Genomic DNA, 54,909 nt, shown 5'->3' on the forward strand with positions numbered 1-54,909 from the left:
GGTGGGTGGCCAGGAAGACATGATCGTGGATGTGGCGCTGGATCTGCTGGCGGCACAAGAGGAGCAAAACGCATGAGTAAGACCCTGACCAACGAACAGATGCTGGCCCTGGCCGAGCACGTGGAAAACGCCGAACTGCAGGCCCACGACATCACCAAGGTCACCAACGACTACCCGGACATGACCTTCGAAGACGCCTACGACGTGCAGTGGGAAATCCGCCGCCGCAAGGAAGAGCGTGGCAACAAGATCGTCGGCATGAAGATGGGCCTGACATCCTGGGCCAAAATGGCCCAAATGGGTGTGGAAACGCCGATCTACGGTTTCCTCGCTGATTACTTCAGCGTGCCCGATGGTGGCGTGGTGAACACCAAAGAGTTGATCCATCCGAAAATCGAGGCCGAAATTGCCTTTGTCACTAAGGCACCTCTCAAGGGCCCGGGCTGTCATATCGGTCAGGTGCTGGCGGCAACCGACTTCGTCATTCCCGCCGTGGAAATTATTGACTCCCGCTACGAGAACTTCAAGTTCGACCTGGTAAGCGTGGTGGCTGACAACGCCTCATCCACCCGTTTCATCACCGGTGGCCAGATGGCGGACGTCGCCGATGTCGACCTGAAAACCCTCGGTGTGGTGGTTGAGAAAAACGGCGAAGTGGTGGACGTAGGCGCTGGAGCCGCAGTGCTGGGCCATCCGGCTTCCAGTGTGGCTATGCTGGCCAACCTGCTGGCCGAACGGGGCGAACACATCCCGGCGGGCACCTTCATCATGACCGGTGGCATTACCGCCGCCATTACCGTGGAGCCGGGTGACAACATCACCGTGCGTTACCAGGGGCTAGGGACCGTTTCTGGACGATTTGTTTAACAAGTAGGCGCTATGCCTACTGCACAGATCAATATCGTGGAAGGTCGCCCATTGATTTTGCATTCCAGTGAGATAGAGGTGTACCAGAAATGCCTGACATTGAACGCAACGCATCTGTTCAACCAGGATTTACGTTGACCGAAACGGCAGCTATGAAACTGCTCCAGGCTGGGATAAAAAAAGCCGAAGAGCTGGAGATCAAAGCAGCCGTGGCTGTTGTCGATCAATCTGGCCGCTTATTGGCTTTTATCAGAATGACCGGCTCTTTTCTGGTTTCCTCTGAGCTTGCCCAGAAAAAGGCCTGCACGTCGGCAGGCATGGGGGTCGCGAGTGTTCAGCTTGAGAGCATGCTGGATTCGGCAGAACCCAGGGTGCTGAGCGGATTGTCAAATTGTGACGGGTTTACCGTGATCGGTGGCGGTGTCCCCCTGTATTGGGACGAGGTGTTGGTCGGTGGAATTGGTGTTTCTGGTGGCAGCGAGGACCAGGATATCCAATGTGCTCAAGCGGCAGCCGTTCACATCAATCTGGCTCAGGCTCCATCATGACAAAATCTCGGCTGCTGGCAGCGCCGCTTCGGGAGTTGTCGAGCGGCTTTGAAGTGGGAATTGTCACCGGAAGGTTCAGATAACCCTCAAACAAAAAAATCGCCATCGGAGGACAAAACATATGAGTGATGCCATCGATCTGCATCTGTATTTCAACTTTCGCAGCCCCTACTGCTATCTGGCCAGCGAGCGCATGTTTGAGGTGTTTGACAAGTATAATGTCAACATTATCTGGAGGCCGCTGGGAGGCTGGCATGGCCGCTCTGATCCAGACCGGGCGAAGGTCAAGATGCCCATTGCCCGCCAGGACGTAGCACGATGGGCGCGCCGGTTTGGTATGCCGCTGACGCCACCACCGAAAACCACGGATCCTACCCGAGCAGGTGCCGGCTCTTTGTTGGCCGAGAAGGAGGGTTTACTCAAGCCTTACCTGGTGGCAATGATGCGTGCCGAGTGGGCGGATGGTCAGGACATAGGTGACACGGAGGTTCTGATCTCGATTGCTGAAAGCGTTGGGCTGGACGGGAAGGCCTTTGCCATAGCGATTGAAGATACTGAACTCCAGGCTCAGCTTGACCGAAACTGGCAGGAAGCTCAGGAGAAGGGTGCTTTGGGCGTTCCCACGTTCGTCATTGGCGATCAGATTTTCTGGGGGCAGGACAGGCTCGACTTCGTGGAAGAGCACCTGCAGGCACTTGGAGCGGAACAGTGATGAGCGCATTGCGATTGATCGATAAGCCAGAATGCCCGTTTTGCTGGCGAGTCCGTATTGCCGCTGCGCTGCAGAGCCGGGAGGTTGAGAGCCTGGACAGATCAGAGCCAGAGGTGCTTGCCGAATGGCAGAGGCTTTCACCCCATCGCTCGGTACCAGTGTTGATTGATGGTGACCTGGTGCTGACGGATTCGGGACCCATTCTGGAGTACCTGGCCGAGACCGGCATGGCCTTGTTGCCAGATAGTCCCCGCCAGAGGGCGGAGGCACGAAGCTGGATGGCCTACGGCGATAACGTTCTCGGGCGTAGCATGCGGGAGGTGGTCTTTGAGAAACGTGATAAACCAGAGGACGAATGGGATCAGGAAAGGATTCGCGAAGGTGTTCGCGGCTTCCTGCAGGGGCTGCCAACAATAGAGAAGGCACTGGACAATGGGCCTTTCCTGGCGGGAGGCCAGCCAACACTTGCCGAATGTGCTCTGTTCCCGAGGTTTGCGTTGGCTTTAACTTATGGCGTGGAAGTTCCCTCGGATTTCCCCCGCATTCGCCAATGGATTAAACGCATGGTTGTGCATCCGGCTTTTATGTCCGCAAGCCCGGAACGAGTGAGAAACATTCTTGTTGAATATGCTTAAGGGATCATCATGCCAATAGCACAGTTATATATTCTTGAAGGTCGCACGGATGAGCAGAAAGAGCGCCTTATCCGTGAGGTTTCTGAAGCGATGTCCCGATCGATTGACGCGCCAATCGAGCGTGTAAGGGTCATTATTACTGAAATGCCCAAGAACCATTTCGGTATCGCCGGAGAACCAGCCAGTAAAGTCAGGCCCTAGCGGACTCCAAACCATTGAGGATTGCCGAGGAACCCATGACCAAACTGCCTGTGCTGTACCTGTCTTGTGAAAGTGAGGCACTGACCGGTCCCAAGGGGCAGGCCAGTCTGCGTCGTCTTATAAAGCCAGACCTTGTTGTGAAAAGCGTGGCATTTATTACTTCGGAGAAGGGTTTCGCTCAGCCGGACATTATTCACCAGTGTGGTAAGGGTGCCCTGGCCAGGCATTTACAATCCGAAATGAAGGCACGCGGATTTGATGTATCGATTAATAGTTCACGGGCTGACGGGCTGAAACTTCTGGCAGAGAGCATGATGCAGCTGATACCCGAAGAGGTGATTGAGTTGCGACTCAATACCGGTATGACCAGCGAGCACTATCGGAATATCGGCCATTGCCTTGAAGCATTACGGGAGCAGGGAGTATTGCTGATCTGCCTTGACCGGCTGGACACTGATGGCAATGACACCAACTATCACCGGCCCCATGACAGCTACACTCGCAACCTGATCCGCCAGTGGGAAGATGAGCAACGATGGGTGAGCGTCATGTCGAAATCAGCCCTTATCGGTGACCGCGTAGCTGCCGGCAATGCCAGCCCCGTTGCCGATCCAACGCTCTGCGTGCTCAACACAGCCTTCAGCCTGGGAGGTATGAAAGCACCCCAGCGCCTGTTCGGGTTTTCACTGAATGAGAACAGCGAATCCCTCGCCGGTTTTGGCTGGATGCAATAAACTGCGGAAAACACCAAGGGTTCCGTAAATGCTTAGACTGTTAATGGTTGGCGCCGGTGGTATCGGCGGATATTACGCCGCGAAGCTGCTGGACGCCGGGCATCAGGTGGTACTGACTGCGCGCGGCGCACACCTTCAGGCCATCAAGGAAAACGGCCTGAAGGTTCATTATCATGACCGGGAACTGGTTCATCAGCCAGAGGTGCTCGATCACCAACAACTGGTTGCCAGCCACAAACCGGATGATTTTGACGTTATTGTTATCGCCCTCAAGGCGACGGCGACGGCCTCGGTGTTGAACGAACTGGGTGTCTGGTTAAGGCGGGGGCGTTCCCCGGTGCTTTCCCTGCAAAACGGTGTCGACAATGAACCACTCCTGGCTGAAGCCGTTGGCGCTGACAGAGTCATCGGCGGATTGGCCGTGCGTATCGGCGGCCATATTGTCAGCCCGGGTGTTATCGAAGCCGAAGGTGTTGCAGAAATCGTCATGGGTGTATGGCCCCGAACCAATGGCGGTTCGGATGGCCTCATCCTGACAGTGGACATGCTCGCCGCCACTTTCAACGATGCCGCTATACCCACCCAGATTTCGGATAATATCCGCTACGAACTCTGGCGCAAGCTGGTCATTAATAACGGCGTCAACCCGCTTTCCGCACTCACCGGTCTGGATACCCGAAGTCTTACCCATCACCCGGAGTTCAGCAAAATTGTCTACGGGGCGATGGCCGAGACCGTCGCCGCCTCAAAGGCAGATGGCGTAAACCTTACCAGGAAAGACCTGGACGAGATGTTCGAGTTGATTAGCAGCTTCAATGCCATCAAGACGTCGATGTTGGTGGACAAAGAGAAGGGGCGGCCTCTGGAGCTGGATGGCATTGCCGGAGCGGTGCTGCGGCGTTGTGAGCATCTGGGGATTAAAGCGCCGTATACTGCGACAATGAATGCGTTGTTGCTGCAGAACGCTTAAATCGGGATATCGCGTCGACAGGCAAGGCCTAAGCGGTGAATGGTTTCCCTTAATGCCTGTCATTCAAATCGGTCCCAGTATGGCGGGTCCCCAAAAAAGCCGTCGATAAAGTCGATAAAGCGCCGGACCTTGCTGGCCAGCAGCTGTCTGTGGGCATAAACCGCATAGAGTGCCATGGGCTCTGGTTCGTGCTCAGGCAGGATCACCTGCAATTTTCCCTCCCTGATCGCCGCGCCCGTAATGAAGGTGGGCTGCAGGGCGATTCCGGCTCCGGCGATGGCGGCCTCTATCAGCACATCGCCGTTGTTGCTGACCATCTCCCTGGGGTGGTTGCGACCACTGCCTTGCAGCCATTTCTGTAACCCATGGCCTGCGTTCATATCCATGTAGCTGTAACGCAGATAGTCGTGGTTGCTGAGATCTTCCGGGCGTTCGGGAGTGCCGTGTTGTTTCAAGTAGGCCGGCGACGCGCACAGAACCAGCCGTACCGGAGCGAGTCGTTTGGCGATCAGCGAGGAGCTTTTCAGATGACCGATCCTTAGCGCGATATCGAACCCTTCCTCGACAATGTCGACCTTTCGGTCGTTCAACTGCAGGTCGATGCTTACGGCTGGATGGGCTTTCTGGAATTCGCTCAGCAGGGGTGCCATGTGCCGAATGGCAAAAGAGACGGGGGCGCTTATTCGCAGCAGACCCTGAGCCTGGGCTTGCAGATCGTCGAGTTGATTTTCCATGTCGTCGATGTCGCTGAGCACCTGTTGGGCACGCTGGTAATAGCGGGTGCCCGCTTCTGTCAGGTGGATCCTGCGAGTGGTGCGGTTGAGCAGGCGCACGGCCAGATGTTGTTCCAGTTGGGAAACGTATTTGCTGACGAGCTGAGGCGACAAGCCCAGCCGGTTAGCGGCGCGCGTGAAGGTACCTTCGTTAACCACCGTCACGAAGGCGCGCATGGCATCGATGCGGTCCATTGGTAAATCCTGTAGCTGGCTTTCATTATCAATGTAATGTTGATAACAAAACAACAATGACCATCTTAGTCTATAGATTCGGTGATAGTACAGTGGATACATCACCTGAGGCGATAGCGTCGGGGTAAATCCAAATCAGCAAGATTCGAGGTAACTATCATGAACGCTCAAATGAGACAGGTATTGTTCCAATCCAGCGGTGGCTTTGCCGCACTGGTTCTTCGGGTGCCCGTCGGATTGATTCTGGCCGCCCACGGTGCTCAGAAACTCTTTGGCTGGTTCGGTGGCTACGGCCTGGAAGGCACGGCGAATTGGCTGGCGAGCATTGGCCTGGAGCCGGGCTACCTGATGGCGTTGCTGGCTGGCGGTGCCGAGTTCTTTGGTGGTCTGGCACTGGTATTTGGTCTGTTAACCCGACCTGCGGCCCTGATTGCGGCCTTTACCATGCTGGTGGCCATATTTTCGGTTCACATCGGCAACGGTCTGTTCATGTCCAACAACGGTTACGAGTATGCCCTGACTCTGTTCGTGGTCAGTCTGGCGCTGGCGATTCAGGGCAGTGGTCGGTTTGCGCTGGATAGTGTGTTGCTCAAAAAGGTTTGAGCCAAGCTGGAAACGGCGTTTTGAACAAAGCTTAGTAGCTGATATAGGTGAAGGTGAGGGGACGGCTTATGAACACAGCAACCGATGTTGTATTCATTTCCCATGGCGGCGGGCCAATGCCGCTTTTGGGAGATCCGGGGCACCGTGAAATGGTGGACCGGCTAACGGAGCTTGCCGGAGCGCTGCGCAAACCCTCCGCGATACTGGTTATCAGCGCGCACTGGGAGGCGTCAGTGCCAACGATCACCTCCGGTGCCAAGCCTCCGTTGATCTATGATTACTCGGGCTTCCCACCGGAGGCCTACAAGATCGAGTATCCCTGTCCGGGGGAACCGGAGTTGGCGCGTCAGGTATATCAGGCGCTGGACCAGGCCGGAATCACGGCGCGGCTTGACGACCAGAGAGGCTTTGATCATGGCCTGTTTGTGCCGCTCAAACTGATGTACCCGGAGGCGGATATTCCGTGTATTCAGCTTTCCCTCGTGGAGAGTCTGGATGCCGGCACGCATCTGGCCGTCGGCCGGGCGTTGCGGGCACTGGACTACGATAACCTGCTGGTGATCGGCTCTGGCTTCTCGTTCCACAACATGCGGGCATTTTTCTCAGCGAATACGCCAGAGATTCAGGCTCGCAATGAGGCGTTTGAGGATTGGCTGGAACAGACCTGTACCGATTCGATCTTGTCGGAATCCGAGCGAGCCCAGCGCCTGGCTGACTGGGAGCAAGCGCCCCACGCCCGGTTCTGTCATCCCCGGGAAGAACATTTGCTGCCCTTACATGTCTGTTATGGGCTTGCGGGCAAGCCAAGCGACAGTCATATATCGGCAACAATTCTTGGGAAAAAATCAGGCATGTTTTACTGGCGATAGCCAGTAGCTTGCCCTCCGGCAAGCTAACCGGGTCGGTTAATTATTGCGAATCGGATTCGCGCAGTGGCTTCAACGCCTGTGCCCATCTCGCCATTTCCGTCAGCATGGCGTTCGCGGAACCTTTGTGTTGCTCTGTCGGGAGGAACTGGCGCTGTTCGTCCAAGCTGTCCCAGGGCATCTGCACCATGACGCCCTCCACCATCGGCATCATTTTTAAAGTGGTAACCAGCTGCTTGGCGACCTGGGCCGAGCGCAGGCCGCCGGAAACACCCCCGTAGCTTACAAAGCCGCAAGGCTTGTAGTTCCACTCGTTGTAAAGGTAATTCAGCGCATTCATGAATGAAGGCGGCGGGCAGAAATTGTACTCCGGAATAACGAACACATAAGCATCTGCTTTGCTGACACTCGCAGACCAGGCTTTGGTGTGGTCATGATCATACTTCTGCATGCGAGGATGGTTGGCCTCGTTGTAAATCGGCAGATTGAAGTCCGCAAGATCGATCAGTTCGCTGGTGATTGCACCCTGATCATTGGCCAGCGTATCGAACCAACTTGCAATGGAAGGGCCGATCCGGCCGGGGCGTGTGCTGCAGATAATGGTTTGCAGTTTCATGGAGTGACCTTCGTTGTTTGGTAAGGGAAAACGGTTGGCCAGAAAATATGACCAATGCCTGTTAGTGGTCCTCAAAACTAGCCGGTGCACGTGGCGAAAGATAACGGAGGATTTAGCAGGAAATGATCAAATATTTTGAGTCTTACGGTGAATGTCTGCTTCCATCTCAATGGGGCAGCCACAGAAACTCAGGAGTAAGGAGGCTGTGTCGTGATTTTTTACCAGTTTTTCCCGATTTAAGAGAATCAATGGATTACGTATCGAAGGGTAAGTTGCTTTAAGATTGGTTAAACTGCGAACTAGTCGTTCTAAAATAGTGCCTTACACATTTCTTGGAGGGCAAGAAATGGTGCCCGGAGGCGGAATCGAACCACCGACACGGGGATTTTCAATCCCCTGCTCTACCGACTGAGCTATCCGGGCGTGTTGCGCTACTGCTGTGCAACGGGGCGCTATTAAACCGGTTTCGCTGTTTTGAGTCAAGGCTGAGGGGTAAAAATTTCCGGATCTTTTCGGGGTTGCTCAGCCTTTGATCAATAAGGTTTATTTTTCCGGCGGTACGTAGCCTTCGGCTTTGTCGAAGGGTTCATTGTCGAAGAAGCGTTCCATCTGCGCCTGCAGGTATTTACGGGTGTTCGGGTCCATCAGGCTCAGGTGATTTTCGTTGATCAGCATGGTCTGCTGGTGCTGCCATTCTTCCCAGGCTTTCTTTGAGACGGATTCCCAGATGTTTTGGCCTTTCTGGCCGGGCATGGGGGGGAAATCCAGCCCTTCCAGTTCTTCCTGGTATTTGCGACAGAATATGGTGCGACTCATGTCGGCTCCTGTGTCGATGTTTGGTCTGCGTGAATGATAACAGAAGTGCGCAGGGGCTGGCCCGTCACCCTCTGCGTCAAAGCAGGGTGGATTGTTCGGGGTTGGTCAGCAGGCTGCGGATGGGGGCCGGTAGCCCGAGGGTGAGGGCTTCGTCCCGGTGTAGCCAGCGTTGGTCGTCCCGGTCGGCAATGCCATCGTTGAGGGTGACGGACAGCCGGGCGGGCTGGATGTGCAGGTGGTAGTGGCTGAAGGTGTGGCGAAAGCCGCTGATCAGTTCGGCGTCGCTGCAGTTGAAGCCAAACGCCTGTTCGCAGGCGTCAGAAAGTTCCTCCGGGGTGAGGGCCGGGTCCAGTTCCGGAAGGCTCCACAGACCGCCCCAGATACCGCTGGGTGGTCGCCTTTCCAGCATGATGCGGCCTTCGCCATCTTCGAGTATGAGCATCCAGGTGGTTTTCTCCGGCTTGGCCTTTTTGGGCTTTGAACCGGGGTTCAGCTTCATCTCGTTGTTGGCATAGGCGGTGCAGTCGCGTTGCAGGGGGCATTGCTCGCACGCTGGGCGGGAGCGGGTGCAGACCATGGCACCGAGGTCCATGATCGCCTGGGTATAGTCGCGAACACGCTCGTGGGGTGTGTGCTGCTCGGCGTGGTGCCACAGGGTTTTCAGAACGCTGGTCTGGCCCGGCCAGCCCGGCACGGCGTGATAGCGGGCAAGCACCCGTTTTACGTTGCCGTCGAGAATGGCTGCCCGCTTGCCAAAGGCCTGGGCGAGGATGGCGGCGGCGGTGGAGCGGCCGATGCCGGTCAGCGATTCCAGTTGTTCCTGATCATCCGGAAACTCGCCGCCGAAGTCATTAACAACGGCGCGTGCGGCCTTTTGCAGGTTGCGGGCGCGAGCGTAATAGCCCAGGCCTGACCAGTGGCTGAGCACGTCGTCTTCGGGCGCGGCGGCAAGCGCGGCGACGTCCGGAAAACGCCGCATGAATGCCTCGAAGTAGGGGATAACGGTGGTCACCTGGGTCTGCTGCAGCATGATTTCCGACACCCACACCCGGTAGGCGTTGCGGTTGTGGTGCCAGGGCAGGTCGTGCCTGCCATGCTGGTCATACCATGCGAGCAGATCCCGGGCGAAACCGTTGCTCATCGATTAAACAGGCCTTTGACGGCGTCTTTGATTTTGTCGCCTTCTTCACCCAGTTTTTCGTCGATTTTTTCCCGCGCTTTTTCTTCAGCCTTGGCCTTGGCACGGTCGGTTTCTTCTTTGACTTTCGCCCGCGCCGCGTTGGAGGCAATGTCTTTCAGGGTGTCGCTGAAGCGCGAGCCGTCGAAGGAGCACAGGCCGGCGGGGTCTTCGGAGAAGTTGCCACGGCACTCAACGGGAATGACCACATTTTCCACGTATTCGGTGACCCGGCAGGCTTCGTCGCGGTGGAGCTCGCCTACCACTCTCAAACCAATTTCGTAGTCCAGTTCGGTTTTTTCGAGATCGATGGTGCCATCGCCTTCCAGGCGCATGCCGGCCAGGGCGGCGACCAGGTCGGTATTGTTGAGGGTGTTGCCGTCGATTTTCAGGGTGCCTCGCATGTCGTTAAAGGGCGTGGTGCTGCCCCAGTCGCTGGACCCGAGAGTTTCCTGGTTGGCCAGCGCAATGCCCTGACAGGCGAGTCGGGTCAGGTTCATCTGGCGGAACTCACCCTCGGCGAGGTTGAAGCTGATTTCGCCGTTGGCGTTCTCCCGCAGCGCCGTCATGCGGTTCCCGGTGGTTTTGACATCGAGGTTGAGGTTGGCTGCGCCAGAGATCATATCGACCTCCGCCAGATCGGTGAGCAGGGGCAGCGTTTGCACACCGGTGACCTTGGAGCCAATCGCCCATTTTGGGTTGTCGGTGCGGGCATCCAGGGTGACATTGGCGTCGAAGTCGCCGTAGTAAAGCTTGCCGCTGAACTCGTCCACTTCCAGCACGCCGTCGTTCGCGGTGATGGATGACTTGATCTCAGCAATGTTGAGATTGCTGATGATCAGTTCACCCAGGCCAAGGTCGATGTCCAGCAACAGCGAGCGCAGGGTTTCCAGTGGCAGCAGATCGGTTTCCTCAGCGGCCGGTTGGGCGCTGACCTGTTCCTGGTCACCCGAGGTGTCTGAAGCGGCTTCGGGCGTGGTTTCGCCTTCCTCGGCAGCGGGTGGCAGGTAGCGGTCGGCGTTGATTGAATCGCCCTGCAGGTTGAGGGCGGTTGCGCTGTTGCTCAGGGTGTAGCTGCCACCGCCGGTGAAGGTGGTGTCGTCAAGGCTGATTGACAGGTCGCTCAACTCCACGGTGCCGGCGGGGCCGCCGATGCTGGTGGAAAAGGCAACCGCTTCCAGCACGTCCGGGTCTTCGGTTTCGATGGCCGGTTGGCCCAGTGCGTCGAGCAGGCTCTTGAGAGAGAACTCGTCGATGCTGACCTTGCCGTCGAGCTGCGGGCTGTCACCGAAGCCGGTGACTGACAGGTCGGTGTTCAGTGTCAGGTTGGCGAGGCTGGCAGTGAGGCCGTTGATGGTCGCGGTCTCGTTCTGGATATTGGCTTCGATAGCGCCGGCCAGTGTCGCTGTCACCGACTTGCCACCGAACGGCTCGCCGTTCATGTCGAAGGTGGCTTCCAGGTCTGAAATACCGAATTCGTTGAGCGCTTCATTGGCCGCGAGGCGGGCGCTGATGCCGCCGTCCACGGCGAATTTCGGCTGGTTGGTCTCGAAGTGGAAGCTGATGTCCAGCGGGAAGCTGCTACCGAGGGTAATCTCGGAGGCGTTAACGGTGAAGTCTTCCAGGATGACAGACTGGCCGGTGCTTTCATCGTTGTAGTGAATCTGGGCGTTGCTGATCTGCACGTTCTCGACGTTGAAATTCAGCGGCTCACGATCTGCTGTGCCCTCTTCATCGGCGGCCTGCTCTGTTGGCTGTTCGTCGGCGGCGGTTTCATCATTCGCCGCTTCGTCGCCTTCCGGCATAATGCGTGTCCAGTTGCCGCTGCCGTCTTTGTCGACGTTCAGGCGGGCGTCGAGCCCGTCGAGCAGGAAGGTGTTCACTCGCGGGGCCATGGCGATGAGTGACCAGAAGTCGACCTGAGCCACAAGCTGATCAAGTCGCACAAAGCGCTCACCTTCCAGGGTGGCCTCGACGTCGTTGAGCTCAAGCCCGAGAGGAATGAAAGACCAGCCAATATCGCCTTCCAGAATCAGATCGAGATTGGTGGCGTCTTCTGCTGCCTTCTCAATCTGTGGCTTGTAGGTGTTGGGGTCGATAACGAGAACCGCGATGGCCACGGCAGCAATAGCCAGAACCACCAGCCCAACCACGGCGAAGACAATATATCGAACAGCTTTCATAACTCAGGCTTCCTTCATTTGTTGCCATTTTTATGCGTTCGGGTACCGGAACATAAAACTGCTCTAAGGATAACGCAGGGTTAACAAAATAAAAGCAGTGATGTATGACAATACGTTAGTGATAGGACAAAATGGGCACTCTGATTTTTTACGCTGTCTTCGAGACAAACCCGCAACGATAAAACCTACAACGATAAATAGGAGCTGGCCGTGGCTATCACCGTATCGATCGAACTGAACCGGGAACTGGACATACCGGGGGGTTACGATGAAGTGTTCGATCTGTTGGCCGATGTCCCCCGTTCTGCAAGCCATTTCCCGAAGGTGGAAAAACTGGTGGACCTGGGCGACAACGCGTACCGCTGGGAAATGGAAAAAGTGGGTGTGGACAAACACGCTATCCAATCCGTTTATGCCTGCAAATACGCGGCGGATAAAGACAATGGCCGGATTACCTGGGAGCCGGTCAAGGGTGAGGGCAATGGCGTAGTGCGCGGGTCCTGGACTGTGAAAGCCAAAGGCGATAACGCCACCGCGGTGAAATTCCAGACCAGCGCCGAGCTGACGGTACCACTGCCCAGTCTGCTGAAACTGGCTATTAGTCCGGTGATCAAGCACGAGTTCAACAGCCTGGTGGACACCTACATGAACAACCTGAAAAAGGCGTTCTGAGAGCGGCTATCAATGCCATAAAGGCCATTGTGGGACTCCGGGATTCAGAAAAGGTATAATCCGCGAACAATCAGTTTCCGGCATATTGCCATTCATGACTTGGAGTCCCCATGGCCGAACGCAAGGCTCGGGTAGAAAGAAATACCCTCGAAACGCAGATCACCGCTGAGATCAATCTCGACGGCACCGGGCAGTCCACCTTCGACACCGGTGTGCCTTTTCTGGAACACATGATGGACCAGATTGCCCGTCATGGGCTGGTGGATCTGAACATCGTTTCCAAGGGCGATTTGCACATCGACGATCACCACACCGTGGAAGACATTGGCATTACCCTGGGCCAGGCCTTCCGGCAGGCGGTGGGCGACAAGAAAGGCATTCGTCGCTACGGCCATGCCTACGTGCCGCTGGACGAAGCGCTCTCCCGCGTCGTGATCGACCTGTCTGGCCGCCCTGGCCTGATGATGGACGTACCTTACACTCGAGGCGCGGTTGGCGGTTTCGATGTGGACCTGTTTGAGGAGTTCTTCCACGGTTTCGTGAATCACTCCATGGTGACCCTGCACATCGATAACCTGAAGGGTAAGAATACCCACCACCAGATTGAAACGGTGTTCAAGGCCTTCGGCCGCGCCCTGCGCATGGCTATCGAGATGGACGAGCGCATGGCGGGGATTACGCCCTCCACCAAGGGCTCGCTGTAACACGGGCCATTGAAAAAAAGACTCGCAGTAACTGGTCACCCAAGGACACCGCAACAACCATGAAAACCGTTGCCATTATCGACTACGGCATGGGCAATCTGCATTCTGCCAAAAAAGCGGTAGAGCACGTTGCCCCGGATACCACCGTACTGGTCACCGACAACGCCGAAAAAATCCGCGAAGCCGACCGGGTGATCCTGCCTGGCGTCGGTGCCATTCGTGACTGCATGGCCGAAATTCGCCGCCTGGGCGTTGACGTCCTGGTGCGCGAAGTTTCGCAGGATCGCCCGTTCCTGGGCATCTGCGTGGGCATGCAGGCTTTGATGGCGCGCAGTGAGGAAAACGGCGGCGTGGATGGCATCGGCCTGTTTCCCTCGGAGGTGCGCTACTTCGGCGATAACCTCACGGAGAATGGCGAGCACCAGGGCACTCGATTGAAAGTGCCGCACATGGGTTGGAACCAGGTGTACCGGACCATCGAGCACCCTTTATGGCACAAGATTCCCGACGGTGACCGCTTTTACTTCGTGCACAGCTACTACGCGGAAGCCGACGGCAATGCGGATATCGCTGGCCGCAGTCATTACGGCGTTGATCTGGCCGCCGCAGTCGCGCGCGACAACATCTTTGCAGCGCAGTTCCACCCGGAGAAAAGTGCCCGGGCGGGGCTGCAGTTACTGAAGAATTTTACTGACTGGACTGGAACATGCTGATTATCCCCGCCATTGATCTGAAAGACGGCAAATGCGTTCGCCTGCGCCAGGGCCGCATGGATGACTCCACCGTATTCGGTGACGACCCCGTCGACATGGCCACCCGCTGGGTTGAGGCGGGCGCTCGTCGCCTGCACCTGGTGGACTTGAACGGTGCCTTTGCCGGTGAGCCGGTGAATGGCGAAATCGTGCAGGCCATTGCCCGCAAATACCCGGACCTGCCGATTCAGATCGGCGGCGGCATTCGCTCTGCCGAAACCATTGAGGCCTATCTCAAGGCCGGCGTGCAGTGGGTGATTATTGGCACCAAGGCTGTCAAAGAGCCCGAGTTCGTTACCGAGATGTGCAAGAAGTTTCCCGGCCACATTATTGTGGGTCTGGATGCCAAAGACGGTCGCGTGGCGACCGATGGCTGGGCCGAAGTGTCAGAGGTGATGGCCACCGATCTGGCCATCCGTTTTGCCAACGACGGCGTGGATTCCATCGTCTATACCGACATCAGCCGTGACGGCATGATGCAGGGCGTCAACGTGGAAGCCACTGCGGCTTTGGCGGAAGCGGGCGGCATTCCGGTGATCGCCTCCGGCGGTGTGACCAATATGGATGACCTCAAGCGTCTGGCCACCGTGGCCGACAAGGGCATTCTCGGAGCGATCACCGGTCGTGCTATCTACGAAGGCACGCTGGACGTGGCAGAGGCCCAGGCCTACTGCGACAGCCTCAAGGCATAAGGACAACGTTTATGGCACTGGCCAAGCGCATCATTCCCTGCCTGGACGTCGACAAGGGCCGTGTAGTGAAAGGCGTCAACTTTGTCGATATCCGCGACGCCGGTGACCCGGTAGAAGTGGCGCGCAAATACAACGAGCAGGGCGCGGACGAGATTACCTTCCTGGACATCACCGCCAGCCACGAGAGCCGTGATACCACCTACGAAACCGTGGAACGCATGGCCAGCCAGGTGTTTATCCCGCTGACGGTGGGCGGTGGCGTGCGCACGGTGGAAGATATTCGCAAACTGCTGAACGCCGGTGCGGACAAGGTCTCCATCAATACGGCGGCGGTGTTTAATCCGGAATTTGTGCGGGAAGCCGCCGAACGCTTTGGCCGCCAATGCATTGTGGTGGCCATCGACGCCAAGCGGGTATCGGCGGAAGGCGAAACGCCGCGCTGGGAAATCTTCACCCACGGCGGCCGCAAGCCCACGGGGCTGGATGCTGTGGAGTGGGCCCGTAAGATGACCGATCTGGGTGCTGGCGAGTTGTTGTTGACCAGCATGGATCGGGACGGCACCAAGGTTGGTTTCGACCTGGGCCTCACCCGCGCGGTCAGTGATGCGGTTTCCGTGCCGGTGATTGCTTCAGGCGGCGTTGGTGAGCTTCAGCACCTGGCGGATGGGGTTACTCAGGGCGGTGCGGATGCCGTGCTGGCGGCGTCTATTTTTCATTTCGGTCAGCACACCATTCCCGAGGCCAAGGCGTTTATGAAAGCGCAGGGCATTGAAGTTCGGGATTAATCCGACACTGTTACCGGTGTTTGGCGTAGGCCGGCTGGATGACCTGCTTTTCCCCTTCGGCAAACATCGGTCGATTGTTGTTCCTCATCGCCCACAAGCCACTTACCGTGGCGACGGCAATCCCTTCCTCATCCAGCATGGGAAGATGCTTCTCCAGATAGTCCACGGTCACTTTGTGCGGGTGGCCAATCCCCACGGCACTGCCGTTCTCTTTTGCCCGCTTGATCAGCAACTTGAACTGCCGGTCAACGTATTCCTCGGTCTGCTCATGGTCCAGAAACACATCCCGGGTGAGGTTGGGAATACGGTAGGCGTCCGCCACCTGACCAGCAATGGTCGATGCAATGGTGCGGCTGTCGACAAAGTACACCGGGTAGCGGTCCAGCTCAGACATCACCCAGTCCATCGCCTGCAGTTGTTGGGTCAGCAGGCTGCCCATATGGTTGTTGACGCCTTGCACATGGGGAATCGACTGCAGGGCCCGGCGCAGCGTGGTTTTCAGCTTTTGGGAGCCCATGTCCGGCGTCAGCCCGCCAGGGCCCAACCCGAAATTGCGGGTGTTGGCCATGGGGGCATGCAGCATGATTTCTTTGTGATTTTGGTGTGCAAGCTTGGCCAGTGGCACGGTATGCCGTCGATAGGGCAAAAAGGCGAGGGTGACCGGTTGCTCCAGGTTGGCCAATCGGGTTCCTTCAACCAGGTTATGGCCCATGTCATCAATAATGATGGCAATGGTTGGCGGCATCCCGTCCGCATCAGTGTGGGCGGGGGCATCCGCGCTGGCGCAGGTTGCCACCAGCGCTGTGGCAACCAGGGTAAGCAGTGTTTTCAAGGGCATTAATCTGCGCTGGCCTTGTCGGAACCGTTGTCACGCTTATCCAGAATTCGCAGCCCCTTGAGCAGGTTCAGTGCGGAGCGAAGCTGATAGTCGCGCTCTGCGGCTGAGGCGTTCTGACGTTCTTCTTCCGTACTGTTCTCGCCTTCGTCCTGGCCTTCAAGATGGCCGCTCAGGTCTGCTTCGGTAAAGAACGGGCGGCCGTCCACTTCCTGCAGTTCGGCGGGTTTCACCTCGATGTCCGGGCGAATCCCTTTCGCCTGGATCGAACGGCCGTCCGGCGTGTAGTAACGCGCCGTGGTCATTTTGATGGCGTGGGTCTCGTCCAGCGGGATCACGGTTTGCACGCTGCCTTTGCCGAAGGATTGGGTGCCCATGACCACCGCGCGCTTATGGTCCTGCAGCGCGCCGGCCAGGATTTCAGAGGCAGAGGCGGAGCCGCCGTTGATCAGCACCACAATGGGGGTGCCTTCCATGATGTCGCCGGCCTTGGCATTGAAACGCAGGCGGGAGCTCTGAATGCGGCCTTCGGTGTAAACGATCAGGCCTTCATCCAGCAGGGCGTCGGCGGATTCAACCGCCGCCTGCAGAATGCCGCCGGGATTGTTGCGCAGGTCGATCACCAGGCCATCCAGATCTTTGCCGTAGTTTTCTTCGAGCGTGTTGAGGGCATCGGCAAACTGGGTGCCGGTATCGGCCTGGAACTGGGTGATGCGAACGTAGCCATAACCGTTATCGATCAGGCGGGATTTGATGCTGGTGACCTTGATGATGTCACGCTCCACATCGATTTCGATGGGCGCGCTTTCGCCTTCACGCATGATGGTCAGGGTCAGGATGGTGCCAGGCTTGCCGCGCATGAGCTTGACGGCTTCCTCAAGAGACATGCCTTTGACCGGCTGGTCACCAAGCTTGATGATCAGGTCGCCGGACTGAACGCCGGCTTTCTGGGCCGGGGTGTCGTCAATCGGCGCGATCACTTTGATGAAGCCGTCTTCCATGCCCACTTCAATGCCAAGGCCACCGAACTCGCCAGAGGTGCTTTCCTCCAGTTGCTCGTAATCTTTCGGTGCCAGGTAGGTGGAGTGTGGGTCGAGCTCGGAGAGCATGCCTTTGATCGCGCTTTCCAGCAGTTCGCGGTCACCAACCTCTTCGACATAGGCGTCTTTGATGCGGCTGAACACTTCCGTGAACTTGCGTAGATCGTCCAGCGGGAGCTGTTCTTCCGGGTCGGGTAGCTGAATCTCTACCCGTTCCCCGTTCTGAACGCCTTCGAGGAGTTCTCCGGTTCTGTCATCGGCTTCCTGGGCGTGAACAAGACCGGGAAGTGCAATAAAGCAGGTGAGCAGAGTCAGTGCGCGGATGGTTGTGGCGTGTTGTGTACTTCTGGCCCGTCTCATTCACTTATCCTGTGTTTATTCCGATGGTTGAACAGTTTCCTGCCGGTCTCGACAGTATGGCGTTACTGCCCGGGTTTGTCAGCCCTTCGCCCCGCAGGCCGATGTCGCACTTACTGGCGGCGCTCAGTTGCCAAGCCACGAGCGGGGATTAACCGGTTTGCCATTGTGGCGTATCTCGAAATACAGCGCCGGATCACTGGTGCCACCCGTGCGACCCGCCGCTGCGAGGGTTTCACCGGCATCGACCCAGTCGCCAGGGCTGGTGAACAGGCTGCTGCTGTGGCCGTATAACGTCATGTAGCCATCGCCGTGGTCGACAATGGTCATCAGGCCGAATCCCCTCAGCCAGTTGGCGAAGACCACCCGGCCATAGTGAACCGCCTTGATGTCGGCTTCCTCTGAGGTGTTCATCATCAGCCCGTTGCGCCGCATTTTGCCCTCGGCGTAGCCGTCACCAAAGTTGCTGAATACCTTGCCTCTCGTGGGCCAGGGCAGTTTGTTGCGCAGGGATTTGAACGGCTTTGAGTCGTTGGGTGAGGGAATGCTGGCAATGGCTTCTTCCACCTCCCGAAGTAGCTTTTCCAGGCGTTCCCGGTCTGCCGTGAGGTCTTGCCGTTCGCCTTTGCGATCCGATATTTCCGCATCCAGGGCGGCGAGAGTCTGTTTGCGTTGTTCGCGACTGGCGGCCAGCTGATCCTGGCGTTCTTCCACATCCTGCTCGAGCTTGCCGAGGCGGACCCGGGTGGCCTGAACGTCCTGGCGGGTTTCGCGCAGCTGGCGGAGGTTGTCATTGAACACCTCCAGCCGCCGGACGGTGTCCCGGCTGAGGTATTCATAATAGGTCATAGTGCGGGCAATCTTGTCCGGATCAATCTCGTTGAGCAGGACTTTCACGGCCGGTGCGTCGCCTTCCATCCAGGCGGCACGGATCTGCTTTTTCAGGCTTTCACGCTGGCTATCGAGGGTACGGGTGAGGTCGGTTTCCTGCTTTTCCAGCGCTTTCAGCCGTTGTTGCTGCTCTTCAGCCTGGCGGCGCAGGTCCCTGCGTTCCCGGGTCAGGCGGCCGACTTCCTGTTCTATTTCGGCCAGTTGCTGCTCCAGAGACGAACGGTCTTCCTCTGCGTCATCCAGCCAGCGGTCGATGTCGGCGATCTGTTCCTTCAGCGCCTCGAGCTGACCGGGGGTGACCTCCTCTTGGGCCAGTGCCGGCAGCGCACCACACAGCAGCGCTACTGCCAGCAGCAGTCGGGGTGTCAATCGGTTCCTCAATCGATATCTACCAGGCTGTGCCCGGTCATTTCCGCTGGTTGATCCAGGCCCATCAGGGCCAGCAGTGTGGGTGCCACATCGCTCAGGCTGCCGTCGTCTTTCAGGCTGACCTGGCGAGGGCCGGTATAGACCAGCGGTACCGGGCCAATGGTGTGAGCCGTGTGGACCTGGCCTGAATTGGGGTCTGTCATCTGTTCGCAGTTGCCATGATCAGCGGTGATCAGCGCTTCGCCGCCCACTTCGTCCAGCGCTTCGACCACGCGTTTAACGCAGGCATCGAGGCATTCCGCGGCCTTGATGGCGGCATCAAGTTTGCCGGTGTGACCCACCATGTCGCCGTTGGCGTAATTGCAGATGACCAAGTCGTACTTGCCGCTCTTGATCGCTTCAACAAGCTTGTCGGTCACTTCCGGTGCACTCATTTCCGGCTGCAGATCGTAGGTGGCCACTTTCGGTGAGGGCACCAGAATGCGGTCTTCCCCGGTAAAGGGGGTTTCAAGGCCACCGTTAAAGAAGAACGTAACGTGGGCGTATTTCTCGGTTTCCGAGATGCGCAGCTGGGTTTTTCCCAGGTTGGACACGTATTCCCCAAGGCCATTGGCCAGTTGCTCTGGCGGGTAGGCGCAGGCCGTTTTGATGTCCGCGGCGTATTCGGTGAGCATGACAAAATCCGCCAGCTCGGGGTGTTTGCGGCGATCAAATCCGTCGAAACCTTTGTCCACAAAGGTGCGGGTGATTTCCCGGGCGCGATCGGCGCGGAAGTTCATGAACAGAACCGTGTCGCCATCGTTGATGGTGCCTTCCGGCTCGCCCGCGCTGTGAATGCGGGTGGCTTTGACGAACTCGTCGTTATCGCCCCGTTCGTAGGCCTGTTCCAGCGCGGACACAGGATCGGATGCGGTGAATTCGGCTTCGCCCAGGGTCATCAGGTTGTAGGCGGCTTTTACCCGGTCCCAGCGGTTATCGCGGTCCATGGCGTAGTAGCGGCCAACAATGGATGCAATGCGGCCAACGCCCAGGCTTTTCAGTTTGGCAGCGGCCTTTTCCAGCGATGGCCTTGCGCTGCGGGGGGGCATGTCGCGGCCATCCAGGAAGGCGTGAATGTACACTTCTTTTGCGCCCCGGTTTGCCGCCATTTCGGCCGCCGCCAGAATGTGGTTCTCATGGCAGTGAACGCCGCCCGGTGACAAAAGCCCCATGAGGTGCACCGCACGCCCACTGCTGACGGCCTTGTCAATCGCGGCGCAGAGCGTCGGGTTGGTCGCGAACGTGCCATCCTCGACGTCTTTGTCGATTCGCGTCAGGCTCTGATAGACCACGCGGCCCGCGCCGAGGTTCATGTGGCCCACTTCAGAGTTGCCCATCTGGCCCTGAGGCAAGCCCACAAACATACCGGATGTGTTGATCAGGGTTTTGGGCTGTTGCTGCCAGAGCGTGTCCCAGAACGGGGTGTTGGCGTTGCTGATGGCATTGTCGTCAGCCGGGTCACGGTGACCCCAGCCGTCCAGAATTATCAGTGCAGTCGGCTTGCGCGTCGCAGTCATCACTTGATCCGGTATGGTTTTGAAGTTTGTAAAGAGACGTGCAGATTCTAACCGTTTTCATTCCGTCAGGCCACGTAGGTCTGCCTTCTGTCACCGGAGCAGGGTGTGTATAATCCCGCCAAACTAATTAACTGGGTGCTTTCATGGACAGGTTTATTGAATTTGCCGTCAACCACTACATTCTGGTGTCGCTGTTTGTTGTGTTCCTGCTGGCGATTCTGGTGCTGGAGTCCCGCCGTGGCGGGCAGAAAATTTCAGCACAGGGTGCGGTAAGTCTGATCAACCGTGATGAAGCCGTGGTGGTGGATATCCGTGATCGCAAGGACTTCAACGAAGGCCGCATCTCTGGCTCGGTGAATATTCCGCTCAATGCAATCAAGAGCCGCGCCAATGAGCTGAAAAAGTTCAAGGATAAGCAGGTTATTGTGGCGGACAAGATGGGCCAGCATTCCGCGATGGCGGTCAAACAGCTAAAAGCTGAAGGTTATGAGAACGTAGTCCGCCTCAATGGTGGCATTGCGGACTGGAAAGGCAGTAACCTTCCCCTGGTCAAGAAGTAAAACGTTTAATAATACGAAAAGGATTGAACATGGCTGAGAATGAGCAAGGCGCCGCAGGCAGCGAAAACCAGAACCAGCCGCAATTCGCGCTGCAGCGTATTTACGTAAAAGATCTGTCCTTCGAATCTCCGAATTCACCGGTGGTGTTCCAGGAGCAGTGGAAGCCGCAGGTGAATCTGGACCTGAACACCTCTCACAACAAAGTGAGCGACAACCAGTACGAAGTGGTGTTGTCTCTTACCGTGACCGCAAAGATGGGCGAAAAAGTAGCCTACATCGTCGAGATCCAGCAGGCCGGTGTTTTCCTGCTGCAGGGCATTGAAGGGCCGCAGCTGGGTCAGATGCTGGGTGCCTACTGCCCGACGATCCTGTTCCCCTACGCTCGTGAAGCGATCGACGGTGTCGTGAACAAAGGCAGCTTCCCGGCGCTGATGTTGGCACCGGTGAACTTCGACGCCATCTACGCTCAGGCACTCAAGCGCAAGCAGGAAGAGGGTGCGGGTGAAGCGAACGAAGAGCCGCAGACGCACTGAAGCTGCTTTTTGTTAGCGGCTTAGATAAAAAACCGGCTGATGCCGGTTTTTTTGTGTCTACGTGATTGCCCGGGCTCATACCGAGCCGTCAAAATCCAGTTGCCGCCAGGCTTCATAAACCACCAGAGCGGCGGTATTGGACAGGTTCAGGCTGCGGCTTTCCGGGCGCATGGGAACTCTCAGCCGATGTTCCTCAGGCAGTGATTCACGCACCTCGGCAGGCAACCCCCGGGTTTCGGGGCCGAACATCAGGTAGTCGCCGTCCTGAAACTCAGCGGTGTGGTAGTGCCGGCTGCCCTTGGTGGTAAACCCGAACAGCCGGGCGGGTTGTTCGCGCTCGAGGAACGCCTGGTAATCCTTGTGCACGCGCACCCTGGCGTATTCGCTATAGTCCAGCCCGGCTCGGCGCATCTGTTTGTCTTCCAGGGTAAACCCGAGCGGTTCAATCAGATGTAGCTGGCAACCGGTGTTGGCGCAAAGCCGGATGATATTGCCGGTATTGGGCGGAATCTCCGGCTCGTACAACACCACATTCAGCATGCCATCAGCGCTCGACCGCGAGGGCAACGCCCATACCACCGCCAATGCACAAGGTCGCCAGGCCTTTTTTCGCATCGCGACGTTGCATCTCGTGCAGCAGTGTTACCAGGATGCGGCAGCCGGACGCGCCAATAGGATGGCCCATGGCAATGGCACCGCCGTTCACGTTGACCTTGTTGGTGTCCCAGCCAAGATCCCGGTTTACCGAGATGGCCTGAGCCGCGAACGCCTCATTGGCTTCGATCAGGTCCAGATCGTCCACGCTCCAGCCGGCCAGTTTCAGGCAGCGCTGACTGGCCGGTATCGGGCCGGTGCCCATGATCGTGGGATCAACGCCGGCGTTGGCGTGGGCCCTGATGGTGGCCAACGGTGTCAGGCCCAGCTCTTTAGCTTTGTCAGCACTGCAGACAATCACCGCGGCCGCACCGTCATTCAGCGAAGAGGCGTTGCCTGCGGTCACCGTGCCGTCTTTCCTGAACGCCGGGCGCAGCTTGCCCAGGCCATCGGCGGTGACGCCGTCACGAGGGTTCTCGTCCTTGTCGACCACCAGCGGGTCGCCTTTGCGCTGCGGAATGCTGACCGGCACAATCTGACCGTCGAAGTAGCCCGCGCTTTGGGCCGCTACCGCCTTCTGCTGAGACGCAGCGGCGAATTCATCCTGTTCTTCCCGGCTGATGCCGTACTTCTCGACAATGTTCTCGGCGGTGACGCCCATGTGGTAATCGTTGAAAGCGTCCCACAGGCCGTCTTTGATCATGGTGTCGACCATGTTCCAGTCGCCCATGCGCTGGCCGTTGCGGCTGTTTGGCAGCACGTGGGGTGCCTGGCTCATGCTTTCCTGGCCACCGGCGATCATCAGTTCAGCATCGCCGGTGCGGATGGCCTGTACCGCCATGTGCACGGCCTTGAGGCCGGAGCCACAGACCTTGTTGATGGTCATCGCGGGCACTGACGCCGGTACGCCGGCGTTGATGGCAGCCTGGCGGGCCGGGTTCTGGCCAACGCCGGCGGTGAGTACCTGGCCCAGGACCACTTCGTTAATCTGATCGGCGGGCACGCCGGTTTCTTCCAGCAGGGCCCTGATCACGGCCGAACCGAGCTGGTCGGCACGCAGACTGGACAGCCCTCCGCCGAAACTGCCAACGGCAGTCCGCTTGGCGGCAACAATGACGACATCACGCATAAAATCTCTCCGGTTTTGGTGGCACGGTGCATCCATCGATTGTTCCGCGCTCTCAGGGACATGTTGAAAACCATTCTAACGGAAAGCTTCGAGGCGGCCAAAGCGATCAAAGTGTGAGAGGCCACTGCCTCGGTGAGGGCGGAGTTGGGGGTGCTGCCCAAAACCCTGCGGAGCCATGGATGGCGGAGCGGAGCGTACAAGGATGTATTTACAGCGTGTTTTGGACAGCACCCCCAACTCCGCCCGGGCGGCCAACCTCTACATGTTCAGGCTACGACCACCATCGACAGCAATAATTTGCCCGGTAATAAAGGGGGCGTCGCACATCAGGAAAGCAATGGTGTCTGCGATGTCGTCAGGGATACCGGTTCGGGCCAGCGGGGTTTTGGACAATATCGACTGCTGGTGTTGTTCATCCAATTTGCCTTCACCTACTGGCCAGAGGATGGCACCGGGGGAGACGCCGTTCACCCGGATATCCGGAGCCAGATCCTTGGCCCACGAGCGGGTAAGAGCGGCCAGACCGGCTTTGCTGCTGCCATACAACGGGTGGTCGGCAAGAGGCTGTTCGCTGTAGATATCGATGAGATTAACGATGGAGCCGTAGGCCTCGCGCAGCGCTGGCAAACAGGCCTGGCCGAGGAAGAAAGGTGCCTGCAGGTTGGCACCCATGATGGCGTGCCAGTCATTCTGGGTCGCAGCTTCAGTGGGGTTGGGGTAGAACACCGAGGCGTTGTTGATCAGGCCGTCCAACCGGCCCCAGGCGGATATCGCTTGTTGGGCAAGTTGGGTGACTTCCTCTGGCCGGGTCAGGTCCGCCTGTACGGTTGTTGCAGAGTTGCCGCGCTCACTGTTGAGCCGGTTCGCGAGGGCTTCGGCCTGTTCTTCGCGGGAACGATAGTGAATCACCACATTCCAGCCGCGGCTGTGCATGACTTCGGCGGTGCGCGCCCCCAGTCTGTGGGCGGCACCGGTGATCAGGACGACGGGAGGTGGGTTCATGGTTCAGGCCTGTTGCCGATGAATCAGTGTGGCTATACGTTGCAGGCGTTCCTGCCGGATTGCTTCGCCCAGGGCCTTGCCCTTGAATCCTTGCGCCAGCAGGGCCTTGGCATCCACGCCAGTGGCGGCCTGTTGCGCGTTCCCGAGCAATGTCAGGGCGTTGTCGAACTCCGCCGACAACGCGCAGGCCAGCGCTTGCAGTAGCCTCTGGAACCGTTCCGGGCGTCGCCCGGCGTCGGTGTCGTCGAGTATCGCCAGAACCTGCTGTTCGGTCAGGGCCTGATTGTCGGGCTGTTCCAGATGATCTCTCAGGCGGCTGGCAAGTTTCGCCAGATCCTGGCAGTCATTGGGTGCCTTTAAGGCCTTGGCACGGGCCTTTGCCTGAGTTTCGGGTAACGGTGACAGCAGGGCGGCGAATCGGGTGTCGGTGTCGTTGCTGCTTGCGCAAGCACAACGAAACGCGGCCAGCGCTTGCTCGAATATCTCACCCTGAGCGAACTCGGGAATCAGCACCGCGAGGGCGTGGCATTGATGAAGCACGGTAAAGAACGTGCCGGGTTCATTTTCATGGAGCGCCCGCTGGATTTCCTGCCAGACCCGTTCGGCGACAAGGTGGCTGACTTCATCGTCTGCCACCATGTTTTGCATCAGTGCCATGGTATCGCTCGCGACTGCAAACCCCATTGGGGCCAGACGGGCTGCGAAGCGGGCGGTGCGGAGGATGCGCAGAGGGTCTTCGGCGAAGGCATCGGACACGTGGCGTAACTGGCGGGACTGGAGATCGGCCTGACCGTTAAACGGATCGGCCAGATCGCCGGATTCGGAGCGAGCCATGGCGTTGATGGTCAGATCCCGGCGGCGCAGATCGTCTTCGAGAGTGACGTCCGGTGCGCTGTACACGGTAAAGCCGTGATAGCCCCGGCCTGCTTTGCGCTCGGTACGGGCGAGGGCGTACTCCTCGCGGGTGTCGGGGTGCAGGAATACGGGAAAGTCAGCGCCTACCTGTTTGAAACCGCGTTTGAGCATGTCGTCCGGCGTTGCGCCCACGACCACCCAGTCCCGGTCTTTGACCTCCAGGCCGAGAAGTTCGTCACGTACTGCGCCGCCTACCAGATAGATTTCCATGTGCCCGGGAATGCTCCAATGCCGGAAATGTCCGGTGGATTATCGGCGCTGGGCGTGGCGGAGGCAAACCACTCTGCAATAAAAAGCCCGGTTCTTCCGAACCGGGCTTTTACAGGGTGATACAACGGGTTCCTCAGAGAACTGGGTGGTTAGAAGGCCGCACCCAGCTCAATGGCCGCGCCGACTTCTGCATCGCTGAATAGCGCGCCAATATCCAGGCGGGCACCAAACACGGACAGGCCGATGCCGGCGGTAAGCTGGGTACGTTCCTCAACACCGTCGTTGTTGTCGTTGCTTGACAGGTTATGGCGGATGCCCGCCCGTAACTGGGCGTAACGGAAAGCATCGAATTCCGCGCCAAGGGCCAGCCATTGGGTGTCGTCCTCGTAGCCAAAGGCTTCTTTTTCCGTGAGGTCCAGTTCGGCGGTCAGAACATGGAAGTCGCCCTTGTGGGCTATGCCGGCGGTGACCAAGGGGTGGAGTTTGAGTTTCCGTTTTTCCTCGCCCAGCTCGGGGTGGTTGGCGGCCGACTCGAGGTCCATAGGAATCACGTTCCGGACCACGGCCCCTGCTGTCCACGCTTTGTCTTCGCCAAAGCTATAGGCTGCGCCAAGGTCGAAATTCAGGCCGCTTTTCTTTGTTTCTGAATCGTCGCTGTCGAAGTCATCATCCTCAAACCCGGACACGGTCTCTGTGTACTGGAACGTGCGAAGCTGGACGTATTTGGGCGAGAAGCCAATTTGCAGTGAATCGCCGTTTTCCAGCTCCAGTGACCTGGCCAGTGACACGCCGACTTCAATAACGCCAGACGCGAGGATGCTGCCCCGTGACTGCAGTTCATCGGAAAAGTTCGGGTCCAGTGCGCCGTTTTCAATGGCTTGCAGTCTTTGTTCGTCGCTCTCGTCAAACTCGCCCCGGGCGGTGGCTCTGAGGTTGGCATTAGAGAAGAATGCAACGGAAGCAGTCTCGGTCGGGACCGCCACTGCCAGCCCCAGGCCGGCGTCTACGCGGGTAACGTCCCGGTCGAAATCGTTGAGTTGCCGGCGCAGCTCTCCGGCAGATTGCTGCGCCTCCTCCTGATCCAGGGAGTTGATGGCGGTTTGTACATCGTCAATCGTATCCTGAATGTCGTCGATCTGATCAACCGTCTTTTCTTCGTCCGCAAAGCGGGCGTTGGCGGAAGGCAGAATCAAGCCAAAATCATCCGACCAGTTATGGTTGTCGGCTGCCAGCATGGCGGGGTTCGACATACCGGCTGCAGCCGGATGAGCAATGGCAACACCGGTGCCGGCCATGGCGAAGGAGCGTGAGGACATAGGCTGCTGTGGACTGGCCATGGCTGTCGTGGTTGCAACGGACAGTCCGATGACGATGGAAAGCTTGTTCAGGTGGTTATTGGTCATTTGTTTTCCTGTTGTTTCTCGGTAATTTGAACGCCAGACATCACACGTGGGTCAGGTTAGATTGGTTCCTGTTTTTTCACATTGGTAAAGCGGTAACGGTTTGTTTTACTGATGTAAACGCCGGTGGTTTTTTGCCGCTTCGGGTCCGGGCTCCTTGCCGCAGGTTGGGCTCAGTGACAGCTAATCAATGGGTTACGAAACATGGCGTGATTTTTTCATGGAAACTGTCACATGAGAATTTTCGGAGAATGAACATGACCCTGCGCTGGATAATCGTACCCCTGCTGGCTTTGACAATGGCCGGTTGCGCGCCGATGGGCATCCACCAGAAAAACGAAGGGCCTGACCGAAACCTGGAGCCGATTACGGTGCGGGTCAGCGGTTTCGGCACCTATGAGGACGCTTCCAAGGGCCGTCTCAACACCCAAAAACGCCTGCTGGCCCGCCGTGCGTCTCAGCTGGATGCCTACCGCAATCTGGCGGAACGGGTGTATGGCACGGTGATCTATGGCAGCTCGACAGTGAATGACTTCGTGCTTCGCAACGATATGTTCCGTACCTACGTCGACAGCTACATTCGTGGCGCCAAAATGGTGGCGGTCAACGAGCACAGTGACGGTGTGGTCGAAACCGTAATGGAGTTGAAGTTGGAGCCCCGGTTCCGCGATTGTGTGTCCAGGGTCTCCGACACGCAGGTTCAGGATCTGTGCCCGATTCCCATGCCCCGGGACAACGACAGTGTAGGCGATGTTGAGAGCCGAAAAGTCGACTCCCTGTACTACCTGGACTGATGACCCGGACTGACTGAGTGACCGATTCCGTATGACCATTGCCCGTATCCTGTTCGTAGTGATCCTGCTGGTTACGCCCGCCACTCAGGCGGCCGTTCTTGAAGGCGTGGGACACGCTACCATTCACAATGGCAACGTTGATGCGGCGCGGGAAAAAGCGCGCAAGGCAGCGCTTCGGGATGTGTCTCTGCAATACGAGGCGCAGATCAGCAGCCGCGATACCATGGAAAATGGCGTGGTCACCGAATCCCGCCTTCAGGTCGCTTCTTCGGCCCGTGCGCGGGATGCACGAATCGTGGACGAGTACCGCCGTGGCGATTTGCTGAGGGTGACTGTCCGCGCTGATATGTCACAGGGCAGCCAGTGCGGTGCGGGTGGCGCAACTGATCTGAAAAAGCGGGTGGCGGTGACTGGTTTCCCGCTGCTGTATCCGGATCAGACACGGGTAGGGCGCATCGGTGATGCCGGCGAGATCTTGCCGCAGCAGTTGCAGGCACGCCTTCGTGAAACCGACAATCTTCAGGTATACGGTGCCACGAGCTCCCGCCTGTTTCACGATCTGCTCAATGCGCCGACCCAACAGAAATTTGATAATAGCCTGACCAATGTCATTCAGGTGGCCCGGGAGATGGACGTGCAGTTCCTGGTAACAGGCGTGATTCGCGATCTGGGCGTGTCCGATCCCTCGGCCTGGGGCACCTCAGTGCTGGACCGGATGCAGCGGGGCCTTGGCCTGGCCAACCAGAACCGGCGTTTCGTAGCCGATATGATGGTGTTCGACGGGTTCAGCGGTGCGCCGGTCTATCAGCAACGGTTTGCCACCGAAGCCCAGTGGGACGCCGGCCCCGGTGCATCCGCCGGTTTTGATTCTGCCGGTTTCCAGGAAACCGGGTACGGTCAGGCGGTGGGGAAGGTCATGGCGGACATGAGTGCGGCCGTTGAAGAAGCGCTGGCCTGCCAGCCGTTTATCACCCGCGTCACCCGGGTGGACGGCAACCGGGTAACACTGGCCTCCGGGGCCACTGCGGGACTTCGCCCGGGGGATGAGCTGAACCTGTACCGAACGGAACAGTTCTTTGATTCACTGGGCAGAACACCCGAATTGTCGGATAGCCAGACCCGGATGACGCTGAATAATGTGCACCCGGATTTCAGTAATGGCGAGATGCCGCTGTCTGGCGGCGAGATCAATATTCAGCGGGACGACGTGGCGATCATCTGGTGATCAGGCGGTCGCGACCCGGGCGGCGGTGTCGCGGATCTTGCCGACCATGGCGCGCAGGCCATTGCCCCGGGTCGGGGAGATGTGGCGGAACAGGTCCAGTTTTTCGAACAGTTCGTCGATGTCGGTGGCCAGGAGGTCGCGGGGTGCCTTGCCGTTCAGGGCCACCAGAATGATAGCGGCCAGGCCGCGCACGATCATGGCGTCTGAATCGATCAGCAGGAACAGCTTGCCGCTGTCGTCATCGTAATGATGAATCAGCCACACCTGGCTCTGGCAGCCGTGCACGTAGTTTTCTTCGATTCTGGCTTCCTCCGGAAAGGACGGCAGTTGCTTGCCAAGATCAATAATGAAGGCGTAGCGATCTTCCCAGTCGTCCAGAAACTCGAAGCCGTCCAGGACGTCTTCCAGGGTGGTGTCTTTTCCCAGCGGGTTGTCGATAAAGGTCTGTTCGCTGGCTGTCATTACAGCATCCCCAGTTCAAGTTTGGCTTCGTCGGTGAGCATGTCGTTGCTCCAGGGCGGATCGAAGGTCAGGTCCACCGTCACTTTGTCGACATTGGGTACGTACTCGAGCTTGTGTCTGACGTCTTCGGTGATCACCGGCCCCATGCCGCAACCGGCGGCGGTCAGCGTCATTTTGACGTAGATGTGGTTGCCTTCGTCGCCACCGTTCTCAATCTTGCACTCGTAGATCAGGCCCAGGTCCACCACGTTGACCGGAATTTCCGGGTCGTAGCAGTTGCGCATGGCTTCCCACACCTGATTTTCATTGACGGTGCCGTCTTCTGGCGTGTCAAAGCTGCTCTGCAGTGGCTGCTTGCCAAGGGCGTCGGCGTCATGGCCTTCAATGCGAGCCAGGTTGCCGTTGACCGCCACGGTAAAGGTGCCGCCCAGCGATTGGGTGATGGTCACAAAAGTGTCCGACGGAATCATGATTTCGGTTCCGGTAGGAACAAGGCGCGCTTCCACCTCGCGTTTGGTCAGGACCACTTCCCGTTCTTGCATGCCTGTTCTGGCCTCGCTTTTCTTAATCTGTGGTGTCGGATTACACTGCGCTAATCCGACCTACGCTACGGTAAAGCTTTCGCCACAGCCGCATTCGGCGGTGGCGTTCGGGTTGCGGAAGTGGAACACAGAGTTCACGCCCTCGGTGACGAAATCGATTTCGATACCGTTCACCAGCGGCAGGTGTTCCTCTTTCACGAACACGTCAACGCCATCAATATGAAATACCCGGTCGTCGGTGGCGGTTTCCTCCACCCACTGGGTTTCGTACTTGAAGCCGGAGCAGCCACTTTTTCTGATGGCCAGCCGTATACCCCTGGCTTCCGGCTTTTTATCCAGTTGTTTGCGTACGTGCTTTACCGCAGTGGGCGTCATAGTGACGGCTACGGTTGGTGTGTAGACTTCGGCTGTCATAATTCCACCTCCATCAGGCAAACAGGCGCTGGACTTTCTGCAGTGCGGTGAACAGTTGGTCCACCTCGTCCAGCGTATTATAAAATGCAAAGGAGGCCCGGGCAGTACCGGGAACTCCGTAGAAATCCATCAGCGGCATGGCGCAGTGGTGACCCGTGCGAATGGCGATGCCCTGCTGATCCAGCAGCGTGCCTATATCACTGGGGTGCAGGCCAGCAATTTTAAAGGACATCACCGGCACCTTGTGCTTTGCGGTACCGATGACTTCCATGCCGGGAACCGTTGCCACCAACTGGTTGGCGCGCTCCAGCAAGGCTTTTTCCGCCGCTTCCATGGCTGGCCGGTCCAGACTGCCAAGGTAGTCTATAGCCGCACCCAAACCAACGGCCTCGGCAATCGCCGGGGTGCCCGCTTCAAACTTGTAGGGCAGGGTGTTCCAGGTAGTGCGCTCGAACGATACCCGTTCGATCATCTCGCCGCCGCCCTGATAGGGTGGCATTTCTTCCAGCAGCTGTGTCTTGCCGTAGAGTACGCCGATGCCCGTGGGCCCGAACAGTTTGTGGGATGAGAACACGTAAAAATCGCAGCCCAGGGCCTGCACGTCCGGCTGAAAATGCGGTACCGCCTGAGCCCCATCGAGCAGCGTCAACACGCCGCGAGCCTTGGCCTGTTCAACCAGCGGTGCCACCGGGTTCACTGTGCCGAGTACGTTCGATACGTGGGTGATGGCGAGAACTCGTGTGCGGTCGTTGAGCAGGCTGTTAAAGGAGTCCAGGTCCAGCTCGCCGTCTGGCGTGACCTGGATCGGCACCACTTTCGCCCCGGTGCGCTCGGCAATCATCTGCCAGGGCACGATATTGGCGTGGTGCTCCATGGTGCTGACCAGGATTTCATCGCCCGCTTTCAGGCGCGGTGCCAGTCCGTTAGCCACCAGGTTGATGGCTTCGGTGGTGCCGCGGGTCCAGATGATCTCACGGGTGCTCTCGGCGTTCAGGAAATCGCGAACGGTTTCCCGGGCACCCTCAAACGCGGCTGTCGCGCGGTCGCCCAGAGTGTGGGCGCCGCGGTGTACGTTGGAGTGCATTTCCCGGTAATAGCGATCCATAGCGTCCAGCACGGCCACCGGCTTCTGCGCGGAGGCCCCGTTATCAAGATACACCAGCGGCTTGCCGTTCATCTGCTGCGACAGGATCGGAAAATCCCGGCGAATGGCGTCTACGTCAAACGCGGACTGGTGCGCTGTTCTTGCTACGGACAGGTCGCTCATAACCGGTTATGCCCCCTCGAAGGTCTGATCGAAGAACTGGTTCAGCCGGGTTTGGGCGGTTTCCCGCACCTGCTCGACCGGAATCTGCTGCACCAGTTCGTTGATAAAGGCCATGGTCAGCAGCACGTTCGCTTCCCGCCGGCCAATGCCGCGGGATACCAGATAGAACAACGACGTTTTGTCGAGCTGGCCAATGGTGGCACCGTGGGCACACTTGACGTCATCGGCGTAGATTTCCAGCTCAGGCTTGGTGTCGATCTCTGCGCCATTGGACAGCAGCAGGTTTTTGTTGTTCATGTTCGCGTTGGACTTCTGGGCATCCTGATGAATATGGATGCGACCATTGAACACGGCGTGGGACTGGTCCGCTGCGATATTGCGATAGGTTTCCTCGCTGTTGCAGTGGGCGGCCACGTGCTCGATGGTGGTGTGGTTGTCGTAATGCTGCTTGCCCTGGGTGACCACCACGCCGTTGAGCTTGCACTCGGCCCCTTCGCCTTCCAGGCGCACTTGCAGATCGTGCCGGCGCAGCGGACCGCCAAAGCCCACACAATGGCTTTCGAAGCGTGAGCTGCGCTGCTGGCGCACACCGGTGGCACCGATGTGCTGCACGTTATCACCTTCCATATTGAGACGGATGCTGGTGACATTGGCCCCGTCGGCCAGGGTGAATTCGGTGACAGTGTTGACCATGACCGACTCGCCGCCGCTGGAAATATACTCTTCCACCAGCGTGATCTGGCTGTGCCGACCGGCTTCTACGAAGATGCGCGGATAGGCTGAACCGCTGGCGTCCGCGGTGACTTCGTGGACAATGAACAGAGGCTGGTCCAGCACGGCTTCCGGCTTCAGGCGAATCAACAGGCCGTCTTCGAAACGTGCGGAGTTGAGGCTTGCCATTTGCACCGCGCTCTGGCCGGAACGGTCGCCCAGCGTGCTGTCCATGCGATCCGCCAGTTCGGCGGCTTCGTCATCGTCCAGGTCGCCGAAGCGCTCGATGGTGATGCCATCAAGATCCGGGTAATCACTGGCCTCGGGCATCATCACGCCGTTGAGGAAAACCACCCGGTAGCCGGGTACCGCAAGGCTGCTGCCGGATTTGCCTTCCGCCGGGAGCGAAATGGCCATGTCGTCAGTCAGCTTCAGGTATTTGCTGGAGTACTTCCAGTTTTCGGTTTTTCGGGTTGGCAGTGGCATGTCCACCAGTGCCGTGCCTCGTTGTTTGCGCAGTGCCAGCAACGGTTCAGGCATTGATTGCCCGGCCGGATGAAGGAACGCAGCGGGCAGTGTGGGTGCTTGTTTCATTCCGCTCTCCCTCAGTTGGCTGAGTTGGCTGCTTCTTCGTCTTTAACGCCGAGCCAGCCGTAACCGCGTTCTTCCAGCTCCAGGGCCAGTTCGCGGCCGCCGGATTTGACGATCCTGCCGCCGGCCAGCACGTGCACGTAATCCGGCACAATGTGGTTCAGCAGGCGCTGGTAGTGCGTCACCATCAGGATGGCGCGGTCTTCGGCCCGCAGCGCGTTGACGCCGTTGGATACCACCTGAAGCGCGTCGATGTCGAGGCCGGAGTCGGTTTCGTCCAGAATCGCCAGCTTCGGCTGCAGCAGCAGGGCCTGCATGATTTCGTTACGCTTCTTCTCACCGCCGGAAAAGCCTTCGTTAACACCGCGTTTGAGGAATGCGGGGTCAAGGTCCACCTGTCTGGATACTTCTTTTGCCAGTTTCATGAACTCGGCGGCGTTCATCTCGCCTTCACCCTTGTGCTGGCGCATGGCGTTCACGGCTGTGCGCAGGAACTGCAGGTTGCTGACGCCGGGGATTTCCACCGGGTACTGAAACGCCAGGAAGATACCTTCGCGGGCACGCTCCTCGGTTTCCAGCTCCAGCAGGTTTTCGCCGTTCAGGGTAACGTCGCCTTCGGTCACCTCAAATGTCTCGTTGCCTGCCAGCACCTGAGACAGGGTGCTCTTACCAGAGCCGTTCGGACCCATGATGGCGTGAACTTCCCCGGCCTTGATCTCCAGGTTGATGCCTTTGAGGATTTCCTCTCCATTGACGGAGGCATGCAGGTTTTTGATGCTGAGCATTTGTCGGATTCTCTCTTTTCGAAACTGTATGAATTCGTTGGTCTGCCAGAGCTCGGTGACTGTTAACCGACGGAGCCTTCCAGGCTCACTTCCAGCAGCTTGCCGGCTTCAACCGCAAATTCCATTGGCAGCTCTTTGAACACCTCTTTGCAGAAGCCGTTCACAATCATGGACACCGCCTGCTCCGGGTCGATGCCACGCTGGCGGCAGAGGAACATCTGCTCGTCGCTGACCTTGGAGGTTGTGGCCTCGTGCTCGACAATGGCGGACTTGTTCTTGCTTTCGATGTACGGGAACGTATGGGCACCGCAGCGGTCGCCGATCAGCAGTGAGTCGCACTGGGTAAAGTTACGCGCGCCTTCCGCACCCGGACCGAACTTCACCAGGCCACGGTAGGCGTTGGAACTCCTCCCGGCCGAAATGCCCTTGGAGATGATGGTGCTGGAGGTGTTCTTGCCCAGATGGACCATTTTGGTGCCGGTGTCGGCCTGCTGGTAGTTGTTGGTCAGCGCCACGGAATAAAATTCGCCCACGCTGTTGTCCCCGCGCAGCACGCAGCTGGGGTATTTCCAGGTCACCGCTGACCCGGTTTCCACCTGAGTCCAGGAGATCTTGGAATTCCTGCCGATGCAGGCACCGCGCTTGGTGACGAAGTTGAAGATGCCGCCCTTGCCGTTTTCATCACCCGGGTACCAGTTCTGCACCGTGGAGTACTTAATCTGCGCATCGTCCAGCGCCACCAGCTCAACCACCGCTGCGTGCAGCTGGTTTTCATCGCGCATGGGGGCGGTGCAGCCTTCCAGGTAGCTGACGTAGCTGCTGTCTTCGGCAATGATCAGCGTGCGTTCGAACTGCCCGGTGTTGGCCGCGTTGATGCGGAAGTAGGTGGACAGTTCCATGGGGCAGCGCACACCCTTGGGAACGTACACGAATGTTCCGTCGGAGAAGACGGCGGAATTCAGCGCAGCAAAGAAGTTGTCGCCATGGGGCACCACGGTGCCCAGATATTTCTGCACCAGTTCCGGGTAATCGCGAACGGCTTCCGATATCGAGCAGAAAATCACACCGGCCTTGGCCAGCGGCTCTTTGAAGGTGGTCGCCACGGAAACGGAATCAAACACGGCGTCGACGGCCACGCCTGCCAGCTTTTCACGCTCGTGCAGGGGAATGCCCAGTTTCTCGTAGGTTCTCAGCAGCTCCGGGTCGACTTCGTCCAGGCTCTGGGGCATATCTTCTTTGCGCTTGGGCGCGGAATAATAGGAGATCGAGTTGTAATCAACCTTGGGGTAACCCACGTGAGCCCAGTCTGGCTCCTCCATTTCAAGCCAGCGACGGTAGGCTTTCAGGCGCCATGCCAGCATCCACTCCGGCTCTTCCTTGATCGCGGAAAGGCGGGCGATAACGTCTTCATTCAGGCCGGGTTCGAAGGTGTCGGATTCGATGTCTGTCACGAAACCGTGTTCGTATTCCCGTTTGATCAGCTCGTTCACCTCTGTATCGGTGGTCGCCATGATCGTCGCTCCGTATTCTCTCATCGTGGGCCGGGGGCCCTTGGTGTCGCCAGCAACATGGGTAATAATGCTGCTGGGCGGATGTCGTTGGTTCGGTGTTGCAGTAGTTGCTCATACCGTGATTGCGCTGATTATACAATACCAGAGTAAAACAGTCAGGTATTAAATTGCATGTGTCGGGATTATACCGTAATCATGGGGTGGGTCACCAAGGCAGCGGGTATGAAGGCGATAGCTTAAACAATCCCCAAAGTCGTATTGATTATTTTCGGCTAACACGTGTACGCTCTGTGGCGTTTGCTCAGATCAGGAGGTAGAACCCATGGCATTGCAGCCTCTAAGGCCAGCCACAACACGTGCGGCGCTGAGTTCGCGGGTGAGTTTGCTGATCACTGCGCAGCTTGCCCGGGGTAAGGTGGGTGTTGAAGCGGTGTCTTCACAGCTACACATGAGCCGTTACACGCTGCATAAAAAACTCAAAACCGAGGGGCTGACGTTCGCCCGCCTGCTTGAGGACGTTCGCCGCAAACAGGCGCTGACCTATTTGCAGGATCGAACCAAGCCGCTGGTGGAAATCGCCGAGCAGCTTGGCTTCTCTGAGCTGAGCGCATTCAGCCGGGCATTCAAGCGCTGGATGGGCACTTCCCCGGCTGAATATCGCCTGATCAGACTTTCCTGAAAATCAGCGTGGCGTTGGTGCCACCAAAGCCAAAGCTGTTGCTCATCACCAAGTCCAGCGTTTGGTCGTCCTTGCGCTCGCGCACAATCGGATAGCCTTCCGCGCCTTCATCCAGATTGGTGATGTTGGCGGAGGGGGCGATGAACTTTTCGCGTTGCATGATCAGGCTGTATATCGCCTCATGCACGCCCGCTGCACCGAGTGCATGGCCGCACAGGGGCTTGGTGGAACTCAGCGGCGGAATTTTGTCGCCAAAGGTTTCCTTCAGTGCTTTCAGCTCGGTCACATCCCCGGCGGGCGTGCTAGTGCCGTGGGTGTTAATGTAGCTGATGTCACCGTCCAGGCCTTTCATCGCCTGCTTCATGCAGCGCACCGCGCCTTCGCCACTCGGTGCGACCATATCCGCGCCGTCCGAGGTGGCCCCAAAGCCGACAATCTCAGCCAGAATGTTGGCACCCCGCGCTTCGGCGTGTTCCAAGGCCTCCAGCACGAGAACCCCGCCGCCACCAGAGATCACAAAACCGTCCCGGTCCGCATCGTAGGTGCGTGAAGCGAGTTCTGGCGTGTCGTTGTACTTGGTTGACAGTGCCCCCATCGCATCAAACATCAGGCTCAGGGACCAGTGAATATCCTCACCACCGCCGGCAAACATGACGTCCTGGCGACCCAGGGCAATCAGGTCCGCCGCATGGCCGATGGCGTGGGCGCTGGTAGCGCAGGCAGAGGTGATGCCGTAGTTAACGCCGCGAATACCAAAGCCGGTTGCGAGGCAGGCGTTAATGGCGCTTCCCATGGTGCGTGGCACCCGGTAAGGGCCAACACGGCGCAGGCCACGGTTGCGGTGGGTGTCGATGGAATCCATCAGTTCCACGGTCGACGCGCCGCCCTGGCCAAAGATGAGGCCGGTGGTGTCCGCCTTGATTTGCTGGTCGGTCAGGCCTGACTGTTCAATGGCTTCGCGCATGGCCAGGTAGGTGTAGCCGGATGCGGGGCACATGAAGCGCCACAGTTTGCGATCAATCAGCTCCGGGAGGTTCAGGTTTATCTGACCACAGATGTGGCTGCGAAGGCCGCTATCACGGGCCTCCTCGCTGAACCCAATGCCGGAACGGGATTCCTTCAGGGACTGGGTAACTTCTTTCTGGTTGGTGCCAAGGCTGGAGACAATCCCCATGCCGGTAACGACAACGCGACGCATCTTGTTAGCTCCTAAAAATCATCGGTGGAAGTGAACAGGCCGACCCGAAGGTCTTTGGCGGTATAGATTTCCTTGCCATCCACTTCCATGCGGCCATCGGCGATGGCCATGGTCAGTTTACGCTTGATCAGGCGCTTGATGTCCAGATAATAGCGAACCTTTTTGGCGGTCGGCAGCACCTGGCCGGAAAATTTCACTTCTCCGGCACCCAGTGCCCGGCCTTTACCTTCCCCGCCGGACCAGGCCAGGTAGAACCCCACCAACTGCCACATGGCATCAAGGCCCAGACAGCCGGGCATCACCGGATCGCCCTCGAAATGAACCTTGAAAAACCACAGCTCCGGGTTGATGTCCAGTTCCGCCACCAGGCTGCCCTTGCCATAAAGGCCATCATCCGCCCCGACGTGAGTGATGCGGTCCACCATCAGCATTTCATCGATGGGGAGTCTCATCGCACCGGGGAATAACTCACCGTGGCCACATCGGATGAGGTCTTCTTTATCGAAGTGGTCGGGGTACTGCTCTGGCTGCTCTGGCTGCATGGTACCGTTGTCCCTGTTACAGAATGGTTTCCTATATTTTAGCGGGATTTTCAGCGAAGGGTATTGACCATTAGTTGATGATTGCCATTCGGTGAATATACAGTTGGCATCCCGAAACGCCAGGCTGCGGCCCTGGACCGATCCACCATGGAATGATTTATGAGCGCGTACGTGATCCTCAAACACCTTCACATGACCACAGCCTACCTGACTGTGATCCTGCTTGCCCTGCGTCTGCTGCTGGACGTGGCCGGCAAGCCCAACTGGCGGCAGACACCGCTGCGGTGGATTCCCCACGCCAACGATACGATTCTGCTGCTGGCGGCGATCAGCCTGCTGTTCGTGACACCCTGGATGCCGTTTGTGCACGGCTGGCTGACCGTCAAAATTCTTCTTCTGGTGGGTTACGTTGTCGCCGGCGTGTTTGCATTGAAACAGACCAAAAGCGTGCCTGTTCGCACCGTTGCCGCGCTGCTGGCGCTGGTTCAGGTCATGGCGATCTTCCACCTGGCGATGGCGAAGCCGTTCTGATGCGTGCGGGGGGCTATCGCTCCCCGGATTTTCCGGACACCTGCTTCGTCAGCTCTTTTAGCTGTTCCTGAACGGCTTGCAGCTGGCGGGCTATGTCATCTCGCTCGTCGTGGGCCTTCTGGGCCTGCTCCGCGTTCTGTTCTTCGCTCATGACTTCCAGAATCGCCCCGATCATCATGTTCAGAAACACGAAGGCGGTCAGGAAGATAAACGTCAGGTAGTAGACCCAGCTGAGCGGGTAAAATTCCATGGTTTCATACATGACGTCAGTCCAGTCCTCAAACGTGGCAACCCGGAACAGCGTCAACAGGGCAATGGCCACATCACCCCACAAGTCTTCGTTGACCTTGGCAAAGAACATGGAGCCCATGGCGGCATAGATGTAAAAGATGATGAACATCAGCAGGGCGATGTAGCCCATGCGGGGAATGGCTTTCAGCAGAGAGTTGATCAGAAAGCGCAGTTCCGGCACCACCGAGACCAGCCGCAGCACGCGGAATACCCTCAACAAACGTCCCAGTAGCACCGCTTCAGAGTTGTCGAGCGGGATAAGGCTGCCGATGACGACCAGTGTGTCAAACAGGTTCCAGCCATCAAACAGAAAGCGCTTTTTGTCGTTGCACACGCCAAAGCGAAAAAGAATTTCAAGCAGGAAGAACAGCGTGATGCCAGTGTCCAGCACACTGAGGCTTTGCTCGAGCCAGGGTGCCACATCGTAGGTTTTTGCCCCGATGGTGAGCGCGGACATAATAATAATGGCGATAACCGCGCCCTGGAAAAGCTTGCTGGATTCTATGCGGCGCAACTGCTCAAAACCGGAAGTGGGGTTCAATTCTGACGACATGGCTAACAGCAGCTCCAGACGATTCGCAAGCCCGGAATTCTAAAGGGCCGGGGACGGAATGGATAGTGTGACCCTGTCGGCGATGCGAGTGTTAGTCAGATTGCGGTTCAGAGCGACGGGGTGTGGGGCAGAACACCGTAGTAAATGGCACTGAAATGCAGAGCACTGCCGCCGATGACAAACAGGTGCCAGACGGCGTGCATGTAGGGAACCCGGTCTGCCAGGTAGAACAGAACGCCGGCGGTGTACACCACGCCACCGGCAATGGTCAGATAAAGCGCGGTGTCGTTCAGGCTGGCCGCAAGATCCGATGAGGCGAAGAGAATCAGCCAGCCCATGGCGACGTAGATGCCCACCCGGACGAGCTTAAAGCGGTTCCTGAAAATCACCTTGAGCACCACCCCGGTCAATGCGAGGGCCCAGATAACCACAAACAGCGTCCAGCCAGAGGTGTCGCGCATGTTGACCAGCAAAAATGGCGTGTAGGTGCCTGCAATCAGCAAAAAAATCGCACAGTGATCGAGGGTTTTGAACACCGCCCGGAACTCCGGGCGACGGGCCCCGTGATACAGCGCGGAAGAAACGTAAAGCAGAATCAGCGAGGCACCGAAAATACTGAAGCTGACAACCTTCCAGATATCCCCCAACTGACTGGCACCGGCAACCAGTGCCACTGTGCCTATTATGCTGAGCAAGGCTCCCAGGCCGTGGGTTGCGCTGTTGAGCCACTCTTCAATGCGATGGTGAACGCTCGGGGCGCTGTGTTCCGGGGAGGTCATTGTTGTAGCTGCTCTGTCTGTCATGGCGACAAAGGTACTTGAGCGTACAGCTGTGCGCAATGGTTGCGAGAGGCCTTTTTATGCCTGACCGGTTCTGAGTGCGGTCTTGATGCGCGAATAGGTCGCGGGTACCACGCCAAGCCAGGATGCGAGCTGGTTGTCAGGCACCCGTTTGATCAGCTCCGGATATTCCTCCAGTAGTAACGCGTATCGTTCCCGGGCGGCCAGAGTCTGCTTGCGGAACTCTCTCATGCTGGTGAGTTCGGCCAGCTCCTCAATCAGCGCCAGTGCGAAACCGGACCAGACACCCTCGCCATGGCTCTGGAGTGCCGCACGGAACGCGGAAAAATCGGCGACCCAGAGCGTAGCGGGCGTCACCGACGTCAGGCACAGCGTATTGCGTGCCGTGCGGCTGCGGGCGAAAACCGGCCAGACCATATCCCCCTCGGTGAAAAAGTGGTGAATGGCGGTTTTGCCACTTGGCGCTTCGCGGAATAACCGGAGTATGCCGTACTGCACCAGATAGACGTTTTCCCAGGGCTTATCGTGCCGCTCCAGCGGCTGTTCCGCCTCTACCCGTTGTTGTTGAAACATTTGAGACAGCCCGCTCAGGAACTGATGGTCTGGCGTGTTCGAATCATTGTTGAGGTGAATGCCAAAAACCCGGCTCAGCCCGTTAATCAGAGACAGCTGGGCTTGTGCTGCCGGTTTATCGACGTGCTTGTCTGGCAGACCGGAAAGGTAGCAAGGGGAGGATGAGAGGGAAACGCCGGTGTTAGATTTCATTGCGACAAACTCATTGCTGATAAGAAACACAGTCAGTATTTCAGTATGGCAGGTACCTGTTAAATGATTTATATCATTTAGAGTTATAGGGCGGGTCAATAAACACCGGATTGTACAGGTAGTGATACAATTCTGGGCCTGATCGAGCCGCCCTCTGTTTTCGGAGCCTTCATGACCGCCGCGCTGGCCCTTTTCTACAAACTTCTTCCGCTTTACGTCACCGTTATTCTGGGCTGGCTGTCCGGCCGTTATCTGGAGGCCAGTGGCAGACACATTGCCGGCATCATGCTGTACATTATGACCCCTTCGGTGGTGTTTTCCGGGGTGATGGCCGCACCCTTGTCCATGGAAGTCATTCTGCTGCCAGTGCTGACGTTCAGCCTGTGTACGGTTATTGGAGTGGCCCATCTCTGGCTTGCCAGGCGCTTTATTGCCGATGGCAGTGCCAGCCTGATGCCCTTGTCGGTGGGTACCGGTAATACCGGCTATTTTGGTATCCCGGTGGCGTTGTTGCTGTTCGGCCAGGAAGGGCTGGCGCTGTACATTGTCTGCATGCTGGGCACCACACTGTTTGAGAACTCCGTGGGTTTCTATCTGGCAGCAAGGGGCCGCTACAGCCTCAGGGATTCCCTGGTTCGTGTCGCACGTTTGCCCTCCGTGTATGCCTTCGGTCTGGCAGTTGTACTGAATCTCTCCGGCTTCTCGATTCCAGAGGTGTTTACGCCGCTGTTTGATAACCTGCGAGGTGCCTACAGCATCCTTGGCATGATGATCATCGGCATGGGTATTCTCAGTTTCCGTGGGTTGGCGGGGAACCTTCGCTTCACGAGCCTGGCGTTTTTCGGCAAGTTCGTCACCTGGCCCATTGTGGCACTGCTTTTCTGGTGGCTGGATGCCAACGTGTTCGGGATTTATGACCTGGCGGTGTATCAGGCCATTTTCCTGATCTCCATTACCCCCATCGCCGCCAATACCGTGGTGATTGCCACCCTGCTGGATACGGCACCGAAACAGGCGGCGGGCACCGCCTTGCTCAGTACGCTGTTTGCGCTGGCGTTCATTCCCGTGATGGTGGCGCTGGTTCTGTCATGAATGTGATCTGGCTCACGATTCTTTGGGTTTTCCTGGCCAAGATTTGAGAATAAGGAATAGGTTTGCTAGCTTGAATCGAAATTAAAGAATATTAACGAATTGAATGCAGTAACCTGTAAAAGGCCGCTCTCATCTCGCAGTAAGGGAATAGTTGTGAAGTTATGGCATGGACTAGCCTTGTTTACCCTCTTTGTTGCCACTTTTTCATACACCTCCATAAGTGATTCGTTTGGCGGGAAGTCGTACGGTACATGGCAAAGCCTTGAGCCTGATTCTTGGGCATCCGTCTGGTTGATACGCACCCATATAGATCCTCAGGCAGACATTGTCATCCGACCTGCCGACTCGCAACTCGACGTGGATGTTTCCTTTGCAATTCCCGGCAGCGCCTATGTCAGAGACAAGAGTTCCTCAGGGTTTGAAAAGCTTCTTGGTCGTGTTGACAAACCTGACCCTACGCTGATCCGTATGGGTGAAATCGTGCATGCCATGGAGAGCGCCACCTGGTCATTCGACGGTGATGAAGCACCCAGAGTCGTTGAGCAGGCCTACCGGACTCTTCAGGATCGGTTTGATCGCCAGTACGTACCCGCTACCTGTTACGGCCAGTTTTTTGACACGCTCTATCAGTCGGTCAAGAAAAATGAGCGCCCGGCACAAATGTCCCGTGCGCTGGATGCAGCGTTAGGTAATATCGCGAAGGATTGCAACTGGGAGTCTGCTGGCGGAGCGGGTGACATTGCATTAAAAGAGACCAATCGCGTAGAGACGGTTCCAATTCCGGATATATTGTCGACGATCGCGGCGGGCCAGAAGGTGATTTTTGTTGATACCCGTGAAACGCAGGAGTTTGAAGAAAGCCATATTCCGGGGGCCATCAATATCAAGCTTCGGGACATCAGCGATCATTCGGTAGCGGCGCTGAAGGCGGCGGATCTCGTAGTCAGCTATTGCCTGAAAGATTTTCGAGGGTACGAAGTGGCTCGGAAGCTCATGCATCACGGTGTTAGCAATTCAGCCATTATGGATCCGCATGGTTATGTTGCCTGGCGTACCTTGGGCCTGCCTGTGGCAGCAAAGGGGGAGCAGAGCGACTCGGCATTGGCCCGGCTGAATTCATGTGCACAGGATCCAGTGAAGTGCCTGAACAAGGATGGTGAATAATGGCCCAACGGATATTCAGCTCCAATCTTTTTTGGGAGCTTCTGGCGGTGGTTATCGTTTCCGCTGCAGTGGCGACATGGATGAATAGTGTTTTTCCACTCGATAGCTGGCGATGGAGCGAGCCGCCTGGACAAGGGTTCTATCTTCTTTCCAAGCTGTTCGGTTTACTGGCCGTCGTGGCAATCTGGTGGCAGGTTTTGGCGGCTGTTCTGAATCATCCTGTCGTCTCGTCCAGGCGGCTTAGAGGGCACCAGTATATGGGCGCGGTACTCATGTTGACCGCCGTCCTCCATTATCTGTTTTTTGTATCAGCGGTCTATTTGCGGAACCAGACGTTTCCTTACGAGCTGCTTTATCCGGTGTTTGATAATTATTTCAAGGTCAGTCTCAGCGCCGGGTGGTTTGCGTTTATCAGCCTGATCGTTACGTTCTTGGCGGCGGTATTTCGCAGGAAACTCGGTGCGGTCTGGCGGCTGGTTCACAGGCTCGCATTCGTCGCAGTGATTCTTGGCGTATTGCACGGCTTCATGATTGGCACGGAAACCGGCTACGGGTTGTTTTCCTACATTTACTATCTTCTGATCGCCACGATTGTCGTGGCGCTTGTTACAAGGATTGGTTTATCGGGGCGAAAGCCCTTTTTAGCCGCAGGATGAATCTGGCATGGATGTTGGTTATGAGAGATTACAGATGTCTGGCTCTGGTTTTAGGGGCTTTAGTTCACCTTAATGTCAGTGCCTCTGGTTGTAACTCTTACCCTGAAGGTATGGCCTTTATGGGATATGAAGGCGACCGCTGGAAACTATATGTAGCTGAAAGCCAGGGAGAATTTGACGCAAAAGAAATACCGGTCGAACCGAGATCTTTTACCTATCATTCCGACAATGCTGCCTTGCTCTATATAGGGATTGATGACGGCATTTATCTCTCACGCGGTGGTCGCCATCATCGGCTTTCCAAGCCAGAAGGCAACTCGTCTTATACTCAGCCCGCATTCAGTCCGGACGGGGTAACTGTCTATCTCGTTGAGATGAAGGACGGCAACAGTCAAAACACGGATATTGTTCAACTGGACATAAATAGCGAGACATTTTCACCCGTATCGACGCAACGATCAGCCCAGTTCGAACCCTTCGCCAGCCAGTCAAGGCTCCTCTTCTCACACGTCACTTGCGTGGAGTCCTGCGGACGGATCATCCAGGAAGTCTGGTCCCGGGACCTGGCCAGCGGCACATCGGAACAGGTCACCCTGTTAAACAATATCTCCAAACAAGCCGTGTATTTGGAAGCCGACAATCGTATCTATTTCAGCTCCAACAGCGATGGCAACTACGCCATATGGACGCATGACCTTTCACAACGCGAGACAATTCGCCTGACCAATGGCCCCGGTATTGATCTTTATCCCGCCGTATCGGGAGATGGGCAAGTGTTCTTTATCCGCAGGGAGGCCGGCCAGTCGCGGCTGATGTGTAAAAACAGTGCTGAAGGCGCCATAGAGATGCCAATACCGGTAACAATCACTGACATACGCGAACTGAAGGTTTCACAATGGTAGTCCGCCTCCTTATTTTCTGTCTGGCAGTATCTGCTCCGTTTGCTTCCGCGGTAACGATTGCAGACTACAGCTCACCGGCATTCAACCCCAGCAATGGCGAGCAGTTTGAGATTCCCATAATCCCGGAAGAATTTGGTGCGCTTGTTGTCGTCATCACAACCCCAGACGGCGACGAGGTAAGACAACTTGAAACAACGGTTCCCGAAACAACCGTCGGCGAACAGGTAGTGCTGGAGTGGGATGGCCGGGATGCCCATGGCAAAGTCGTGCCGGACGAGGCATATGTCCCTGTCGTGACCCTAAACGGGGAGGGGGTGAACAACCCTGCCGAATACAGTGGCGGAGAAGTGATAGAGGGCATGAAGCCTGACTTCTCCAGAAAAGGCGTGATTTCGTTCAGGCTGGATGAGCCCTCCCGCATCCTTATACGAACCGGTATCCAGGGGGGGCCGTTAATGAGAACGCTGGCCAACTGGGAACCTCGCGCCCCGGGCAAAAATATTGTTCGCTGGGACGGGTATGACAGGGACGGTGTGGTTAATTTGATGGAAGAACCTGACCTGGGCGTTCTGTTAACCGGATTTCGGTTGCCTGACCACAGCATCATAACGATTGGTAACGACAGGGACTATTCTGAGTGGCGAGCCGCTCACGGCTGGACAGACCAGATGCCCGACCCCAAGTCCATCGTGCTTCAGAGGGATGGTGAGCGGCTGTCCCGACATTTCTTTTTGCCCCGTATTGTTGAACGCGAGCCAGAGCTGAGCCTAAAGCTCAATAACGAAACAGTGAATGATCAGGACATGTCGGTTGATGGGCCGTTGACGGTAACGGTTGATCTTGACAGCACAGACCAGTGGGCCATGGACCAAAGCCAGTATGAAGTGGCGTTTTTCATTAACGGCGAGTTCGTGGCTGAAGAAGAACAGGGGTACGTGCCACTGAGGTGGCGGTGGAATCCCACCGGGTTAGAACCCGGGACGCACACGCTCACGGTGAACGTCTCCAGCTTTAACGGAGCGGTAGGCGTTCGCACGTTTGAGTTTACAACGACGGGTGACAGGTAACAGGTCAGGGAGAGGGTGATGAACAGGCACAGTCAGGGAGCGACATCCCGGAAATCCATAGGCTTAATGTCATTGGTGCTGCTGGCACTATGGGCAACTGCACCGGTTGCTTTTGCAAAAGCAAATCCCTGGGGCCATGCCAGCGTGGCGGTACAATCGACGGTCAATGGTGAATCAGCCCATGAAGAGCCAGGGCACATAGCCCTGATCGGGGACCCGATCCATCGCCGGATTTTTGTAGAGAACAACGGTGAAACAAAACTGATGTGGGTAACCGTGTTTGACGGTCAGGCTTCAGACCATGTGCCGGCATGTGTTTACATCCTTATGTTTCCGGGTGAAAAGAGAGAGTGCAGTCTCAGCCTTGCATCGGAGGAGGGGCCCCACGCACTGACAACTTACGTCGCCGCCCGGGGCGTATTCTGGTGGGCACAGGTATCTGCTATCGATGTCCGGCACTATTACGGCATCCCCGATTATCCCTCCGTGGAAGTACATTCATTCATCAACGGGGAGGCCGCATCGGCTGCTCCCGGCCCGGAACTGACAGAAGGCGAGGAGTACGAGCGCTCATTCAGTGTGACAAACACAGGGCCTTTGGAATTGAATGATGTAGAGGTCAGTCTGGTAAGTACCGGAGGCAATGACACCGAAACGGTTTGCGTGCTGGATCAACTCGGCCCGGATGACGAACAGCAGTGTCGTTCTACCGCAGTTGCTGAAGTCGGAAATTACCAGGCCAACGTCACCGTTACAGGCAGTGCTGTTGCCAAGCTGACGGCTGAGGCCGAAACCACGATCTACTACACGGGTGTTGAAGACGAACAGTTGGCCGCCCACCCCCGCGCAACGCCTGATCAGGGCCCGGCCCCCCTCTCTGTTACCTTTACCCCGGATGTGACAACCGACACCGCCATTGAGCGGTACCAGTGGGATCTGGATGGAAACGGAAGTTTTGAGCGTTCCGAAACCGTGGGACGAAACCAGCAGTACACCTACAGTGAACCCGGCGAGTATGAGGCTACCCTGAGGGTGACTGACAGTCGCGGGGAAGTGGTGGACGGCACGGTAAAGGTTACCGTTACCAATTCCCCGCCAAAAATCACCTCCGCGGAGGCAAGCCCCTCAACCGGTGAACTGCCATTGGCCGTAAGGTTCAGTGTAACGGCGGAAGACAGCGATGGAATTGAATCGGTAGCCTTTGATCTGGACGGTGATGGCACCTACAACGTTACCGAAGGAACCAATGGCATAAACGTTACGGTTACCACCGACCATGTATATGAAGAGGAAGGGAACTTCCAGCCCCGGATACAGGTAACCGATGGTCTGGGAGAGATCGCAACGGCCAGTTTCCCGACCCTGGAGGTTCGTGCTCTGGAGGAAGGCTCCCCCTCCGTAACCGCGTCGGCCAGTCCTCAGTCCGGCAAAGCCCCGCTTGAAGTGAACCTGGCTGCCTCTGCGTCAGACCCTGACGGCCTGGAGATGACAACCTGGGAGTGGGACCTGGATGGCGACGGTACCTACGATATGCAGTCTACCTCTTCCCCGGACGTTACCCACACCTATCAACGGCCGGGAACCTATTTTCCGAGAGTTCGCGTAACCGCCGAAGATGGCCAGACCACGGAAGACGTTGTCAGGATTGAAGTAACGGCGGATTTCGACCTTACCGTTACCGCCGATACGATTGATGCGACCCTGGGTGACACGGTCAATATCAAGACCGAGTTGGGCGGTGATGTGCCAGTGAGCGTTGTACTGGAAACTCCCGGCGGCTCAGTGGCACGTACCCTGGTGCCCTGGACTGAGCGGGCGCATGGCCAGTACACCGATACCTGGGATGGAAAGGATGACGAAGGTCAGCCGGTGAAGGAAGGTGAATACCGGGCGATACTTCTTTATGAGATTGATGACGAGATTCGTCGGTTGGACGCCGGTGCGGGTACTGGCGGTCAGCAATACAATCCCTCTCGCAGCAGAATTCCATCCAGCTTCAAACCGCTGGCAGGCGAACCACTGAAAATCACCTTTACATTACCGCGGGCATCCGAAGTGACGGCATTCATGGGTCTGTTTAGGGTGAACACCCGGCTTGTGACTTTTATGCAACGAGAGGTCCTCGGCAAGGGCACCCATGAAATCACCTGGAACGGCGAAGACGATAGCGGTGCGCTGATTCAACTGCCGTCCAACGAGAGCTTCCTCTTCGGTATCTGGGGGTGGTACTTGCCCGACAACGCAATCTTTGTTCGCAGTGGCGCTCATGTCACCTCGTTGAATGTATCACCGAAAATACTGGTCCCCAGCAGCCGCGCCCGCGAAGAAAGCAACAGGGAAGCGACACTCGACTTCACGCTGGAAGGCCAGGCCGATATTGAAGTCACCATCGATAACACCGAAACCGGCACCCGGGTGTTCAAGCAAACCTATCCGGCGTTTGAGGAGGGTGAAAACAGCCTTACCTGGGACGGTCGGGGAGCGGATGGCGACTACGTGGCACCGGGAACCTACCGAATCGGCATCACCGCCATCGATGGCCAGAACCACCGTTCAATGACGGTGTTCGGCCTACAGCAAGTTTATTACTAGGGGAGGAGGGAACATGAACCTGGTTACCTTAAAAAGAACGGTTTGCCTGGTGCTTCTTACGGCTTTCATGAATGGTTCGTTATCGGCAGAAACTCCCCTGACGCCAGAGACCTACGTCACCATCGACCTGAGCGCGCAGGCGGTAACCGTTGAGGGAATCTATCAGCGCCTTGTCCGGTTGCAGGAGAATCCTTACGACGATGAGGATCAGCTTCGCGTTGGCCAGATGGTTCAGAACGAAGTGGGCCTGATTTTCGATGAGTACGGCGTGACTAAAACCGAGTTTCTGAAATACGGGGCCGCGCATGAATCCGAGATCAACCAGTGGCTGCAGGAAAATCCCTCGACAGCACGAGAGTATGACGCGCTCAAGCAACGCAGAACCACTCTTTCCAACCAGATCCGAGCCATCAAGGAGTAGCAGGGATGCTGACCAGACGCCTAATTTCTCCAAACGTATACAGTGCAGTGCTGGGATTCCTGTTTGCGCTGCTGACGGCCAACTCCGCGCTGGCCTACCATTTTCCGTGGGACCAGAGCCACGACACCACCAAGCCGGAGCAGAACGATGAGCCGCCTGGCACCTGTGAAGGGGATACCTGCACGGAATGTAACTCCACAGCGTCACCGGTTTACGTCCCCACGGGCCACTTTATCTGGAGGGAGACGGACGTAAGTCTGCCTGGCCGTCCGGGGCTGGGGCTGAGTCGAGCCTATAATTCCCATGACCCACGGGATGGCCTGTTTGGAAACGGCTGGTCCGCCAACTGCGAAATCTCCGTGTTCAAGACCGCCACGGTGGACAGCAACACGGACGAACTGAAGTCCGAATACGTCGTGTTGTTGCCCAATGGCAAACGGCACACCTACCCAGTGGACGCCGATGGCGCCGTTAATACGCCGGACGGGCGCTACGATAAGCTTGAGCCCCAGGCCGATGGCACGACCCGACTGACCAACCTGGGTGGCAGTTATCGGGTTTTCGACAAAACCGGGCACATACTGAGCCGGGTTGACCGCAACGGCAACACAGTCAGCTACGAATACAGCGACTCGGACCAACTCACCCGGATTGGCGACGATCATGGCCGTTACCTCGACTTCGACTACAGTATTGCCGGTCGGGTTGCGACCATCACCGACCACGGCGGGCGGCAATGGCGTTACGACTACGATGCCGATGGCAACCTGATCCGCGTGACCAACCCGGAAGGCGGCCAGCGCCAGTTCGACTACCAGCAGTACACCAACTCCGCAGACGGCCAGACCTATAACCAACTGGTGCGCATCACCGACGCCAGCGGCGTTATCGTGGTCGAGGTTGACTACAATGGCTCTCGGGTTGCCAGCTACACCGAAGGCGAAAACCGCTACACGTACAGCCACAATGCCTCCCAGAAACAGGTCGTCAAGACTGGTCAGGCCGGCATGCGCCGGACCATCACCTACAACGACAAACAGGTGATCACGCGCATGGCCGTGGCCAACGGCAATGGCGGCAACGATACCACCGACTATACCTATGACGACAACGGCAACCGCACACTGATCGTCGACCCCGCGGGGAAACAATGGCAGTACGACTACGACGAACAGGGCCGCCTGCTGAACGAAACCAACCCGCTGGGTGAAACCACCGAGTACGCCTACGACGGTGACAAGCCCTGGCCGATAACCATCACCAGCCCGGGCGGCCGCACCGTGGCAATGACCTACGATGGCCAGGGCAATCTGCTAACGGTGACAGACCCCCTGAACGAAACCATCACCATAGAATGGAGCCAGCGAGGCGACCTGACGAGGCTCACCGATGCCCTGGGTCAGGCCACGGCCTTTACCTACAACGCAACTGGCCTGGTCTCCAGCATCACCGACTCCGAACAACGCACGGTTCAGTACGAGTACGACAACCTGGGCCGCCCCACGCGGACCATTCAACCTGGTGGCGAAACCCAGACCTGGACCTACGATGACCTGGGCCGGGTGGTGTCCGCCACCAATGGCCTGAATGACACCAGCCGTTTCACTTACGATCCGGCGGGACGCCTGCAAACCGTCACCGACTGGGCGGGAGCATCCACCAGCTTCCAGTACGACCAGTACGGCCGCCAGGTGCAGGAGCGCCGGCCCGACGGCCAGATCCTCAGATACGCCTACACGCCAGCCAACCGGATTTCGGCCAAAACGAACCCGGACGGCTCCGTCATCAACTACCGTTATGACGTCAAGCAACGCCTGGAAGAAATGAGCTTCCCGGGCGACACCTATGAGTTTGCCTACAATGCCCGGAATCTGCTGACCAGCGTCGACCAGGCCAGCAACGGCTGGCAGAGCCAGTACACCTACGACGGCGCCAGCCGCCTGGCCTCCGAGAGCCACAATGGCCGCAGCATCGCCATAGACCGCAATGCCGAGGGGGAAGCTACCCGCTGGACCGTCGCCGGCGAAGCTCAGGACCTGACCCGCAATGCCCGGGGCCAGATTACGGCCCTGAACACCCCGGCGGGCAGCTACAGTTTCAGCTATGACAGCGCCGGCCAGATGACCGGCATGAACTACCCCGGTGGCAACACCAGCATGGCGTATAACGCTGCTGGCCAAACCAGCAGCCAGCAGTTTGGCGACAGCCTGGGCACCCAGTTCAGCTATGGCTACGACAGCAACGGCCGTGTCAGTCAAAGGCAGGGCGAAGGAGCCGACTGGCAGTACGGCTACGACGCCGCCAACCGCCTGACATCAGCCAACCACGGCGCGTACGAATACAGCTCCTCGTACGACCCTAACGGCTGATACTTTTCGAAGGACACACTGATGCTTTCCATACCAATTAATTCATTGCTGCTTGCTCTGGTAATGCTGTTTGCAGGTCCGGTCTTTGCAGACGACGGTTTGGAAGCCTACTTTGGCAACCGTGATGCCGTCGGTCAGTACGCCTATGATGGTGGATCGCCGAGCAAGGCAGAAATGTCCATGTATGCAAAGCGATCGCCAACGCCTTGCGAGGGGCCGCACGCGGATCAGGCGGTGGAAGTCGGGGTATCGAATCATTGGAAGTGGTCAGTACTTTATGAAACCAGAGGAGCTGACGCCGAACAAACCCGTCGGGCGTTCGATGATTCCTGGCAGGCACTGCGTTATCTGGTGGAAGATCTTAACTGCGACGATCCACTTGTGCTTTATCGTTACGGTAACAGCAAACACATGCAGCGAGACTACGATGCTTCATCTGCCGTGTTTGGGAAAGCAGTAACGGGTATTCAGGAGCACTATCCGGAAATGTTACCCATCTTACTTGGCCGGTATGGCGAGGCCCTCGGAGTAACAGGTGATGTGGAGGGCTCCATTGCTCAACACCGGAAGATTCTTGCGCTGGTTCCAAATCATGTATCAGCGGTGCTGAATCTTGCGGGCAGGCTCTCTCGGCGACTTGCTCCCGGCGATAAAGAGGAAGCTCGGACACTGCTCATCAAATCGCAGAGGATGGGCGTGTCCGAGTACGGAGAGAAGGTTATAGACCGGATTGAGGCGCGCCTTGAGGCACAATAGCGGCCCTTGTCAAGGATGCTCTGGCATTATGGAGGTCTCTACGAGCATGGCGCATCACACTGACGCCCGAGGTAATCGCCAGGCCACCCATCACCGCAGCAACCGCCAGATCCGGCCAGGCCGTGCCGGTACCGAACACCCCCAGCGCCGCGACCATCACCGCCACATTGCCAATGGCGTCGTTACGGCTGCACAGCCACACTGAGCGCATGTCGGAATCCCCTTCGCGGTAGCGAAACAGCATCAAGGCCACAATCACGTTGGCGGCTAAAGCCAGCAGGCCCACGGCACCCATAGTCAGCGGCTCTGGGGTAGCGCCGCTTTGCATCACCCAGGCCGCGCGCCCCAGTACGACGATGCCAAATAGCGTCATGGTGATGCCCTTGACCATGGCCGCGCGACCACGCCAGAGCATGCCCATGGACAGCACACTCAGGGACAAAAGATAGTTGGCGCTGTCGCCGAAGAAGTCGATGGCGTCGGCCATCAGTGACACGGAGCCGGATTGAAGGCTGGCAACGCCTTCCACCAGAAACATCGCCAGGTTGACCCACAGGGCAATCCAGAGAGCCCTGCGAAAGCCGGGTGAAGGTTGGTTGGGTTCGGGGGCTGAACAACACGTCATGAGTACCTCCTGCGTTTGGATGCAACTCATTAAAAACCCTGTAGTTGCTACAGAGTCAACGCCACTGGTTGGTTAATGTCTATCGGGTGCCATGAGTACCGGGAATGTGGTTGTGGGGCTGGGCCGCTGGTTTTTCCCCCGTTTCCGCGGTGAGCCCGCCCAGGATACCGCACTCACTGACGGTGCGGCCCTGGGAGCAAGCCGTTTGCAGGCTCTGGAGTGTCTCTTCCAGGCTGGCCAGTTCCCGCAGGCGCTCACGCACGTGGCTGAGGTGGCGGGCCAGCAAGTTATCCACTTCGCTGCAGTCGGCGTCCGGTTGATCGGCCAGGCGGATCAGTTCGCGAATTTCGTCCTGAGCCATGTCCAGGTTACGACATCGCCTGATGAATAGCAGGCGGTCGAGGTGGCTTTGCCGGTAATGACGGTAGCCACTGGCCTCTCGCTCGGGTTCGGGCACCAGTCCGATTTTTTCATAGTAACGGACGGTTTCGACCGGAATGCCGGTCGCTTTTGAGATTTCACCGATTTTCATGGCCTGCCCGAATCAAATCAGTTCTGTTGTCGCCGCATTTCGTTCCAGATGTTGAACTCACGCTTGCTCACCCGGGCATCCCGGTCGGCATCCAACCGATCAAGAATCAGCTTGGTCCGGGTTGAAGGCTCCAGATCTCTTTCGCTGGGGTTTTCAACACAGTCGTCCCGCTTTTCAAGTTCCTTGTCTGTCAGGTAGCCGTCGCCATCTTCGTCCATGCAATCGAACCCCTGCAATGAACTGTCGTGTATGGGATCAACCTCGGTTTCGAAATCCGGTTGTTTCTGCTTGGGCTGGTAAAGGTACTTTTCGTCGGGATCTTCAGCGGAAGATTCCTCGTTGGCAAACGCCGGGGCCGTGCTTGTCATCGCACAACTCACGAGCAGCGCCGCCAACGTTTGATTCAGTTTGGTCATCTCGGGTCCTGATAATTGATTGGACGGATCGTACGCGCAATTATCATACAGTTTCGGCAACGAAAGGGCATGGATCAAGGCTTTTCTGACTTGGTACCCGGAATGACGATGTGGGCACGTAATCCGCCGGCGGTCGCCCGGGAAAAGGTTATCCCGCCGCCATAGCTCTCTACAATGTCCGCTACGATCGCCAACCCCAGGCCGTGGCCCGGTGTCTGTTCGTCCAGTCTCAGTCCGCGGGTGCCCAGGTTTTCCAGCGTCTCTCCGGCAACGCCGTGGCCGTCGTCATCTATCTGGAGGCAGTAATGGCTGTCGGTTTCCCACAGGGTAAGTTCCGCGTTTTTTTCTGCCCATTTTCCGGCGTTGTCTAGCAGGTTGCCCACCAGCTCGTTCAGGTCGTGCTCCTCAATGGGCCAGCGCCGGGTCTCATCGAGGCTGGTGGACAGTTCAAAATTCTTATGCGGATGCAGCCGCCCCAGCATCCACAGCAGGTCTCGGGCTTGTTTGACCGGTTGTGCTACTTTGCCGGTCTGGGGGCCGGAGAACTGACTGCGGCGCATTTCCGCTTCCAGTTTTTGGTGGATATCAGATAACCGGCCAGCCATCTCCTGTCGCAAGGCAGGGTCCAGTTCACGATCCTGGTCTTCCAGAATCTGGCGCACCGCAGCGATAGGCGTCTTGACGCTGTGAGAGAGGTTGGCCAGCGCATCGCGGGAGCGCTCCAGACGCTGGTCCAGCGCATCCAGTAACTGGTTCAGCTGGTCTACCAGCGGTCGGAACTCCTCCGGAGCCTGGGTGTGGATCCGGGTTTCCCGGCCTTCACGCAGATCTTCAAGTGCTAACTGTAGGGCTCTTACCGGTCGCAGCGCGAGGGTAATGCCAAACCAGATGGCGGAAGCCAGCAGCCCGACCAGGAGCAGAGAGACGACGGCGGTCCACAGGTGCAGGGATTGCTGGGTCTGGTGCAGCTCACCGAGATCTTCCGCCACGATGATCACCACCGGTTTGTCGTTGATGACGGTGGTCTTGCGGTAGGCCAGCAGGTTGCCAGAGACATCGCTTCCCGCTGGCGCCTGAACCAGAAAGGGGCCTGTGCGTTCGTCGTCGATCAATGCCTCCAGTAGCGGTTGCCATTTTTTCGGCGAGATCTGGCTTTCGTCATTAATCGCAATGGCAAAGGCATGGTGAAAAACAGCTTCGAAATAGGTTCCGGTATCCAGATTTTCCAGATCGGCTCCGGTCCGGCTCAGTTGGTGTTCCAGAAACGCTACCTCATCCTTCAGCCGTCCCTCGACGAAATCCCGGGACATCTGCTCCAGCAGTAGCCCATGAACGAACCAGGCCAGGCCCATAAGGGCAATGCTGGCGGGCAGCAACAGCAGCAGGAGGGTGCGCCGGACCGACTTGGGGTGCTCAGGCATTGGCATTGAAGGTGTACCCCTGGCCGCGGCGGGTTTCAATGGTATTTTGCCCGACTACTTTCCGCAGGCGTCTCACATAGGCTTCGATGGTATTTTCGTTGGGACTGTCGCTCAGGCTGTAGAGCTGTTCAATCAGTTGTTCCTTGGAAAAAACCCGCCCGGGCCGGGCCATCAGGCAGCGTAAGAGTCGGAACTCGGTGCCGGTCAGCGGGTGGTCAGTCCCATCGGGGAGCGTCAGGTACTGGCGGTTTTCATCAAGCACGAAGCTGCCGGCGGTGAGCATGTCGTCGCTGCGCCCTTCGCAACGACGGATAATGGCATGCAGCCGCGCCAGCAGCTCCTC

The 54,909-nt window shown here is 57.6% G+C and carries 60 protein-coding genes and 1 tRNA gene (1 of these 61 only partly in view); 29 read left to right on the forward strand and 32 right to left on the reverse strand.

The window, feature by feature from the left end; all coding sequences use genetic code 11:
• Positions 1–72: 72 nt before the first annotated feature.
• The 7 genes from dmpH to WD429_RS01330 all read left to right on the forward strand — a co-directional run bounded on the left by dmpH (position 73) and on the right by WD429_RS01330 (position 4,667).
• A complete protein-coding gene (dmpH, locus tag WD429_RS01300) occupies positions 73–867 on the forward strand; it encodes a 2-oxo-3-hexenedioate decarboxylase (RefSeq protein ID WP_368420364.1) in 795 nt (264 codons plus the stop codon).
• An 89-nt stretch (positions 868–956) separates the two neighbouring features.
• Entirely contained in the window at positions 957–1,415 is a 459-nt protein-coding gene (locus WD429_RS01305; RefSeq protein WP_368420365.1) for a heme-binding protein, read from the forward strand.
• Positions 1,416–1,536: 121 nt separating this feature from the next.
• Positions 1,537–2,127, forward strand: coding sequence for a 2-hydroxychromene-2-carboxylate isomerase (locus WD429_RS01310; RefSeq protein ID WP_368420366.1), 591 nt, complete (start codon positions 1,537–1,539; stop codon positions 2,125–2,127).
• On the forward strand, positions 2,127–2,762 hold the full coding sequence (locus WD429_RS01315; RefSeq protein WP_368420367.1) for a glutathione S-transferase family protein: 636 nt from the start codon (positions 2,127–2,129) through the stop codon (positions 2,760–2,762). The genes WD429_RS01310 and WD429_RS01315 overlap by 1 nt, the downstream gene beginning before the upstream one ends.
• 9 nt (positions 2,763–2,771) lie before the next feature.
• The gene (locus WD429_RS01320; protein ID WP_368420368.1) at positions 2,772–2,963 is read left to right on the forward strand and encodes a 2-hydroxymuconate tautomerase; all 192 of its coding nucleotides are present in this window, start codon (positions 2,772–2,774) and stop codon (positions 2,961–2,963) included.
• A 35-nt stretch (positions 2,964–2,998) separates the two neighbouring features.
• Positions 2,999–3,697: a hypothetical protein gene (locus WD429_RS01325; protein WP_368420369.1), complete on the forward strand. Its 699-nt coding sequence runs from the start codon at positions 2,999–3,001 to the stop codon at positions 3,695–3,697.
• A gap of 28 nt (positions 3,698–3,725) precedes the next feature.
• The gene (locus WD429_RS01330) at positions 3,726–4,667 is read left to right on the forward strand and encodes a ketopantoate reductase family protein (protein ID WP_368420370.1); all 942 of its coding nucleotides are present in this window, start codon (positions 3,726–3,728) and stop codon (positions 4,665–4,667) included.
• 59 nt (positions 4,668–4,726) lie between these two features.
• On the opposite strand, the gene WD429_RS01335 is transcribed toward WD429_RS01330, so the two are convergent.
• The gene (locus WD429_RS01335) at positions 4,727–5,635 is read right to left on the reverse strand and encodes a LysR family transcriptional regulator (protein WP_368420371.1); all 909 of its coding nucleotides are present in this window, start codon (positions 5,633–5,635) and stop codon (positions 4,727–4,729) included.
• Between the two features lie 159 nt (positions 5,636–5,794).
• Here WD429_RS01335 and WD429_RS01340 point away from each other — a divergent pair, with 159 nt between their 5' ends.
• A complete protein-coding gene (locus WD429_RS01340) occupies positions 5,795–6,238 on the forward strand; it encodes a DoxX family protein (RefSeq protein WP_368420372.1) in 444 nt (147 codons plus the stop codon).
• Between the two features lie 68 nt (positions 6,239–6,306).
• Positions 6,307–7,107, forward strand: coding sequence for a class III extradiol ring-cleavage dioxygenase (locus tag WD429_RS01345; RefSeq protein WP_368420373.1), 801 nt, complete (start codon positions 6,307–6,309; stop codon positions 7,105–7,107).
• Positions 7,108–7,147: 40 nt separating this feature from the next.
• Here the strand turns inward: WD429_RS01345 and WD429_RS01350 are convergent, their stop codons facing one another.
• The 5 genes from WD429_RS01350 to WD429_RS01370 form a co-directional block, all read right to left on the reverse strand.
• Positions 7,148–7,720 (reverse strand): NADPH-dependent FMN reductase, encoded by a 573-nt coding sequence (locus tag WD429_RS01350; RefSeq protein ID WP_368420374.1) that lies wholly within the window; start codon positions 7,718–7,720, stop codon positions 7,148–7,150.
• Positions 7,721–8,067: 347 nt separating this feature from the next.
• A tRNA-Phe gene (locus WD429_RS01355) sits at positions 8,068–8,143 on the reverse strand.
• 120 nt (positions 8,144–8,263) lie between these two features.
• Positions 8,264–8,536 (reverse strand): oxidative damage protection protein, encoded by a 273-nt coding sequence (locus tag WD429_RS01360; RefSeq protein WP_368420375.1) that lies wholly within the window; start codon positions 8,534–8,536, stop codon positions 8,264–8,266.
• Positions 8,537–8,612: 76 nt separating this feature from the next.
• Complete coding sequence (gene mutY, locus WD429_RS01365) at positions 8,613–9,677, reverse strand: A/G-specific adenine glycosylase (protein WP_368420376.1); 1,065 nt, start codon at positions 9,675–9,677, stop codon at positions 8,613–8,615.
• Positions 9,674–11,896, reverse strand: coding sequence for an AsmA family protein (locus WD429_RS01370; protein ID WP_368420377.1), 2,223 nt, complete (start codon positions 11,894–11,896; stop codon positions 9,674–9,676). The genes mutY and WD429_RS01370 overlap by 4 nt, the downstream gene beginning before the upstream one ends.
• A gap of 210 nt (positions 11,897–12,106) precedes the next feature.
• Here WD429_RS01370 and WD429_RS01375 point away from each other — a divergent pair, with 210 nt between their 5' ends.
• The 5 genes from WD429_RS01375 (at position 12,107) to hisF (ending at position 15,501) form a co-directional block, all read left to right on the forward strand.
• The gene (locus WD429_RS01375) at positions 12,107–12,568 is read left to right on the forward strand and encodes an SRPBCC family protein (RefSeq protein ID WP_368420378.1); all 462 of its coding nucleotides are present in this window, start codon (positions 12,107–12,109) and stop codon (positions 12,566–12,568) included.
• 110 nt (positions 12,569–12,678) lie between these two features.
• The gene (gene hisB / locus WD429_RS01380; RefSeq protein WP_368420379.1) at positions 12,679–13,272 is read left to right on the forward strand and encodes an imidazoleglycerol-phosphate dehydratase HisB; all 594 of its coding nucleotides are present in this window, start codon (positions 12,679–12,681) and stop codon (positions 13,270–13,272) included.
• A 59-nt stretch (positions 13,273–13,331) separates the two neighbouring features.
• Positions 13,332–13,985: an imidazole glycerol phosphate synthase subunit HisH gene (gene hisH / locus WD429_RS01385; RefSeq protein WP_368420380.1), complete on the forward strand. Its 654-nt coding sequence runs from the start codon at positions 13,332–13,334 to the stop codon at positions 13,983–13,985.
• Positions 13,979–14,716 carry a 1-(5-phosphoribosyl)-5-[(5-phosphoribosylamino)methylideneamino]imidazole-4-carboxamide isomerase gene (hisA, locus tag WD429_RS01390; protein ID WP_368420381.1) on the forward strand — a complete coding sequence of 246 codons (738 nt, stop codon included), beginning with the start codon at positions 13,979–13,981 and terminating at the stop codon, positions 14,714–14,716. Before hisH ends, hisA begins: the two co-directional genes overlap by 7 nt.
• Before the next feature lie 11 nt (positions 14,717–14,727).
• Complete coding sequence (gene hisF / locus WD429_RS01395; RefSeq protein WP_368420382.1) at positions 14,728–15,501, forward strand: imidazole glycerol phosphate synthase subunit HisF; 774 nt, start codon at positions 14,728–14,730, stop codon at positions 15,499–15,501.
• A gap of 10 nt (positions 15,502–15,511) precedes the next feature.
• Here the strand turns inward: hisF and WD429_RS01400 are convergent, their stop codons facing one another.
• The 4 genes from WD429_RS01400 to gpmM all read right to left on the reverse strand — a co-directional run bounded on the left by WD429_RS01400 (position 15,512) and on the right by gpmM (position 20,549).
• Positions 15,512–16,339: a divergent polysaccharide deacetylase family protein gene (locus WD429_RS01400; RefSeq protein ID WP_368420383.1), complete on the reverse strand. Its 828-nt coding sequence runs from the start codon at positions 16,337–16,339 to the stop codon at positions 15,512–15,514.
• Positions 16,339–17,736: a S41 family peptidase gene (locus tag WD429_RS01405; RefSeq protein ID WP_368420384.1), complete on the reverse strand. Its 1,398-nt coding sequence runs from the start codon at positions 17,734–17,736 to the stop codon at positions 16,339–16,341. The genes WD429_RS01400 and WD429_RS01405 overlap by 1 nt, the downstream gene beginning before the upstream one ends.
• A gap of 123 nt (positions 17,737–17,859) precedes the next feature.
• The gene (locus WD429_RS01410; protein WP_368420385.1) at positions 17,860–18,993 is read right to left on the reverse strand and encodes a murein hydrolase activator EnvC; all 1,134 of its coding nucleotides are present in this window, start codon (positions 18,991–18,993) and stop codon (positions 17,860–17,862) included.
• Positions 18,994–19,001: 8 nt separating this feature from the next.
• Complete coding sequence (gpmM, locus tag WD429_RS01415; RefSeq protein WP_368420386.1) at positions 19,002–20,549, reverse strand: 2,3-bisphosphoglycerate-independent phosphoglycerate mutase; 1,548 nt, start codon at positions 20,547–20,549, stop codon at positions 19,002–19,004.
• Positions 20,550–20,692: 143 nt separating this feature from the next.
• On the opposite strand from gpmM, the gene WD429_RS01420 reads away from it, so the two are divergent.
• Both WD429_RS01420 and secB read left to right on the forward strand, forming a co-directional pair.
• The gene (locus WD429_RS01420) at positions 20,693–21,109 is read left to right on the forward strand and encodes a rhodanese-like domain-containing protein (RefSeq protein WP_368420387.1); all 417 of its coding nucleotides are present in this window, start codon (positions 20,693–20,695) and stop codon (positions 21,107–21,109) included.
• A gap of 29 nt (positions 21,110–21,138) precedes the next feature.
• A complete protein-coding gene (secB, locus tag WD429_RS01425; protein ID WP_368420388.1) occupies positions 21,139–21,642 on the forward strand; it encodes a protein-export chaperone SecB in 504 nt (167 codons plus the stop codon).
• A 75-nt stretch (positions 21,643–21,717) separates the two neighbouring features.
• On the opposite strand, the gene trmL is transcribed toward secB, so the two are convergent.
• From trmL to traF, 5 genes are all read right to left on the reverse strand, one after another.
• Complete coding sequence (gene trmL, locus WD429_RS01430) at positions 21,718–22,182, reverse strand: tRNA (uridine(34)/cytosine(34)/5-carboxymethylaminomethyluridine(34)-2'-O)-methyltransferase TrmL (RefSeq protein ID WP_368420389.1); 465 nt, start codon at positions 22,180–22,182, stop codon at positions 21,718–21,720.
• Between the two features lie 4 nt (positions 22,183–22,186).
• Positions 22,187–23,365 (reverse strand): acetyl-CoA C-acetyltransferase, encoded by a 1,179-nt coding sequence (locus tag WD429_RS01435; RefSeq protein ID WP_368420390.1) that lies wholly within the window; start codon positions 23,363–23,365, stop codon positions 22,187–22,189.
• 258 nt (positions 23,366–23,623) lie between these two features.
• Complete coding sequence (locus WD429_RS01440; protein ID WP_368420391.1) at positions 23,624–24,367, reverse strand: pteridine reductase; 744 nt, start codon at positions 24,365–24,367, stop codon at positions 23,624–23,626.
• Positions 24,368–24,370: 3 nt separating this feature from the next.
• Positions 24,371–25,492, reverse strand: coding sequence for a multifunctional CCA tRNA nucleotidyl transferase/2'3'-cyclic phosphodiesterase/2'nucleotidase/phosphatase (locus tag WD429_RS01445; protein WP_368420392.1), 1,122 nt, complete (start codon positions 25,490–25,492; stop codon positions 24,371–24,373).
• Between the two features lie 149 nt (positions 25,493–25,641).
• Positions 25,642–26,895 carry a conjugal transfer protein TraF gene (gene traF, locus WD429_RS01450; RefSeq protein ID WP_368420393.1) on the reverse strand — a complete coding sequence of 418 codons (1,254 nt, stop codon included), beginning with the start codon at positions 26,893–26,895 and terminating at the stop codon, positions 25,642–25,644.
• 254 nt (positions 26,896–27,149) lie between these two features.
• On the opposite strand from traF, the gene WD429_RS01455 reads away from it, so the two are divergent.
• A complete protein-coding gene (locus tag WD429_RS01455) occupies positions 27,150–27,686 on the forward strand; it encodes an LPP20 family lipoprotein (RefSeq protein WP_368420394.1) in 537 nt (178 codons plus the stop codon).
• A 31-nt stretch (positions 27,687–27,717) separates the two neighbouring features.
• Positions 27,718–28,911, forward strand: coding sequence for a flagellar assembly protein T N-terminal domain-containing protein (locus tag WD429_RS01460; RefSeq protein WP_368420395.1), 1,194 nt, complete (start codon positions 27,718–27,720; stop codon positions 28,909–28,911).
• Here WD429_RS01460 and WD429_RS01465 read toward each other — a convergent pair whose 3' ends face one another.
• From WD429_RS01465 to sufB, 7 genes are all read right to left on the reverse strand, one after another.
• Positions 28,912–29,373 (reverse strand): SufE family protein, encoded by a 462-nt coding sequence (locus tag WD429_RS01465; protein ID WP_368420396.1) that lies wholly within the window; start codon positions 29,371–29,373, stop codon positions 28,912–28,914.
• Positions 29,373–29,915, reverse strand: coding sequence for a putative Fe-S cluster assembly protein SufT (gene sufT / locus WD429_RS01470; RefSeq protein ID WP_368420397.1), 543 nt, complete (start codon positions 29,913–29,915; stop codon positions 29,373–29,375). Before sufT ends, WD429_RS01465 begins: the two co-directional genes overlap by 1 nt.
• Before the next feature lie 60 nt (positions 29,916–29,975).
• Positions 29,976–30,329, reverse strand: a complete 354-nt coding sequence (locus WD429_RS01475; protein WP_368420398.1) for a HesB/IscA family protein — start codon at positions 30,327–30,329, stop codon at positions 29,976–29,978.
• A 13-nt stretch (positions 30,330–30,342) separates the two neighbouring features.
• Positions 30,343–31,596 (reverse strand): aminotransferase class V-fold PLP-dependent enzyme, encoded by a 1,254-nt coding sequence (locus tag WD429_RS01480; RefSeq protein WP_368420399.1) that lies wholly within the window; start codon positions 31,594–31,596, stop codon positions 30,343–30,345.
• A 6-nt stretch (positions 31,597–31,602) separates the two neighbouring features.
• Complete coding sequence (sufD, locus tag WD429_RS01485) at positions 31,603–32,901, reverse strand: Fe-S cluster assembly protein SufD (protein ID WP_368420400.1); 1,299 nt, start codon at positions 32,899–32,901, stop codon at positions 31,603–31,605.
• 11 nt (positions 32,902–32,912) lie between these two features.
• Positions 32,913–33,683, reverse strand: coding sequence for a Fe-S cluster assembly ATPase SufC (gene sufC / locus WD429_RS01490; protein ID WP_368420401.1), 771 nt, complete (start codon positions 33,681–33,683; stop codon positions 32,913–32,915).
• Between the two features lie 62 nt (positions 33,684–33,745).
• A complete protein-coding gene (gene sufB, locus WD429_RS01495; protein WP_368420402.1) occupies positions 33,746–35,194 on the reverse strand; it encodes a Fe-S cluster assembly protein SufB in 1,449 nt (482 codons plus the stop codon).
• 322 nt (positions 35,195–35,516) lie between these two features.
• Here sufB and WD429_RS01500 point away from each other — a divergent pair, with 322 nt between their 5' ends.
• Positions 35,517–35,873 carry a helix-turn-helix transcriptional regulator gene (locus WD429_RS01500; protein WP_368420403.1) on the forward strand — a complete coding sequence of 119 codons (357 nt, stop codon included), beginning with the start codon at positions 35,517–35,519 and terminating at the stop codon, positions 35,871–35,873.
• On the opposite strand, the gene fabB is transcribed toward WD429_RS01500, so the two are convergent.
• Complete coding sequence (gene fabB, locus WD429_RS01505; protein ID WP_368420404.1) at positions 35,860–37,071, reverse strand: beta-ketoacyl-ACP synthase I; 1,212 nt, start codon at positions 37,069–37,071, stop codon at positions 35,860–35,862. The genes WD429_RS01500 and fabB overlap by 14 nt on opposite strands.
• A gap of 11 nt (positions 37,072–37,082) precedes the next feature.
• Entirely contained in the window at positions 37,083–37,613 is a 531-nt protein-coding gene (gene fabA / locus WD429_RS01510) for a bifunctional 3-hydroxydecanoyl-ACP dehydratase/trans-2-decenoyl-ACP isomerase (RefSeq protein ID WP_368420405.1), read from the reverse strand.
• Between the two features lie 159 nt (positions 37,614–37,772).
• On the opposite strand from fabA, the gene WD429_RS01515 reads away from it, so the two are divergent.
• Entirely contained in the window at positions 37,773–38,144 is a 372-nt protein-coding gene (locus WD429_RS01515) for a SirB2 family protein (RefSeq protein ID WP_368420406.1), read from the forward strand.
• A gap of 13 nt (positions 38,145–38,157) precedes the next feature.
• Here WD429_RS01515 and WD429_RS01520 read toward each other — a convergent pair whose 3' ends face one another.
• The 3 genes from WD429_RS01520 to WD429_RS01530 all read right to left on the reverse strand — a co-directional run bounded on the left by WD429_RS01520 (position 38,158) and on the right by WD429_RS01530 (position 40,553).
• Positions 38,158–38,988, reverse strand: a complete 831-nt coding sequence (locus tag WD429_RS01520) for an ion transporter (RefSeq protein WP_368420407.1) — start codon at positions 38,986–38,988, stop codon at positions 38,158–38,160.
• Between the two features lie 107 nt (positions 38,989–39,095).
• Positions 39,096–39,767: a hemolysin III family protein gene (locus WD429_RS01525; protein WP_368420408.1), complete on the reverse strand. Its 672-nt coding sequence runs from the start codon at positions 39,765–39,767 to the stop codon at positions 39,096–39,098.
• A 78-nt stretch (positions 39,768–39,845) separates the two neighbouring features.
• A complete protein-coding gene (locus WD429_RS01530; protein ID WP_368420409.1) occupies positions 39,846–40,553 on the reverse strand; it encodes a Crp/Fnr family transcriptional regulator in 708 nt (235 codons plus the stop codon).
• Between the two features lie 171 nt (positions 40,554–40,724).
• Between WD429_RS01530 and WD429_RS01535 the strand changes: the two genes are divergently transcribed.
• The 9 genes from WD429_RS01535 (at position 40,725) to WD429_RS01575 (ending at position 51,572) form a co-directional block, all read left to right on the forward strand.
• Positions 40,725–41,645 (forward strand): AEC family transporter, encoded by a 921-nt coding sequence (locus WD429_RS01535; protein WP_368420410.1) that lies wholly within the window; start codon positions 40,725–40,727, stop codon positions 41,643–41,645.
• 153 nt (positions 41,646–41,798) lie between these two features.
• Entirely contained in the window at positions 41,799–42,809 is a 1,011-nt protein-coding gene (locus tag WD429_RS01540; protein ID WP_368420411.1) for a chromate resistance protein ChrB domain-containing protein, read from the forward strand.
• On the forward strand, positions 42,809–43,465 hold the full coding sequence (locus tag WD429_RS01545; RefSeq protein ID WP_368420412.1) for a hypothetical protein: 657 nt from the start codon (positions 42,809–42,811) through the stop codon (positions 43,463–43,465). The genes WD429_RS01540 and WD429_RS01545 overlap by 1 nt, the downstream gene beginning before the upstream one ends.
• Positions 43,466–43,485: 20 nt before the next feature.
• Positions 43,486–44,367 (forward strand): TolB family protein, encoded by an 882-nt coding sequence (locus WD429_RS01550; RefSeq protein WP_368420413.1) that lies wholly within the window; start codon positions 43,486–43,488, stop codon positions 44,365–44,367.
• Complete coding sequence (locus tag WD429_RS01555) at positions 44,361–45,434, forward strand: hypothetical protein (RefSeq protein ID WP_368420414.1); 1,074 nt, start codon at positions 44,361–44,363, stop codon at positions 45,432–45,434. Before WD429_RS01550 ends, WD429_RS01555 begins: the two co-directional genes overlap by 7 nt.
• Before the next feature lie 66 nt (positions 45,435–45,500).
• The gene (locus tag WD429_RS01560; RefSeq protein WP_368420415.1) at positions 45,501–48,026 is read left to right on the forward strand and encodes a PKD domain-containing protein; all 2,526 of its coding nucleotides are present in this window, start codon (positions 45,501–45,503) and stop codon (positions 48,024–48,026) included.
• Between the two features lie 13 nt (positions 48,027–48,039).
• Positions 48,040–48,447 carry a hypothetical protein gene (locus WD429_RS01565; RefSeq protein WP_368420416.1) on the forward strand — a complete coding sequence of 136 codons (408 nt, stop codon included), beginning with the start codon at positions 48,040–48,042 and terminating at the stop codon, positions 48,445–48,447.
• 5 nt (positions 48,448–48,452) lie between these two features.
• Positions 48,453–50,816, forward strand: a complete 2,364-nt coding sequence (locus tag WD429_RS01570; RefSeq protein ID WP_368420417.1) for a DUF6531 domain-containing protein — start codon at positions 48,453–48,455, stop codon at positions 50,814–50,816.
• Between the two features lie 21 nt (positions 50,817–50,837).
• Entirely contained in the window at positions 50,838–51,572 is a 735-nt protein-coding gene (locus WD429_RS01575; protein ID WP_368420418.1) for a hypothetical protein, read from the forward strand.
• On the opposite strand, the gene WD429_RS01580 is transcribed toward WD429_RS01575, so the two are convergent.
• The 5 genes from WD429_RS01580 to WD429_RS01600 form a co-directional block, all read right to left on the reverse strand.
• Complete coding sequence (locus WD429_RS01580; RefSeq protein ID WP_368420419.1) at positions 51,535–52,197, reverse strand: cation diffusion facilitator family transporter; 663 nt, start codon at positions 52,195–52,197, stop codon at positions 51,535–51,537. The two genes, WD429_RS01575 and WD429_RS01580, sit on opposite strands and share 38 nt — an antisense overlap.
• Before the next feature lie 79 nt (positions 52,198–52,276).
• The gene (cadR, locus tag WD429_RS01585) at positions 52,277–52,729 is read right to left on the reverse strand and encodes a Cd(II)/Pb(II)-responsive transcriptional regulator (protein ID WP_368420420.1); all 453 of its coding nucleotides are present in this window, start codon (positions 52,727–52,729) and stop codon (positions 52,277–52,279) included.
• 17 nt (positions 52,730–52,746) lie between these two features.
• A complete protein-coding gene (locus tag WD429_RS01590; RefSeq protein WP_368420421.1) occupies positions 52,747–53,145 on the reverse strand; it encodes a hypothetical protein in 399 nt (132 codons plus the stop codon).
• Between the two features lie 74 nt (positions 53,146–53,219).
• Complete coding sequence (locus WD429_RS01595) at positions 53,220–54,572, reverse strand: sensor histidine kinase (RefSeq protein WP_368420422.1); 1,353 nt, start codon at positions 54,570–54,572, stop codon at positions 53,220–53,222.
• Positions 54,559–54,909, reverse strand: partial view of a response regulator transcription factor gene (locus tag WD429_RS01600; protein WP_368420423.1) — the 3' portion only. Its footprint extends 315 nt past the window's final position; 351 of the gene's 666 nt are visible here — the last part of the coding sequence; its start codon lies beyond the right edge, outside the window; it ends in the stop codon at positions 54,559–54,561. The genes WD429_RS01595 and WD429_RS01600 overlap by 14 nt, the downstream gene beginning before the upstream one ends.

This window comes from Marinobacter sp., assembly GCF_040904845.1.
GTDB lineage: Bacteria > Pseudomonadota > Gammaproteobacteria > Pseudomonadales > Oleiphilaceae > Marinobacter.

What these genes read in the sequence shown, in the direction of transcription:
- dmpH (WP_368420364.1), top strand. Translation starts at nt 73, where the DNA reads ATGAGTAAGACCCTGACCAACGAACAGATGCTGGCCCTGGCCGAGCAC.
- WD429_RS01305 (WP_368420365.1), top strand. Translation starts at nt 957, where the DNA reads ATGCCTGACATTGAACGCAACGCATCTGTTCAACCAGGATTTACGTTG.
- WD429_RS01310 (WP_368420366.1), top strand. Translation starts at nt 1,537, where the DNA reads ATGAGTGATGCCATCGATCTGCATCTGTATTTCAACTTTCGCAGCCCC.
- WD429_RS01315 (WP_368420367.1), top strand. Translation starts at nt 2,127, where the DNA reads ATGAGCGCATTGCGATTGATCGATAAGCCAGAATGCCCGTTTTGCTGG.
- WD429_RS01320 (WP_368420368.1), top strand. Translation starts at nt 2,772, where the DNA reads ATGCCAATAGCACAGTTATATATTCTTGAAGGTCGCACGGATGAGCAG.
- WD429_RS01325 (WP_368420369.1), top strand. Translation starts at nt 2,999, where the DNA reads ATGACCAAACTGCCTGTGCTGTACCTGTCTTGTGAAAGTGAGGCACTG.
- WD429_RS01330 (WP_368420370.1), top strand. Translation starts at nt 3,726, where the DNA reads ATGCTTAGACTGTTAATGGTTGGCGCCGGTGGTATCGGCGGATATTAC.
- WD429_RS01335 (WP_368420371.1), bottom strand. Translation starts at nt 5,635, where the DNA reads ATGGACCGCATCGATGCCATGCGCGCCTTCGTGACGGTGGTTAACGAA.
- WD429_RS01340 (WP_368420372.1), top strand. Translation starts at nt 5,795, where the DNA reads ATGAACGCTCAAATGAGACAGGTATTGTTCCAATCCAGCGGTGGCTTT.
- WD429_RS01345 (WP_368420373.1), top strand. Translation starts at nt 6,307, where the DNA reads ATGAACACAGCAACCGATGTTGTATTCATTTCCCATGGCGGCGGGCCA.
- WD429_RS01350 (WP_368420374.1), bottom strand. Translation starts at nt 7,720, where the DNA reads ATGAAACTGCAAACCATTATCTGCAGCACACGCCCCGGCCGGATCGGC.
- WD429_RS01360 (WP_368420375.1), bottom strand. Translation starts at nt 8,536, where the DNA reads ATGAGTCGCACCATATTCTGTCGCAAATACCAGGAAGAACTGGAAGGG.
- mutY (WP_368420376.1), bottom strand. Translation starts at nt 9,677, where the DNA reads ATGAGCAACGGTTTCGCCCGGGATCTGCTCGCATGGTATGACCAGCAT.
- WD429_RS01370 (WP_368420377.1), bottom strand. Translation starts at nt 11,896, where the DNA reads ATGAAAGCTGTTCGATATATTGTCTTCGCCGTGGTTGGGCTGGTGGTT.
- hisB (WP_368420379.1), top strand. Translation starts at nt 12,679, where the DNA reads ATGGCCGAACGCAAGGCTCGGGTAGAAAGAAATACCCTCGAAACGCAG.
- hisH (WP_368420380.1), top strand. Translation starts at nt 13,332, where the DNA reads ATGAAAACCGTTGCCATTATCGACTACGGCATGGGCAATCTGCATTCT.
- hisA (WP_368420381.1), top strand. Translation starts at nt 13,979, where the DNA reads ATGCTGATTATCCCCGCCATTGATCTGAAAGACGGCAAATGCGTTCGC.
- hisF (WP_368420382.1), top strand. Translation starts at nt 14,728, where the DNA reads ATGGCACTGGCCAAGCGCATCATTCCCTGCCTGGACGTCGACAAGGGC.
- WD429_RS01400 (WP_368420383.1), bottom strand. Translation starts at nt 16,339, where the DNA reads ATGCCCTTGAAAACACTGCTTACCCTGGTTGCCACAGCGCTGGTGGCA.
- WD429_RS01405 (WP_368420384.1), bottom strand. Translation starts at nt 17,736, where the DNA reads ATGAGACGGGCCAGAAGTACACAACACGCCACAACCATCCGCGCACTG.
- gpmM (WP_368420386.1), bottom strand. Translation starts at nt 20,549, where the DNA reads ATGACTGCGACGCGCAAGCCGACTGCACTGATAATTCTGGACGGCTGG.
- WD429_RS01420 (WP_368420387.1), top strand. Translation starts at nt 20,693, where the DNA reads ATGGACAGGTTTATTGAATTTGCCGTCAACCACTACATTCTGGTGTCG.
- secB (WP_368420388.1), top strand. Translation starts at nt 21,139, where the DNA reads ATGGCTGAGAATGAGCAAGGCGCCGCAGGCAGCGAAAACCAGAACCAG.
- trmL (WP_368420389.1), bottom strand. Translation starts at nt 22,182, where the DNA reads ATGCTGAATGTGGTGTTGTACGAGCCGGAGATTCCGCCCAATACCGGC.
- WD429_RS01435 (WP_368420390.1), bottom strand. Translation starts at nt 23,365, where the DNA reads ATGCGTGATGTCGTCATTGTTGCCGCCAAGCGGACTGCCGTTGGCAGT.
- WD429_RS01440 (WP_368420391.1), bottom strand. Translation starts at nt 24,367, where the DNA reads ATGAACCCACCTCCCGTCGTCCTGATCACCGGTGCCGCCCACAGACTG.
- WD429_RS01445 (WP_368420392.1), bottom strand. Translation starts at nt 25,492, where the DNA reads ATGGAAATCTATCTGGTAGGCGGCGCAGTACGTGACGAACTTCTCGGC.
- traF (WP_368420393.1), bottom strand. Translation starts at nt 26,895, where the DNA reads ATGACCAATAACCACCTGAACAAGCTTTCCATCGTCATCGGACTGTCC.
- WD429_RS01455 (WP_368420394.1), top strand. Translation starts at nt 27,150, where the DNA reads ATGACCCTGCGCTGGATAATCGTACCCCTGCTGGCTTTGACAATGGCC.
- WD429_RS01460 (WP_368420395.1), top strand. Translation starts at nt 27,718, where the DNA reads ATGACCATTGCCCGTATCCTGTTCGTAGTGATCCTGCTGGTTACGCCC.
- WD429_RS01465 (WP_368420396.1), bottom strand. Translation starts at nt 29,373, where the DNA reads ATGACAGCCAGCGAACAGACCTTTATCGACAACCCGCTGGGAAAAGAC.
- sufT (WP_368420397.1), bottom strand. Translation starts at nt 29,915, where the DNA reads ATGCAAGAACGGGAAGTGGTCCTGACCAAACGCGAGGTGGAAGCGCGC.
- WD429_RS01475 (WP_368420398.1), bottom strand. Translation starts at nt 30,329, where the DNA reads ATGACAGCCGAAGTCTACACACCAACCGTAGCCGTCACTATGACGCCC.
- WD429_RS01480 (WP_368420399.1), bottom strand. Translation starts at nt 31,596, where the DNA reads ATGAGCGACCTGTCCGTAGCAAGAACAGCGCACCAGTCCGCGTTTGAC.
- sufD (WP_368420400.1), bottom strand. Translation starts at nt 32,901, where the DNA reads ATGAAACAAGCACCCACACTGCCCGCTGCGTTCCTTCATCCGGCCGGG.
- sufC (WP_368420401.1), bottom strand. Translation starts at nt 33,683, where the DNA reads ATGCTCAGCATCAAAAACCTGCATGCCTCCGTCAATGGAGAGGAAATC.
- sufB (WP_368420402.1), bottom strand. Translation starts at nt 35,194, where the DNA reads ATGGCGACCACCGATACAGAGGTGAACGAGCTGATCAAACGGGAATAC.
- WD429_RS01500 (WP_368420403.1), top strand. Translation starts at nt 35,517, where the DNA reads ATGGCATTGCAGCCTCTAAGGCCAGCCACAACACGTGCGGCGCTGAGT.
- fabB (WP_368420404.1), bottom strand. Translation starts at nt 37,071, where the DNA reads ATGCGTCGCGTTGTCGTTACCGGCATGGGGATTGTCTCCAGCCTTGGC.
- fabA (WP_368420405.1), bottom strand. Translation starts at nt 37,613, where the DNA reads ATGCAGCCAGAGCAGCCAGAGCAGTACCCCGACCACTTCGATAAAGAA.
- WD429_RS01515 (WP_368420406.1), top strand. Translation starts at nt 37,773, where the DNA reads ATGAGCGCGTACGTGATCCTCAAACACCTTCACATGACCACAGCCTAC.
- WD429_RS01520 (WP_368420407.1), bottom strand. Translation starts at nt 38,988, where the DNA reads ATGTCGTCAGAATTGAACCCCACTTCCGGTTTTGAGCAGTTGCGCCGC.
- WD429_RS01525 (WP_368420408.1), bottom strand. Translation starts at nt 39,767, where the DNA reads ATGACCTCCCCGGAACACAGCGCCCCGAGCGTTCACCATCGCATTGAA.
- WD429_RS01530 (WP_368420409.1), bottom strand. Translation starts at nt 40,553, where the DNA reads ATGAAATCTAACACCGGCGTTTCCCTCTCATCCTCCCCTTGCTACCTT.
- WD429_RS01535 (WP_368420410.1), top strand. Translation starts at nt 40,725, where the DNA reads ATGACCGCCGCGCTGGCCCTTTTCTACAAACTTCTTCCGCTTTACGTC.
- WD429_RS01545 (WP_368420412.1), top strand. Translation starts at nt 42,809, where the DNA reads ATGGCCCAACGGATATTCAGCTCCAATCTTTTTTGGGAGCTTCTGGCG.
- WD429_RS01550 (WP_368420413.1), top strand. Translation starts at nt 43,486, where the DNA reads ATGAGAGATTACAGATGTCTGGCTCTGGTTTTAGGGGCTTTAGTTCAC.
- WD429_RS01555 (WP_368420414.1), top strand. Translation starts at nt 44,361, where the DNA reads ATGGTAGTCCGCCTCCTTATTTTCTGTCTGGCAGTATCTGCTCCGTTT.
- WD429_RS01560 (WP_368420415.1), top strand. Translation starts at nt 45,501, where the DNA reads ATGTCATTGGTGCTGCTGGCACTATGGGCAACTGCACCGGTTGCTTTT.
- WD429_RS01565 (WP_368420416.1), top strand. Translation starts at nt 48,040, where the DNA reads ATGAACCTGGTTACCTTAAAAAGAACGGTTTGCCTGGTGCTTCTTACG.
- WD429_RS01570 (WP_368420417.1), top strand. Translation starts at nt 48,453, where the DNA reads ATGCTGACCAGACGCCTAATTTCTCCAAACGTATACAGTGCAGTGCTG.
- WD429_RS01575 (WP_368420418.1), top strand. Translation starts at nt 50,838, where the DNA reads ATGCTTTCCATACCAATTAATTCATTGCTGCTTGCTCTGGTAATGCTG.
- WD429_RS01580 (WP_368420419.1), bottom strand. Translation starts at nt 52,197, where the DNA reads ATGACGTGTTGTTCAGCCCCCGAACCCAACCAACCTTCACCCGGCTTT.
- cadR (WP_368420420.1), bottom strand. Translation starts at nt 52,729, where the DNA reads ATGAAAATCGGTGAAATCTCAAAAGCGACCGGCATTCCGGTCGAAACC.
- WD429_RS01590 (WP_368420421.1), bottom strand. Translation starts at nt 53,145, where the DNA reads ATGACCAAACTGAATCAAACGTTGGCGGCGCTGCTCGTGAGTTGTGCG.
- WD429_RS01595 (WP_368420422.1), bottom strand. Translation starts at nt 54,572, where the DNA reads ATGCCAATGCCTGAGCACCCCAAGTCGGTCCGGCGCACCCTCCTGCTG.